The sequence below is a fragment of the Devosia riboflavina genome (assembly GCF_000743575.1).
Taxonomy (GTDB): Bacteria; Pseudomonadota; Alphaproteobacteria; order Rhizobiales; family Devosiaceae; genus Devosia; species Devosia riboflavina.
Genome location: NZ_JQGC01000012.1, coordinates 56,363 through 111,375, shown reverse-complemented (window position 1 = coordinate 111,375; position 55,013 = coordinate 56,363). Strand labels below are relative to the sequence as shown.

61 protein-coding genes, 1 tRNA gene and 1 pseudogene (2 of these 63 running past the window's edge) are annotated in these 55,013 nt (G+C 61.9%); 43 read left to right on the top strand and 20 right to left on the bottom strand.

What is annotated here, in order from left to right; translation table 11 throughout:
- A protein-coding gene (locus JP75_RS13745) for a heavy metal translocating P-type ATPase (RefSeq protein ID WP_035083974.1) crosses the window boundary here: on the bottom strand, window positions 1-979 show its 5' portion. It extends 1,235 nt beyond the left edge of the window; the window shows 979 of its 2,214 coding nt (coding positions 1-979); its start codon is at window positions 977-979; its stop codon lies beyond the left edge, outside the window.
- A 67-nt stretch (window positions 980-1,046) separates the two neighbouring features.
- Here JP75_RS13745 and JP75_RS13740 point away from each other — a divergent pair, with 67 nt between their 5' ends.
- The 3 genes from JP75_RS13740 to nadE all read left to right on the top strand — a co-directional run bounded on the left by JP75_RS13740 (window position 1,047) and on the right by nadE (window position 3,358).
- On the top strand, window positions 1,047-1,478 hold the full coding sequence (locus JP75_RS13740; RefSeq protein WP_035083869.1) for a MerR family transcriptional regulator: 432 nt from the start codon (window positions 1,047-1,049) through the stop codon (window positions 1,476-1,478).
- A 33-nt stretch (window positions 1,479-1,511) separates the two neighbouring features.
- The gene (locus tag JP75_RS13735) at window positions 1,512-2,468 is read left to right on the top strand and encodes a toll/interleukin-1 receptor domain-containing protein (RefSeq protein WP_035083867.1); all 957 of its coding nucleotides are present in this window, start codon (window positions 1,512-1,514) and stop codon (window positions 2,466-2,468) included.
- Between the two features lie 65 nt (window positions 2,469-2,533).
- Window positions 2,534-3,358: an ammonia-dependent NAD(+) synthetase gene (nadE, locus tag JP75_RS13730; RefSeq protein ID WP_035083866.1), complete on the top strand. Its 825-nt coding sequence runs from the start codon at window positions 2,534-2,536 to the stop codon at window positions 3,356-3,358.
- A 9-nt stretch (window positions 3,359-3,367) separates the two neighbouring features.
- On the opposite strand, the gene JP75_RS13725 is transcribed toward nadE, so the two are convergent.
- Window positions 3,368-3,799, bottom strand: coding sequence for a c-type cytochrome (locus JP75_RS13725; protein WP_035083864.1), 432 nt, complete (start codon window positions 3,797-3,799; stop codon window positions 3,368-3,370).
- Window positions 3,760-4,155 carry a MerR family transcriptional regulator gene (locus JP75_RS13720; RefSeq protein WP_035083863.1) on the bottom strand — a complete coding sequence of 132 codons (396 nt, stop codon included), beginning with the start codon at window positions 4,153-4,155 and terminating at the stop codon, window positions 3,760-3,762. Before JP75_RS13720 ends, JP75_RS13725 begins: the two co-directional genes overlap by 40 nt.
- A 71-nt stretch (window positions 4,156-4,226) precedes the next feature.
- On the opposite strand from JP75_RS13720, the gene JP75_RS13715 reads away from it, so the two are divergent.
- Together JP75_RS13715 and lspA are read left to right on the top strand one after the other, a co-directional pair.
- Window positions 4,227-5,105: a cation efflux transmembrane domain-containing protein gene (locus JP75_RS13715; RefSeq protein WP_230989675.1), complete on the top strand. Its 879-nt coding sequence runs from the start codon at window positions 4,227-4,229 to the stop codon at window positions 5,103-5,105.
- Window positions 5,102-5,593, top strand: a complete 492-nt coding sequence (gene lspA, locus JP75_RS13710) for a signal peptidase II (protein ID WP_035083859.1) — start codon at window positions 5,102-5,104, stop codon at window positions 5,591-5,593. Before JP75_RS13715 ends, lspA begins: the two co-directional genes overlap by 4 nt.
- 4 nt (window positions 5,594-5,597) lie before the next feature.
- On the opposite strand, the gene JP75_RS27305 is transcribed toward lspA, so the two are convergent.
- A complete protein-coding gene (locus JP75_RS27305) occupies window positions 5,598-6,461 on the bottom strand; it encodes a L,D-transpeptidase family protein (protein WP_341872283.1) in 864 nt (287 codons plus the stop codon).
- 33 nt (window positions 6,462-6,494) lie between these two features.
- On the opposite strand from JP75_RS27305, the gene JP75_RS13700 reads away from it, so the two are divergent.
- The 7 genes and pseudogenes from JP75_RS13700 to JP75_RS25330 all read left to right on the top strand — a co-directional run bounded on the left by JP75_RS13700 (window position 6,495) and on the right by JP75_RS25330 (window position 13,233).
- Window positions 6,495-7,052 (top strand): hypothetical protein, encoded by a 558-nt coding sequence (locus tag JP75_RS13700; protein WP_035083857.1) that lies wholly within the window; start codon window positions 6,495-6,497, stop codon window positions 7,050-7,052.
- A 137-nt stretch (window positions 7,053-7,189) separates the two neighbouring features.
- Window positions 7,190-9,552, top strand: a pseudogene (locus JP75_RS13690) (heavy metal translocating P-type ATPase).
- Between the two features lie 463 nt (window positions 9,553-10,015).
- On the top strand, window positions 10,016-10,642 hold the full coding sequence (locus JP75_RS25335) for a cytochrome c (RefSeq protein ID WP_051960695.1): 627 nt from the start codon (window positions 10,016-10,018) through the stop codon (window positions 10,640-10,642).
- A 3-nt stretch (window positions 10,643-10,645) separates the two neighbouring features.
- Window positions 10,646-11,533, top strand: coding sequence for a c-type cytochrome (locus tag JP75_RS13675; RefSeq protein ID WP_035083852.1), 888 nt, complete (start codon window positions 10,646-10,648; stop codon window positions 11,531-11,533).
- Window positions 11,534-11,589: 56 nt separating this feature from the next.
- A complete protein-coding gene (locus JP75_RS13670) occupies window positions 11,590-11,961 on the top strand; it encodes a hypothetical protein (protein WP_152565842.1) in 372 nt (123 codons plus the stop codon).
- A 30-nt stretch (window positions 11,962-11,991) separates the two neighbouring features.
- Window positions 11,992-12,456: a DUF305 domain-containing protein gene (locus tag JP75_RS13665; RefSeq protein WP_051960694.1), complete on the top strand. Its 465-nt coding sequence runs from the start codon at window positions 11,992-11,994 to the stop codon at window positions 12,454-12,456.
- A 456-nt stretch (window positions 12,457-12,912) separates the two neighbouring features.
- Window positions 12,913-13,233 (top strand): hypothetical protein, encoded by a 321-nt coding sequence (locus JP75_RS25330; RefSeq protein ID WP_051960693.1) that lies wholly within the window; start codon window positions 12,913-12,915, stop codon window positions 13,231-13,233.
- Here JP75_RS25330 and JP75_RS13655 read toward each other — a convergent pair whose 3' ends face one another.
- From JP75_RS13655 to JP75_RS13630, 6 genes are all read right to left on the bottom strand, one after another.
- Entirely contained in the window at window positions 13,234-13,632 is a 399-nt protein-coding gene (locus JP75_RS13655) for a c-type cytochrome (RefSeq protein ID WP_084587675.1), read from the bottom strand.
- Window positions 13,611-14,444, bottom strand: a complete 834-nt coding sequence (locus tag JP75_RS13650) for a WD40/YVTN/BNR-like repeat-containing protein (RefSeq protein ID WP_035083849.1) — start codon at window positions 14,442-14,444, stop codon at window positions 13,611-13,613. The genes JP75_RS13655 and JP75_RS13650 overlap by 22 nt, the downstream gene beginning before the upstream one ends.
- Window positions 14,445-14,502: 58 nt before the next feature.
- Window positions 14,503-14,703 (bottom strand): heavy-metal-associated domain-containing protein, encoded by a 201-nt coding sequence (locus JP75_RS13645; RefSeq protein ID WP_035083847.1) that lies wholly within the window; start codon window positions 14,701-14,703, stop codon window positions 14,503-14,505.
- Between the two features lie 67 nt (window positions 14,704-14,770).
- Window positions 14,771-15,073, bottom strand: coding sequence for a GNAT family N-acetyltransferase (locus JP75_RS13640; protein ID WP_328769773.1), 303 nt, complete (start codon window positions 15,071-15,073; stop codon window positions 14,771-14,773).
- Window positions 15,074-15,236: 163 nt separating this feature from the next.
- Window positions 15,237-15,698 carry a Cu(I)-responsive transcriptional regulator gene (cueR, locus tag JP75_RS13635; protein ID WP_035083845.1) on the bottom strand — a complete coding sequence of 154 codons (462 nt, stop codon included), beginning with the start codon at window positions 15,696-15,698 and terminating at the stop codon, window positions 15,237-15,239.
- The gene (locus JP75_RS13630; protein WP_051960692.1) at window positions 15,695-18,250 is read right to left on the bottom strand and encodes a heavy metal translocating P-type ATPase; all 2,556 of its coding nucleotides are present in this window, start codon (window positions 18,248-18,250) and stop codon (window positions 15,695-15,697) included. The genes cueR and JP75_RS13630 overlap by 4 nt, the downstream gene beginning before the upstream one ends.
- 559 nt (window positions 18,251-18,809) lie before the next feature.
- On the opposite strand from JP75_RS13630, the gene JP75_RS13625 reads away from it, so the two are divergent.
- The 5 genes from JP75_RS13625 to JP75_RS13605 all read left to right on the top strand — a co-directional run bounded on the left by JP75_RS13625 (window position 18,810) and on the right by JP75_RS13605 (window position 21,976).
- Complete coding sequence (locus JP75_RS13625; protein WP_051960711.1) at window positions 18,810-19,292, top strand: DUF305 domain-containing protein; 483 nt, start codon at window positions 18,810-18,812, stop codon at window positions 19,290-19,292.
- Between the two features lie 113 nt (window positions 19,293-19,405).
- Window positions 19,406-19,735 carry a hypothetical protein gene (locus JP75_RS26575; RefSeq protein ID WP_035083843.1) on the top strand — a complete coding sequence of 110 codons (330 nt, stop codon included), beginning with the start codon at window positions 19,406-19,408 and terminating at the stop codon, window positions 19,733-19,735.
- 58 nt (window positions 19,736-19,793) lie between these two features.
- A complete protein-coding gene (locus JP75_RS13615; RefSeq protein ID WP_035083842.1) occupies window positions 19,794-21,041 on the top strand; it encodes a L,D-transpeptidase family protein in 1,248 nt (415 codons plus the stop codon).
- Entirely contained in the window at window positions 21,038-21,304 is a 267-nt protein-coding gene (locus tag JP75_RS13610; protein ID WP_051960691.1) for a heavy-metal-associated domain-containing protein, read from the top strand. The genes JP75_RS13615 and JP75_RS13610 overlap by 4 nt, the downstream gene beginning before the upstream one ends.
- Before the next feature lie 93 nt (window positions 21,305-21,397).
- The gene (locus JP75_RS13605; RefSeq protein WP_051960690.1) at window positions 21,398-21,976 is read left to right on the top strand and encodes a hypothetical protein; all 579 of its coding nucleotides are present in this window, start codon (window positions 21,398-21,400) and stop codon (window positions 21,974-21,976) included.
- A 48-nt stretch (window positions 21,977-22,024) separates the two neighbouring features.
- Here JP75_RS13605 and JP75_RS13600 read toward each other — a convergent pair whose 3' ends face one another.
- A complete protein-coding gene (locus JP75_RS13600) occupies window positions 22,025-22,504 on the bottom strand; it encodes a DUF305 domain-containing protein (RefSeq protein WP_051960689.1) in 480 nt (159 codons plus the stop codon).
- A 41-nt stretch (window positions 22,505-22,545) separates the two neighbouring features.
- Window positions 22,546-23,331 carry a glutaredoxin family protein gene (locus JP75_RS13595; RefSeq protein ID WP_035083841.1) on the bottom strand — a complete coding sequence of 262 codons (786 nt, stop codon included), beginning with the start codon at window positions 23,329-23,331 and terminating at the stop codon, window positions 22,546-22,548.
- A gap of 400 nt (window positions 23,332-23,731) precedes the next feature.
- On the opposite strand from JP75_RS13595, the gene JP75_RS13585 reads away from it, so the two are divergent.
- The 10 genes from JP75_RS13585 (at window position 23,732) to JP75_RS13535 (ending at window position 33,889) form a co-directional block, all read left to right on the top strand.
- Window positions 23,732-24,139 carry a hypothetical protein gene (locus JP75_RS13585; RefSeq protein WP_035083837.1) on the top strand — a complete coding sequence of 136 codons (408 nt, stop codon included), beginning with the start codon at window positions 23,732-23,734 and terminating at the stop codon, window positions 24,137-24,139.
- Window positions 24,140-24,309: 170 nt separating this feature from the next.
- Window positions 24,310-25,269: an SMEK domain-containing protein gene (locus tag JP75_RS13580; protein ID WP_035083835.1), complete on the top strand. Its 960-nt coding sequence runs from the start codon at window positions 24,310-24,312 to the stop codon at window positions 25,267-25,269.
- Window positions 25,262-25,504, top strand: a complete 243-nt coding sequence (locus JP75_RS13575) for a hypothetical protein (protein WP_035083833.1) — start codon at window positions 25,262-25,264, stop codon at window positions 25,502-25,504. Before JP75_RS13580 ends, JP75_RS13575 begins: the two co-directional genes overlap by 8 nt.
- Window positions 25,494-27,206, top strand: coding sequence for a DUF2326 domain-containing protein (locus tag JP75_RS13570; RefSeq protein WP_035083831.1), 1,713 nt, complete (start codon window positions 25,494-25,496; stop codon window positions 27,204-27,206). The genes JP75_RS13575 and JP75_RS13570 overlap by 11 nt, the downstream gene beginning before the upstream one ends.
- Before the next feature lie 68 nt (window positions 27,207-27,274).
- Window positions 27,275-27,559 carry a hypothetical protein gene (locus JP75_RS25325; RefSeq protein WP_051960688.1) on the top strand — a complete coding sequence of 95 codons (285 nt, stop codon included), beginning with the start codon at window positions 27,275-27,277 and terminating at the stop codon, window positions 27,557-27,559.
- 391 nt (window positions 27,560-27,950) lie between these two features.
- Entirely contained in the window at window positions 27,951-30,431 is a 2,481-nt protein-coding gene (locus tag JP75_RS13555) for a heavy metal translocating P-type ATPase (protein WP_051960710.1), read from the top strand.
- A gap of 197 nt (window positions 30,432-30,628) precedes the next feature.
- Window positions 30,629-31,117: a DUF411 domain-containing protein gene (locus JP75_RS13550; protein WP_035083828.1), complete on the top strand. Its 489-nt coding sequence runs from the start codon at window positions 30,629-30,631 to the stop codon at window positions 31,115-31,117.
- A 130-nt stretch (window positions 31,118-31,247) separates the two neighbouring features.
- Window positions 31,248-31,676: a hypothetical protein gene (locus JP75_RS13545; RefSeq protein WP_152565841.1), complete on the top strand. Its 429-nt coding sequence runs from the start codon at window positions 31,248-31,250 to the stop codon at window positions 31,674-31,676.
- Between the two features lie 120 nt (window positions 31,677-31,796).
- Window positions 31,797-33,197, top strand: a complete 1,401-nt coding sequence (gene copM / locus JP75_RS13540; protein ID WP_244446315.1) for a CopM family metallochaperone — start codon at window positions 31,797-31,799, stop codon at window positions 33,195-33,197.
- Window positions 33,198-33,625: 428 nt separating this feature from the next.
- Entirely contained in the window at window positions 33,626-33,889 is a 264-nt protein-coding gene (locus JP75_RS13535; protein WP_035083822.1) for a hypothetical protein, read from the top strand.
- Window positions 33,890-34,068: 179 nt separating this feature from the next.
- Here the strand turns inward: JP75_RS13535 and JP75_RS13530 are convergent, their stop codons facing one another.
- Window positions 34,069-34,509, bottom strand: a complete 441-nt coding sequence (locus JP75_RS13530; protein WP_023517540.1) for a MerR family transcriptional regulator — start codon at window positions 34,507-34,509, stop codon at window positions 34,069-34,071.
- Between the two features lie 98 nt (window positions 34,510-34,607).
- On the opposite strand from JP75_RS13530, the gene JP75_RS13525 reads away from it, so the two are divergent.
- From JP75_RS13525 to JP75_RS13500, 5 genes are all read left to right on the top strand, one after another.
- Window positions 34,608-35,021, top strand: coding sequence for a mercuric transporter MerT family protein (locus tag JP75_RS13525; protein WP_003501072.1), 414 nt, complete (start codon window positions 34,608-34,610; stop codon window positions 35,019-35,021).
- A gap of 16 nt (window positions 35,022-35,037) precedes the next feature.
- Window positions 35,038-35,325, top strand: coding sequence for a cation transporter (locus JP75_RS13520; protein WP_010661778.1), 288 nt, complete (start codon window positions 35,038-35,040; stop codon window positions 35,323-35,325).
- Between the two features lie 11 nt (window positions 35,326-35,336).
- Window positions 35,337-35,594, top strand: a complete 258-nt coding sequence (locus tag JP75_RS13515; protein WP_003501076.1) for a hypothetical protein — start codon at window positions 35,337-35,339, stop codon at window positions 35,592-35,594.
- The gene (gene merA, locus JP75_RS13510) at window positions 35,595-37,037 is read left to right on the top strand and encodes a mercury(II) reductase (protein WP_003501078.1); all 1,443 of its coding nucleotides are present in this window, start codon (window positions 35,595-35,597) and stop codon (window positions 37,035-37,037) included.
- Between the two features lie 183 nt (window positions 37,038-37,220).
- A protein-coding gene (locus JP75_RS13500; RefSeq protein ID WP_152565840.1) for an IS3 family transposase occupies window positions 37,221-38,572 on the top strand; the annotation gives its coding sequence in 2 pieces (ribosomal slippage) (window positions 37,221-37,557 and window positions 37,557-38,572; 1,353 coding nt in all).
- Window positions 38,573-38,839: 267 nt separating this feature from the next.
- On the opposite strand, the gene JP75_RS13495 is transcribed toward JP75_RS13500, so the two are convergent.
- A tRNA-Gln gene (locus tag JP75_RS13495) sits at window positions 38,840-38,913 on the bottom strand.
- A gap of 240 nt (window positions 38,914-39,153) precedes the next feature.
- Between JP75_RS13495 and JP75_RS13490 the strand changes: the two genes are divergently transcribed.
- Window positions 39,154-40,326 (top strand): Ppx/GppA phosphatase family protein, encoded by a 1,173-nt coding sequence (locus JP75_RS13490; protein ID WP_051960687.1) that lies wholly within the window; start codon window positions 39,154-39,156, stop codon window positions 40,324-40,326.
- On the top strand, window positions 40,316-41,050 hold the full coding sequence (locus JP75_RS13485) for an RlmE family RNA methyltransferase (RefSeq protein ID WP_035083812.1): 735 nt from the start codon (window positions 40,316-40,318) through the stop codon (window positions 41,048-41,050). The genes JP75_RS13490 and JP75_RS13485 overlap by 11 nt, the downstream gene beginning before the upstream one ends.
- A gap of 16 nt (window positions 41,051-41,066) precedes the next feature.
- On the opposite strand, the gene JP75_RS13480 is transcribed toward JP75_RS13485, so the two are convergent.
- Window positions 41,067-41,780, bottom strand: a complete 714-nt coding sequence (locus JP75_RS13480; protein WP_035083810.1) for a glutathione S-transferase family protein — start codon at window positions 41,778-41,780, stop codon at window positions 41,067-41,069.
- Window positions 41,781-41,884: 104 nt separating this feature from the next.
- Here JP75_RS13480 and JP75_RS13475 point away from each other — a divergent pair, with 104 nt between their 5' ends.
- Window positions 41,885-42,229, top strand: coding sequence for a winged helix-turn-helix transcriptional regulator (locus JP75_RS13475; RefSeq protein WP_035083808.1), 345 nt, complete (start codon window positions 41,885-41,887; stop codon window positions 42,227-42,229).
- Between the two features lie 4 nt (window positions 42,230-42,233).
- On the opposite strand, the gene JP75_RS13470 is transcribed toward JP75_RS13475, so the two are convergent.
- Window positions 42,234-43,619 carry an MDR family MFS transporter gene (locus tag JP75_RS13470; protein WP_035083805.1) on the bottom strand — a complete coding sequence of 462 codons (1,386 nt, stop codon included), beginning with the start codon at window positions 43,617-43,619 and terminating at the stop codon, window positions 42,234-42,236.
- A gap of 30 nt (window positions 43,620-43,649) precedes the next feature.
- A complete protein-coding gene (locus tag JP75_RS13465; protein ID WP_084587671.1) occupies window positions 43,650-45,035 on the bottom strand; it encodes an MFS transporter in 1,386 nt (461 codons plus the stop codon).
- A 353-nt stretch (window positions 45,036-45,388) separates the two neighbouring features.
- Here JP75_RS13465 and guaB point away from each other — a divergent pair, with 353 nt between their 5' ends.
- From guaB to JP75_RS13435, 6 genes are all read left to right on the top strand, one after another.
- Window positions 45,389-46,891: an IMP dehydrogenase gene (gene guaB / locus JP75_RS13460; protein ID WP_035083803.1), complete on the top strand. Its 1,503-nt coding sequence runs from the start codon at window positions 45,389-45,391 to the stop codon at window positions 46,889-46,891.
- A 70-nt stretch (window positions 46,892-46,961) separates the two neighbouring features.
- Window positions 46,962-47,180, top strand: coding sequence for a DUF2188 domain-containing protein (locus JP75_RS13455; protein ID WP_035083801.1), 219 nt, complete (start codon window positions 46,962-46,964; stop codon window positions 47,178-47,180).
- Between the two features lie 91 nt (window positions 47,181-47,271).
- Window positions 47,272-47,706, top strand: a complete 435-nt coding sequence (locus JP75_RS13450) for an MAPEG family protein (protein ID WP_035083800.1) — start codon at window positions 47,272-47,274, stop codon at window positions 47,704-47,706.
- Between the two features lie 3 nt (window positions 47,707-47,709).
- Window positions 47,710-48,075, top strand: a complete 366-nt coding sequence (locus JP75_RS13445; protein WP_035083798.1) for a VOC family protein — start codon at window positions 47,710-47,712, stop codon at window positions 48,073-48,075.
- Window positions 48,076-48,080: 5 nt separating this feature from the next.
- Window positions 48,081-49,370 carry an RsmB/NOP family class I SAM-dependent RNA methyltransferase gene (locus JP75_RS13440; protein ID WP_035083796.1) on the top strand — a complete coding sequence of 430 codons (1,290 nt, stop codon included), beginning with the start codon at window positions 48,081-48,083 and terminating at the stop codon, window positions 49,368-49,370.
- A gap of 151 nt (window positions 49,371-49,521) precedes the next feature.
- Window positions 49,522-50,004 carry a TspO/MBR family protein gene (locus JP75_RS13435; RefSeq protein ID WP_051960686.1) on the top strand — a complete coding sequence of 161 codons (483 nt, stop codon included), beginning with the start codon at window positions 49,522-49,524 and terminating at the stop codon, window positions 50,002-50,004.
- Here JP75_RS13435 and JP75_RS13430 read toward each other — a convergent pair.
- Entirely contained in the window at window positions 49,997-51,220 is a 1,224-nt protein-coding gene (locus JP75_RS13430) for an acyltransferase family protein (protein WP_051960685.1), read from the bottom strand. The two genes, JP75_RS13435 and JP75_RS13430, sit on opposite strands and share 8 nt — an antisense overlap.
- Before the next feature lie 150 nt (window positions 51,221-51,370).
- On the opposite strand from JP75_RS13430, the gene guaA reads away from it, so the two are divergent.
- Complete coding sequence (gene guaA, locus JP75_RS13425) at window positions 51,371-52,942, top strand: glutamine-hydrolyzing GMP synthase (protein ID WP_035083795.1); 1,572 nt, start codon at window positions 51,371-51,373, stop codon at window positions 52,940-52,942.
- A gap of 21 nt (window positions 52,943-52,963) precedes the next feature.
- Here the strand turns inward: guaA and JP75_RS13420 are convergent, their stop codons facing one another.
- Window positions 52,964-53,905 carry a TY-Chap domain-containing protein gene (locus JP75_RS13420; RefSeq protein ID WP_244446314.1) on the bottom strand — a complete coding sequence of 314 codons (942 nt, stop codon included), beginning with the start codon at window positions 53,903-53,905 and terminating at the stop codon, window positions 52,964-52,966.
- 147 nt (window positions 53,906-54,052) lie between these two features.
- On the opposite strand from JP75_RS13420, the gene JP75_RS13415 reads away from it, so the two are divergent.
- Entirely contained in the window at window positions 54,053-54,664 is a 612-nt protein-coding gene (locus JP75_RS13415; protein ID WP_035083793.1) for a 2'-5' RNA ligase family protein, read from the top strand.
- Between the two features lie 3 nt (window positions 54,665-54,667).
- Here the strand turns inward: JP75_RS13415 and JP75_RS13410 are convergent, their stop codons facing one another.
- Window positions 54,668-55,013, bottom strand: partial view of an acyltransferase family protein gene (locus JP75_RS13410; RefSeq protein ID WP_035083791.1) — the 3' portion only. The gene runs 806 nt beyond the window's last position; the window shows 346 of its 1,152 coding nt (coding positions 807-1,152); its start codon lies beyond the right edge, outside the window; the stop codon is at window positions 54,668-54,670.

The window sequence follows — 55,013 nt, the reverse complement described above, 5'->3', positions numbered from 1 at the left end:
CCAGGGCGATGACCCTCGAAATGGTGTTGTCGGCAGCGGCAGCGGTGACGCGCACTCTGATGGCCGTGTCGGTGTTGATGGTGCCGGCGAACACCATATCGCCAACACCCTTGCTCTGGGGGATGCTTTCGCCCGTGACCGGTGCCTCGTCGATGGCACCGCGGCCCTCGACGATCTCTCCATCCGCCGGGATGCGGTCGCCGGGACGCACCAGCACCACCTGCTTCAGGGCAAGACTGGATGCCCGGACTTCACGCACCTCGTCGACATCGACCAGCAGCGCCGTCTTTGGCACGAGATCTGCCAATCCCTTGATGCTGGCACGTGCCCGGCCAGCCGCGAAGCCCTCCAGCATCTCGCCGACCAGGAACAACAGGACGACCGTTGCGGCTTCCTCGCCAGCTCCGATGATCACGGCACCGATGGCGGCGATGGACATCAAGGTTTCGATCGAGAACGGCGACCCAGCCATGGCGCCAGCGATAGCCCGCTGGCCGATCGGCACAAGGCCGACCAGCAGGGCGATGAGGAATGCCCAATGCTGGACGTCAGGCAGTATCTGGCCAACAAGGTAGGCGGCGACCAATGCACCGCCGCAAACCATGGTAAGAATCGCTTTGCGGGTGCGCCACCACGGCGTCTCGCCAGCGGCATCGTCATCGCCATGCGTGTGAATGCTATCGTGGTTGGCCTGATGCCGATGATCACCATCATTGGCATGAGACACTTCAGACGATCGTGCGGCAGAGCCACCGGTCTGCAGCTGGCGGGTGGGGTAGCCCAGGTTGGAGACACGTCGGGCAAGATCGGCGAGATCGGCGCCATCCGAGTGCTTCACCGACATGGTGCCCGACACGACGGAAACGGATACGTCCTCGACTCCTTGAATGCGACGTGCCGCGGTGTCCACTTTCGAAGCACAGCTGGCGCAATCCATACCGTTCACCTTGAAGCGGGTAGTTTCGATCCTTGCGTCCATCGGCAGCGACTCCTTGAATTCTCCATCATTGCCGTACATCCTCCAGTCACTATAGGAGCAAGCGGAAATGAGTCACGGCATCGCGATCGGGAAGGTTTCGGTGGCAACGGGGGTCAAGATCCCCACTATCCGGTACTACGAGCAGATCGGGTTGTTGCCGGCTCCGCCGCGCACCGAAGGAAACCGCCGGACCTATGACCGCAAGGACGCCGAGCGCCTGACCTTCATCCGGCACTCTCGGGAGCTCGGCTTCGAGATCGACCAGATCAGGACACTCCTCGACCTGCAGGATCGTCCAGATCAGTCATGTGCCGACGCCGACACCATCGCCAGGGCTCGTCTGGTTGAAGTGAAGGACAAGATCGCCAGCCTCAAGGCTCTCGAGGCCGAACTGGAGCGCATGGTCGAGGGCTGTTCGCATGGTCGGGTGGAAAGCTGCCAGGTAATCGAGATCCTAGCCGACCATGGCAAGTGCAAGCACCACCAGCACGACGCATGATCCGCTTCCTTCAACGCGTGTCCAGAAGCAGCCATGACCACAGTGTTCTTTTCCTACTCCCATCGTGACGAAATGCTCCGCGATCAACTGGAGACCCAGTTGGCCATGCTGAAGCGCCAGGGCGTGATCGAGACATGGCACGACAGACGCATCGTTGCGGGGGAGGAACTCGACGGTTCGATCAGTACGGAACTCGAAAGTGCCGAGATAGTGCTCCTGCTGGTAAGCCCAGACTTCCTGGCATCGGACTACTGCTACGACAAGGAGATGACTGTCGCCTTGGATCGGCAGGCCAGAGGTGAAGCCGTTGTTATTCCCGTCATCCTTCGCCCCTGCGAATGGCACCATGCTCCCTTCGGCAAACTGCGGGCCACACCTTCGGACGGCAAGCCGGTGACGCAATGGCCAGATCGGGATGTGGCCATGCTCGACGTGGTCAAGGACATCAGGAAAGCGGCGGAGCGATTCGCCGACCCGGTCCGATCCCGCTCGGAGCCCACAAGATCGGTTTCGTCCACGACCGCGGTTGCGGCGGGTCCGAGGTCAAGCAATCTACGCCTGGCCAAGAGCTTCACGGATCGGGACAAGGATCGTTTCAGGGTGGAAGCCTTCGAGTTCCTGGCCAAATATTTCGAGAACTCCTTAAAGGAGCTGAGCCAGCGCAACGACGGCATCGACGGCGATTTCCGGCGGATCGATTCCAACCGTTTCACCGCGGCGGTTTACCGAGGCGGCAAGGCCATCACCCGTTGCACGATCTTCATGGGCGGCGGGTTCTCCACGAACGGCATCAGCTATGTCGATGGGGAAACCATGGAGTCGAACGGCTATAACGAGAACCTCAGGGTGGATGCCGACGAGCAGTCGATGTTCCTGCGCAGCATGGGCATGCGCTCGTTCGGCGGCCAACGCGAGGAGCACCTCACGCTCGAGGGAGCTGCCGAAATCTACTGGTCCATGTTCATCGGGCGACTGCAGGGTGACATGTAGATGAACCGCTCCTTGGATCGGGGCGTCCAGACCATGAACAGGACGGATGAAAGGAAGCCAGGACGATGAGCACGCAAGCCCAGATCATGGCCGAATTGGGCGTCGCTCCGACGTTCGATGCGCTTGCCGAAGCGGAGAGACGGGTGGCGTTCCTCAAGGATTACCTCGTGCGCTCCCGGCTTGCCACCTATGTCCTGGGCATCAGCGGCGGCATCGATTCCACCACGGCGGCCTTGCTCGCGCAGCGGGCCGCCCGTGAACTGAGGGCGGAAGGGCATGAAGCCCGGTTTGTCGCGGTAAGACTTCCCTACGGTACGCAGGCAGACGAGAAGGACGCCCGGGCGGCGTTGGCGGCGATCAATCCTGACCAGACCTTCACCGTCAACATCAAGCCGGCTGCGGACGCCATGTGGCAACAGGTAAAATCCGCCGGGTTCGTGCCGAACGACGCAGCCCAGGAGGATTTCGTCCTCGGCAACGTCAAGGCGAGGCAGCGCATGATCGCTCAGTACGCCCTGGCAGGGGGTCTCAAGGGCCTCGTCATCGGCACCGACCATGCCGCCGAGGCGGTCATGGGCTTCTTCACCAAGTTCGGCGACGGCGCCGCCGACATCCTGCCGCTCGCCGGCCTGAACAAGCGAAGGGTCCGCGCCATAGCAGCCCACCTCGGTGTACCGTCGGAGCTGGTGTTCAAGGTGCCTACGGCGGATCTCGAGGACAATGCCCCTTTGCGGCCAGACGAGGACGCCTATGGGGTGACCTACGACCAGATCGACGATTTCCTCGAAGGCAGGGCGGTTCCCGATTTCGCCCGCGATCGGATCGTGAACGCCTATCGCGCGACCGCCCACAAGCGAGCCCTTCCGGTCGCCGCCAACGCCGCGGCCTGACGGCTTCGTCTATGGTTGGAGCGGGTCCGAAGCGGACTTGGCGGCCTGCACGTCGCGCTGGCGTTCGGGCCAGGTGCTCTTGATGTAGTCGAGCACGGCTGCGATCTCGGCGTCGTCGAGCACCGCACCGAAGCCCGGCATGTCGGTCTCGTAGCCGGACATCATGGCCGCCGGCCCTTCCTTGACGATCCGGAATAATTGCCGGTCGGAATGATGCCAGGTGTGGCCGGTCGCGTCGTGGGGCGGTGCCGGCAGGCGCCCGGTCGGCAGCCGCTGCTTCCAGTTCGGCTGACCTTCGAGGTTCGCGCCATGGCAGCTTGCGCAATGTTCGACATAGACCTGCCTGCCGGAAGCGTCCTCGGCAAGGGCCGCCCCCGCCGCTCCCGCCAAGGCGACCGCGATCAGAACGGCGAGGTGTTGAGCGCTTCGATGACACGACATTCGGCGACGACCCCTTTCCGGCATTCGGCGACCATCCGCGACAATTCTGCTCGCAGGCTCTGCAACTGCGCCAGGCGACGTTCGACCTCGTCCAGTTGAGCCTGTGCGATTCGACTGGCATCGGTGCAGGAGGCCTCGGGCTGTTCCTGCAAAGCCAACAAGGTGCGGACGGACTGCAGGTCGAAGCCGAGATCGCGGGCGTGGCGGATGAATCCGAGACGGCGGACGTCCGCCTCGCCATAGATGCGGCGCCCGTTGCCCTGTCTGGCCGGTACGGGCAGCACGCCCGCTCGTTCGTAGTAGCGGATGGTCTCGATATTGACCCCCGCGTGGCGGGAGAGATCCCCTATCTGCATTTCCTGCTTGCTCCTGTAGTGACTACAGGTTGTAGCCTCTGCACCAAATCGTCTCAAGAAGGAGCAAGGGCATGAGCGCTGCTGCCGAAACCGTACGCTACCAAGTCACTGGCATGGACTGCTCGTCCTGCGCCGCCAAGATCGAAGGGGCCGCCCGCAAGGTGGACGGTATCCAGGACGTCAAGGTCTCCATCGCCTCCCAGATCATGACGCTCGAGGTGGACGATCCCGGTCGGCGCTTGCCGCTGCTCGAGACCGCAGTAACGGACCTCGGTTACCAGCTCGACCGGATCGGCGGGCAGAAGGGGGCGAACTCCGAGCACGACCACGACGAGGAGGGCGACGACGATCACATTCCGGACCTCTCGCACGTCACGCCGGCCTACAAGCGGGCTCTCTGGATCGTCGTGCTGCTCAATGTCGGCTACGGCATCGTCGAGATCGCCGGCAGCTTCATCGCCGGCTCCCAGGCGCTGCAGGCCGACTCGCTCGACTTCCTTGGCGACGGGCTCATTTCGTTCCTGGGCCTGATCGCCGTTGGCTGGGGACTTGCCGCCCGGGCGAAGGCGGCCCTGCTGCAGGGCATCTTTCTCGGCCTGCTCGGTTTGGGCGTCGTCGCGTCGACGCTCTATAGGGTCTTCATCGAGCACCAGCCCGAGAGCCTCTTGATGGGCGGCTTCGCGCTGGTGGCGTTCATGGTCAACGTGCTGGCCGCAGTGGTACTTATCCCGCACCGCAAGGGCGACGCCAACATGCGAGCGGTTTGGCTGTTCTCCCGCAACGACGCCATCGGCAACCTCGCCGTGGTTGCCGCCGCGGGTGCGGTCTGGTGGACCGGGTCGCAGTGGCCGGACCTGATCGTCGCCTTCGCGGTGGCCGGCCTGTTCCTGCAGTCCGCTTGGTCGATCATCCGTGATGCGAGGTCTGACCTACGGCAGGCTGGCCGATGAGCAATCGCGACTCCTCGCTCTTCCTCGTTCTGGGCGTCATCGGCGTGGACGCCTCCACCAAGGAGGCCGCCCTGATGTACCTCGACGGGGCTGGCGTGCCGGTGCTGCCGGTGTTGAACCTTACCCTGGGATTCAATACCGGCGTGAGCTTTGGCATGTTCGCCGCGGACGGGCCCGGGGGCTGGTGGGCCATCGTCCTCGTGACCCTCGTGGTGTCCGCGGTGGTCGCCTGGCTGTGGCACAGGAGCCGTGGACGACTCGAGCGCTTTGGCTACGCCGCCATCCTGGGCGGGGCACTGGGCAATCTCGTCGACCGCATTCCCGATGGCGCGGTCACCGACTTCATCGACCTGCACGCGGGCGGCTGGCACTTTCCCACCTTCAACCTGGCCGACGTCGGCATCACCGCCGGCGTCGTCATGCTGCTGATGGCGACCATCACCGGCGCCTTCGCGGGCCGTACCGCCCCCGGTGCCGGGCGCCCCTAACCCATCAAAGGGCGGCCATGGTCGAGAGCGGCGCGACGGGGCAGGTTCCGTTGGGATCGAGCAGAGCGGCGCCCGTGCGGTTGAACACGTAACGCTTCTCGCACACGTCAACCGCCGGCAACTGCAGCGTGCGGTCGAAGATGTCCGTGCCCTCCTTGAGGTTGCGCCAGAAGGGGACATGGGGGCTGGCGGCGTGCCGCGCGAGGTTTGCCTCCGTCATGCGGAATGGCAGCAACTGCAGCTGCACGGACCGATTGCCGCCCCTGAAGCTCTCGCGAACCAGGGCGTAGAGTTCCTTGATGCCGTCGTCGGTCATGGCGTAGCAACCCACCGACTTGCAGTCGCCGTGGATCATCAGGTAGCTGCCGGTGCGTCCCCAAGCCTGGTCGAACTTGTTCGGGAAACCCACGTTGAACGACAGGAAGTAGTTCGACTTCGGGTTCATCAGGGCTGGGGTCACGTCGTAGAAGCCTTCCGGCGATTGGTAGTCGCCTTCCTGGATCTTGGGTCCGAGCGCACCCGACCATTTGCAGATCGGATAGGTCTTGAGCAGGGCGTACCGGCCGGTGTGGGTGCGCTTCCACACCTCGAGCTCGGAACTCTCCTTGAACACCCGGATCATCATCGGTTCGGTAGGCGAGGAACCGATCGCCGCCATCTGGTCCACCAGTCCCTTCGGCAATGGAACGTTGTGACGATTGTCGCCGACGAACTGGCTGCAGCCGACAAGGAATACGGCTACGATCATGGCCGTGACGAGTTGAAGAAGGCGAGCGGGCATGGAAGTCCTGTTCAGTTCCGCGTCACCATATCGGACCAGGGTTACCCGATCATGAGCCTCGTTCTCGCTGGATGTGTCTTGCGCCATTGCGCCGTATCCTCAAGAGACAAGGAGATCACCATGAACGCGGACGACATCGTTGCACTGGAACCGTACGACTACGAAAACAAGATTTTGGCGCAGTGGGAAGACGAAGGCGTCTTGATCGTTCTTCGGGCCGATAGCCACAAACGCAGACTGAAAAAGGACGACTTCGTCACCGCCATCGCGAGCTGGAAGGACCCAGCAGGCAATTCGAAATCATTCGAAGGTCCATATCGCATCGAGTTCAAGGACGGCAATTTCGCTTTGGTCCAGGATTGGTGGGCGGCTCGGTACTTCGATGCCAAACCGAAGGACGCGGATGCGATTCATGCGATTGCAGTAGTGAAACGGATCATCGGCGAAGAGGCCCCAGCCGCTGCTGCCGCCCACAAACTTAAACTCGTGGTGGCACGGCATCGCCAAGAACTTTTGGCTTATGTTTGTCAGCCTTCTGAGACATCTACGCGAACGTCTGGTGCACATACCGATCTTGAACACGTGCAGGCCATGGCTAATGCCTTCATGGCACTGTATCCCGAGAGCGATCTTGATCTGCCTTTCGATCGATCGGACCGGTCAGGGTTGACGCTCTGAAGTGTGATGCGGCCGTATAGGGGCTATGGTTTCGTCCCCGATGTCTCAGGGGTGATCGCTCGCCTGATCGAGATGAGGGTAGGGGTTGACCTTCCCACCGTGGCAAGGAGCATCCTGAACGAAACAGGAGGCAGATCGTGTCAGCCCATCACCATGAGAATGACGACCATCATGGCCATGAAAACCTAGCACCAGGCAGTGCTTCCGCCTTGATCAAGGACCCGGTGTGCGGAATGACGATGGACCCGTCGACCGCCAAGCATAACTTCTCCTACCAGGGCGAGACCTACTACTTCTGCTCGGAGGTGTGCCGCTCCAAATTTGTCGCCGATCCGGACAGCTATCTCAATGCCTCCCCAAACTTAAAGGAACGAAAAGCACCCGCGGGTACCGTGTGGACGTGTCCGATGCACCCCGAGATCCGGCGGGACGCACCGGTTCTTGCCCGATCTGCGGCATGGCCCTCGAGCCGGAGCTGCCAACAGCGTACGAAGAACCAAGTCCCGAATTGCGGGACATGAACCGGCGGTTCTCGTTCGGCGCAGCGCTGGCGGTGCCTGTCTTCGTGCTCGAGATGACCGCCCATGCAGTCGACCTCCACATGTGGATCTCCGGCCAAGCCTTGAACTGGATACAGCTGTTCCTCGCGACCCCGGTGGTGCTTTGGGCCGGATGGCCATTCTTTGAGCGCGGCATAGCCTCAATCCGGAATCGCAGCCTCAACATGTTCACCCTAATCGCCTTGGGCATCGGCGTGGCTTGGATTTACTCTGTTGTCGCCACGCTGCTGCCCGGCATCTTCCCGCACACCATGCGCGACATGGATGGCGCAGTGCCGGTCTATTTCGAGGCAGCTGCCGTCATCACGGCACTAGCCCTGTTGGGGCAGGTGCTCGAGCTGAGGGCCAGGGAAAAGACCTCGGGTGCCATTAGGGCGTTGCTCGGGCTCGTACCCAAAACCGCACGACGCATCACCGCCGCAGGGTTTGACGAGGAGATTGAGATCGATGCGGTGGTCGTCGGTGACCGGCTACGTGTCCGCCCCGGGGAGAAGGTGCCGGTGGACGGCGTCGTCCTCGACGGGCGAAGCGCCATTGACGAGTCCATGCTAACGGGCGAGTCGATGCCCGTGACCAAGGAGAAGGGATCCAAGCTCATCGCCGGCACTGTCAATCGCTCGGGCGGCTTCGTCATGGAGGCCACGGGTGTCGGCAGGGACACCATGCTATCGAGGATAGTCGGCATGGTCGCCGCCGCACAGCGGTCCCGTGCACCGATCCAGCGTCTCGCCGATCAAGTCTCCGGCTGGTTTGTCCCCATCGTCATCGCCATCGCGGCCTTAGCTTTCATCGCTTGGATGATATGGGGTCCGGAGCCGACCTTCGCCCATGCACTGGTCGCTGCCGTATCGGTGTTGATCATCGCCTGTCCATGCGCATTGGGGCTGGCGACGCCGATGTCGATCATGGTCGGTGTGGGGAAGGGGGCCCAACTGGGTCTCCTGGTCAAGAATGCCGAAGCACTCGAGCGGCTGGAAAGGGTCAACACCCTGGTGGTGGACAAGACCGGCACGCTTACCGAGGGGCGTCCCAAGGTCACGCACATCCTACCCGCCGCCGGTTTTGACGAAACCTCGCTGTTGGCCGCGGCCGCCAGCCTCGAGCGGGCGAGCGAGCATCCCCTTGCCGACGCCATCGTCGCAGCAGCGGACGAACGGCAGCTCGTGCTTGCGGAGCCGCAGGACGTGAACTCGCCGGTCGGCAAGGGCATCACCGGAACGGTCGATGGACGCCGCATCATGGTCGGCAGCGCCAAGTATCTAGCTTCCGAGGGCATGGCGTCCGACATCCTCCAGGGCCGTGCCGATGAGATCCGCAACGCAGGCGCAACGGTGGTGCTGGTGAGCATTAGCGGTCGGGTAGCTGGCGCCATCGGGATTTCCGATCCTGTCCGGGAGACAACGCCAGCTGCCTTGGCAGAGCTCAAGCGGGAGGGCATCCGCGTGGTCATGCTCACCGGGGACAATTCGGTCACGGCAGCAGCTGTGGCGCACGAGTTGGGGATCACGGAGGTCGAGGCCGACGTGCTGCCGGAGCGGAAAGGCGACGTGGTCAGCGGCCTGCGAAACGGACGCAGGGTGGTGGCCATGGCCGGCGACGGCGTCAACGATGCACCGGCCTTGGCCGCGGCGGACGTCGGCATCGCAATGGGCACCGGCACCGATGTGGCGATGGAAAGTGCCGGGGTCACGCTGCTGAACGGAGACCTGGTCGGCATCGCCAAGGCCATCCGGCTGTCGCGGGCGACGATGGGCAACATTCGGCAGAACCTGTTCCTGGCCTTCGTCTACAATGCCGCCGGCATCCCGGTGGCGGCAGGCTTGCTCTACCCTTTTTTCGGTCTGACCCTGTCGCCTGCGATCGCCGCGGCAGCCATGGCTCTGTCGTCAGTAAGCGTCATCGCAAATTCGCTGCGGCTGCGCTCCGCGAGGATCACTTGATCATGGCTCTTCCAAGTTGTCCTTGCGCCATGGGAAGGTCACAATGCCATCGTCCAAGGGACGCTGCGTTAGGAAAGATTCGCCGTTGAAGCCGCTAAGCTGCCTCGTCAACATGCTGGCCCTGCTGATGGTCCTGCTGCTCGGAGCAGTCTCCGTGCATGCGGACGACGCCCGGCCTTTCGACGTCGCAACTGTTGAGGCCGCTCACAATCATTCTCCCTCCTCGCACACTTCGGATCATTCGCATCTTCCTGGTGATGCCGCCGTCCATTGCGGTGCCCCCATACTTGGGATCGAACCGGTGAGTCTGTCGTGCCAGGTAAAAGTGGCTTCGGTGGTCTATTTTGACCAGGAGACGGACATTCCTCTGTCCTTGGCCATCGAAGACCTTCGACCTCCTCGTAGCTGAGCCACTCAAAACGGCGGCCGCACCTGCGGCATTCAGCAACCTGGACCACGACAAATGAAGATGAATCGAGTTGACCCGAGGCTCCTAGCCTCAGGGTTGTTGCTCGCGGGCGCCGCTTCGGTGTTCGCGCATGGCGGCGCCACGGGCATAGTAGGCGAGCGGATGGCGGGCATGATGATGCTGAGCGAGCAGATCAAACTGCTGGCTCCCATCGCATCGCAGCCCACTCAAGCGGACGTGCAGGCCATCGCCACAGCCGCCGAAATGATCAAGATGCATGCCGGCCGGTCCATGACCGATCTGTTCCCCCAAGGAAGCATCGAGGGGCCGTCTGAGGCCAAGCCCGAGATATGGGCGAATTGGCAGACGTTCTCAGACTATGCCGATCGGTTGGCCGAGCTTGGTACCGAACTGGGTACGTCCGCCGATGAGCTCGTAAAGTCGCCGAGCATGCCGACCCCTGAGCCGGTGGCGGTAAGAGCACAGCTGTCTCAGTGGGAGCAGATGGACTTCGAGTGGCTGATGGGACTTTCGACCGAACAGGTAGCATCGATCGACATGGCGACCACAGGTTCGATCGATGCCAACAGTGAACCGTTATCAGAGGCGAGACCCGTCGCCGCAGTCTATGCGGACATCGCAGCCACCTGTGCGGCATGCCATACCGCTTTTCGTCGGTGAGCCATGAACCGCTTGGCGATGATCCTTGTCGCACTTCTTGTGCTGTCGGCGCTGGGTGTTCTCGTGCTCGAGACCTGGCCCGTCGCCGGTGCTCGCCCGGTGGCCGAGCTTCAGGGCGATCCGAAGAGGGGCGCCTATCTTGCACGCCTTTCCGGGTGCATCACCTGCCACACGGCGCCCGGGGCACCGCCCCTTTCAGGAGGGGCCGCGTTGGTGTCGAAGTTCGGGTCTTTCTACGCACCCAATATCACGCCGGATCCGACCCAGGGCATTGGCACCTGGTCGTTCCAGCAGTTCGTGAGGGCCGTCAGGGAAGGGGTGTCGCCTGATGGTGACCCCTATTACCCGGCATTCCCTTACGAGTTCTATGCCACGTTGACCGACAGCGACATGGCCGACCTGTGGGCCGCACTGCGTGCGACGCCGGCAGTGGGCACGCCCGACGTTCCCCACCAGGTAAGCTTCCCATTCAACGTCAGGGCGGGCCTGAGGCCATGGCGCACGTTCTTCGAGAGCCCTGTCGAGTACGTTCCGGACGAAACGAGATCGCCCGAATGGAACCGCGGGAAGTACCTGGTCTGGGGACCGGCCCATTGCGCCGCCTGCCATGCGCCGCGCAACGTCCTCGGCGGTTTGCCGAGCTCGCTCGAGCTGACGGGCGATCCGGCGATGCAGGATGGGGGCAAGTCGCCTCCGCTTACCGCCCGCTACCTGACCGCCAACGGATATACCAAGCCGGCATTGGTCGAGACGATGCGCACGGGCATCACCCCGAGCGGGGACGTGCTCGGCGGATCGATGGCTGAGGTGATCCATGGAAGCATGAAATTCCTTCTGGACGAGCACATCGACGACATGGCCACCTATCTTCTGGATATCGGAAGGAAATGATGCTGCCTCTGACCGCTTCCGCAGGAACCCCGGGGAGGGCTAGGAGTTGGAGCTTCATGCCCAAACCGTTTTTCCTGGCAGCCATAAGGCAGCGCATCCGCGTGACAGCGATGGTCATCGTCGCAGTGGTGGTGAGCATGACGATGCATCACGGTGCAATGGCATCCTCCCCTGCCCTTGGGACGACAATGGCTCACCATCACTCCGATCATGGTGACTGTGAGGGCGCTTGCCTTTCCGATGCCCATGGTGTCGTGGCCTGTTGCGGCATGGGACTTTGTCTTTCCGCGCTTCCGGTCGCAGCCATCGCCAGCATGCCCGCCTATGCGGCGACCGATCATGGCATCGGACTGCTCGGTGTTATTCCGCGGCAGGCATGGGGCCGCATAGATCGACCTCCGAAGTTCCTTGAGCAGAACCTCATCTGAAACGAATTCTCAAATCAAGGAACAACTAGAATGAACATCATCAAGAACGCCCTTCTCGCCACCACCGTCCTCGCTGCGATGTCGGCTCCTGTCTTGGCTCAGGATGCCATGGCGGGACACGATATGTCCGCGATGGGCGGCAGCCAGGCAGGCGCCGCCGAACTGCCGGAGATCTGCAAGTCCGCCAAAGGCATGTCGAGCGACATGTCGATGAACATGGACCACGAGATGGATCAGGCCCACATGGACCTGATGGCCGGCATGGACGAGACCAACAAGCAGATGATGGATTCCATGATGGTGGAAGACATCGACGTGGCTTTCGTCTGTTCGATGATCCCGCACCACCAGGGTGCCATCAACATGGCCAAGGCCGAGCTTGAACATGGCGACAACCAGTGGGCCAAGGACATGGCCCAGAAGGTGATCGATGCCCAGGAGCAGGAGATCGCCGACATGGTCGCCTGGCTGGAAGGCGAAGGCGCCAACGAGTAACGGCCAAACAAGGAGGAGCGCCCACGGCGCTCCTCCGACCATCGAGAAGCGCATCGGCCCGTGTGGTTTTAGGTGAGCATTCAACGAAAGCAGTTGCATACGACGCCTGCCGAACCGAGACGCCGAAGACCCAAGCCGTTTGCTTTTGAGCCCGTTTTATGCTACAAAATCAGGTGCTTAGTAAACTCGTAGAGGTCAGAAATTATGTTGTCCAAGATCACCAGGACTATAAAGGTCCAAGTCGGCAAGGTCCAATTGAGCGCCCTTCGGATCGTTGTTGCGCTCAAGGAGCGCAACATGCGCGCTCGGCTATGGTTGAGGTGCCTTCCTTCGGAAGCGCTCGCCTTCTCGCGCCTCAACCATAGCCGAGGCTAATACAACATTTTTCTTGATTCTTCCAGTGACGACAAAGGGTTGTCCACGGGACATGTTGTAGAGGCCTGAAGGGCGCCATTCATGCTGAACGACCTCAAGACATTGGCAACCGACTTCTTGAACCTGAGCAGGGATGCGCTGCACATCCATCTCGGCCTCGCCATCTACGTCATCGCCATCCTTGTCTTCCGGCGTGGGCCGACGAGCGTCCTGCCCTGGTTGTCGGTGTTAGCTTTTGAACTGATCAACGAGGCCCTCGACTTGTTTCACGAAGTCGACTTCAGCGGGGCGATCGTCGATGTGGTCAACACCATGTTCTGGCCGACCGTCGCTTTGGTCGTGGCGCGGGTGCATCTTCGCTATCGGCGGACACACCCGGACCGTGAACGGGGGATGCGCTGACTATTGCGACCGCTGCGCCTGGGACTCGCGCACCCGATCCGGCCATGTACTCTTGATATAGTCGAGGACAGCGGTGATTTCCGTATCCGTCATGGTGGCGCCGAACGCTGGCATATCCGTTTCATAGCCCGGAGCTATGCTTGCAAGTCCTTCCTTGACGATACGGAAGAGCTGGGCGTCGGAATGATGCCATGTATGCCCCGTCTCGTCGTGCGGAGGTGCAGGCAGGCGACCGTTCGACAGCCGAGCCATCCAGTCCGGCTGACCCTCGAGCTCGACGCCGTGGCAAGCGGCGCAATTGTCCAAGTAAAGGGTCCTACCATCCAGCTCCTGGCCATCGGCCACGCCCATGAGCAAGGAAAGGGCGATCGGCAGCGCTATGGAACGAGCGGTGACCATGTCTTGCCGCCATTGCCGCTGGAAAGGACCTCGCTATCCGAGGTGACTGCCACCATCCGAGCGGGGTCATCAGGATCGAATGCCATGTGCAAGATGACAGCATCGGTGATCGGGGATGCCATCTCGAGATCGCTGCCGTTCAGCCGGTGAAGACCGAGGTTCGGGATGAACCCCCATACCGTTCCGTCAGGAGCCGTTTCTAGCGCCGTCACCGGCATCGCAATGTCAGTCGCCGCAGCCCAGGAGCGTCCGAAGTCGAAGCTCTCGTAGAGCCCTGTTATGGTTCCGGCATAGAGGTGGCCGGGATCATCGGCGGCAGCGGCCAGATCGATGAGGTCGTCGGGACCCGGACCGGCGACGGACCATGTCAGGCCGCCGTTCCGGCTCGCCTGTATGCCGCCGTACGAGCCGTAGAGCGTTTGCGGATCGGAAGGACTGACGGTCATGGCGTGGAAGTCGACCGGACCGTTCGCACCGGGAGAGAGTAAAATCCAGCCCGACCCAGCATGGTCGGCACCGATCACGCCTGTGTTGCCGCCCGACGCGGGATGGCCGCTGGCGAAAAGCTTACCATCGGTCGAGGTGGTGAAGCCCATGAAGTCGTCAGCCGTCGCAGAGATCATTGTCGCCATGCCCTCGGCGTCCACCGAATAGAGACCATGGTGCGTGGCGAGCAGGACGTCGTCCGAACCGGCAGGTAGCACCACGCCATGGATGTGAGACAGCTCGGCGATCGGTCGGGCCGGAGCATGCTCGCCCGCGAATGCCGCGGTCATGAAGAGGAGCGGAAGGACGGCAGCGCTTGGATGCATCGATTGACCATGCTTTCGGAGAAGGGCCGGCAGGCAGGTTCGCTGCCTGCCTAAAGGACTAGACCTGCAGTTCGCCAGTATAGCCAGCTTCGCCGATGGCGGCGACGAACGCATCCGCCGGTTTTTCGCTCTGAATCTCGACCTTGCGGGTGTTGACGTCGATTTTAACCTGGGCAGCGGCATCGACGCTCTTCACCGCCTTTTCGACCGTCGAAGCGCAATGGCCGCAGGTCATGTCGTTGACTTGGAAATTATGCATCGGTTCATCCTCGGTTGATGGTTACCTGAATATGGGGTTTCCAACGCTGGGAAGGTCAAGACCTTTCTCAGCCGGTTTTTTCCCAGTGATCGTCGCGCTGGCCCTCGATGGGTCTGAAAACCATGGCCATGCCGACCGAGGCAGGTGCTGTCTCCGCAAAGCCGAAGCGTGCATAGAGATGACGTGCGTCGCCGTCAGCGATCAGGCTGACATAGGCACCTTCGGGAGCCAGGGCATCGAGGCGTGTCATCAGGCTGGTCATGATGGACTTGCCCAACCCGAGGCCTTGATGGGCCGGATCGACCGCGATGTCTGTGATCTGGAAGAAGAGTCCTCCATCGCCTATCACCCGACCCCATGCCGACGACATGATCGGCGGAGCGGACAACGCACCCCAAAACGGAGTTCGGCAGTCCGATCGAAGCGCCCCTGCTGCTCTTGAGACCGAGGCCCGTGAGATCCCGAAGCCTCAGGTAGTCATCGATGGACGGCAGCTCCTCGGCGACACGATAGAGATCTTCCCCAAACACGGCTTAACCATGCGCACGGTCAGGGGAGATATCCAGCACGCCGAAACGTGGCTTCCGCTTCCGGGCAGCGACAGGTGCTTCGCCGGCAAAGCCATCAATGATTGGGCAGTCGGGCCGACCATCGCCGTGGCAGTTTTCGGCGAGGTGGCGCAGCGTCTCGCTCATGGCCGCCAAGGCCTTGGCTTTCTCGTCGAGAACACGGATGTGATCGAGGGCGATGGCCTTCACGTCCGCGCTGGCGCGGGAGCGGTCCCGCCACAGCGCGAGGAGGTCGGCCATCTGCTCGATGGAGAAGCCGAGGTCCCTGGCCCGGCTGATGAAGCGGAGGGCATGGACATCGTTGTCCAAATACACCCGGTAGCCGGATTCGGTCCTCAGCGGCGCCGTGATGAGGCCAATCGATTCGTAGTAGCGGATCATCTTGGTCGACACGCCACTGGCCTTGGAGGCTTGGCCGATATTCATGATGCGGTCTCCATCTGGTTGAATTCGAGCGTATTGGGTTCGGCTCCGTTGCCAGCGCCCTGTTTCACAGGGGGATGGAAGCCTCGAAGCCGCAAGGCGTTGCCCAGGACGAAAACGCCGCTCAGCGCCATTGCACCCGCTGCCAGGACCGGCGACAGCAGAGTGCCGTTCACGGGATAGAGCAGCCCGGCGGCCACAGGGATCAAGATCACGTTGTAGCCGAAGGCCCAGAACAGGTTCTGCTTGATGTTGCCGATGGTCGCCTTGGAAAGGGCAATCGCATTAGGAACACCACGCAGGTCGCCGGACATCAGCACAACATCGGCACTCTCGATAGCGATGTCCGTGCCTGTGCCGACTGCCAGGCCAACATCGGCTTCCGCCAGGGCAGGAGCGTCGTTGATGCCATCACCCACGAAGGCCACCGTGCGGCCGCCCTCCTTAAGCCGCTTGATGGCCGCGACCTTGCCGTCCGGCAGCACCTCGGCGACGACTTCGTCGATGCCAAGACGGAAGGCCACGGCGTGGGCGGTCCGGGCATTGTCGCCGGTGATCATCGCGACCTTGAGGCCGAGGTCATGCAGCGCCCGGATCGCTTCGCGCGAAGTTTCCTTAACAGGATCCGAAACCGCGATGACGGCAGCCAGTTGCCCGTTGATCGCCGCGTAAAGCGGGGTCTTGCCCTCATCGCCCAACCGGGACGCCGTCGTGTTGAAGGCGGCAACATCGATGCCAGCCTTGGTCATGGCACGGTCGGCGCCGACGAGGACCGATCGACCATCCACATTGCCGATGACGCCGAAACCGGGTTCCGCAGAGAAGCCGTCGACGGGACCACGCACAAGCCCCTCCGCTTCGGCAGCGGCAACGATGGCTTCGGCGATCGGGTGCTCTGACTTCGCCTCGACGCTGGCGACGAGCCGCAGCACTTCACGGCGATCGAAGCCGGTTACAACCTCGATATCGGTGAGTTCAGGCTTGCCCTTGGTCAGCGTGCCCGTCTTGTCGAGTGCCACCACCTGAGCCGAACGAAGGGTCTGGAGCGCTTCTCCCTTGCGGAAGAGGATGCCCATTTCGGCGGCCCGACCGGTACCGACCATGATGGAGGTGGGCGTCGCGAGACCCATGGCGCAAGGGCAGGCGATGATCAGGACGGCGACTGCATTGACCAGGCCGAAGGTAAGGGCGGGGGAGGGGCCGAAGATGAACCATGCGGCGAAGGTGAGGAGCGCCGCGCCGATCACGGCCGGCACAAACCACGCCGTAACCTTGTCCACCATGGCCTGGATCGGGAGCTTCGAGCCCTGTGCGGCTTCCACCATCCGGATGATCTGGGCAAGGATCGTTTCGGCCCCGATTTTGGTGGCCGTGAAGCTGAAGGCCCCTGTCTTGTTGATGGTGCCGCCGACAACCTCCGAGCCCGCCGACTTACGGGCAGGGACGGGTTCGCCGGTAATCATGGACTCGTCAACATAGGAGTTGCCGTCGACTACTGTGCCGTCGACCGGCACGCGATCGCCAGGGCGGATTTCCAGCACATCGCCTGCCACAACCGTTTCGAGCGGCACCTCCAAGGCAACGCCGTTCCTGACGACACGAGCGGTCTTCGGCTGAAGACCGACGAGCCGCTTGATCGCCTGGCTGGTGCGCCCCTTCGCCCTTGCCTCCAGGAAGCGACCGAGCAGGATCAAGGTCACGATCACCGCCGCAGCCTCGAAGTAGACGTTGCGGGTACCTTCCGGCAGCAAGCCGGGGAGGAAGGTGGCCACCACCGAATAAAGCCAGGCTGCACTGGTGCCCAGGACGACAAGCGAGTTCATGTCCGGCGCAAGACGGAACAGGTTGGGGATGCCTTTGCGGAAGAACCGGAGGCCGGGTCCAAACAGCACTGCTGTGGCCACCGCGAACTGGATGTAGAGGCTGTTGGCGTGGCCGAGACCCATCATGATCCAATCATGGACGGCCGGGATGAAGTGCGACCCCATCTCCATGCCGAAGAGAGGTATGGTCAGCACCGCGGAAAGCGCGAGCGAGTTCCGGAGGCCGATGATCTCGATGGCCCGACGATCCTCGGGCTCCGCGTCCGGGGTAACCGTTGCCTGTTGCACCACATCGTAGCCGCGGGCCCGCACCGCTTCCTCGAGCTGGGATCGAGTGACCGTGTCGGCGGGGTGGATCACGACCGCCTTTTCGGTGGCGAGATTGACCGAAGCCGATGCGACGCCGGGGACGGCGGTCAGCGCCTTTTCCACCCTAGACAGGCACGAGGCGCAGGTCATGCCCTCAATCAGCAGCTCGGTCGTTTCCGAGCGAACAGCGTAGCCCGCCTTCTCGATAGCGGAAACCACGCCGCGTGGATCCAGTGCACCCGAGAAGTCGACAGTCGCCCTTTCAGTGGCGAGGTTGATGCTGGCCGATGCCACGCCCGGCACCGCACGGATGGCCTTCTCCACACGGGACACGCACGACGCGCAGGTCATGCCTTCCACCTGGAAGTCGAGCTTCGCGGCGGCGGTGCCGACTGGCGTCTGGAGATCGGATGCAAGCGACATTTCGACAGTCCTTTGGATCGACTGTCGACATAGGTAATTCTTCCAACGATTGGAAGGTCAAGAGGCAATGTCGATCGATGAACAAGGTTCGGGACGGTCACGGGGCGCTTGACCTTTCCAGGGTTGGAACAGCCAGGACTCCGCGACAGTCGTGCAGCGGTTGCACGATAACCGCTTCCGCACCGGCGGAATCGTCAAGGACCTCATTATGCAAAACGCCAATACCGACACGAGGCGGTGGGCGGCGCTGGCGCTCTCTGCGCAGCGCAGTTCATCGTCATCCTCAACACGTCCCCCATGGGCGTGGCGCTTTCCGCCATCCAGGTTGACCTGGGGTTGCGCGCCTGAAGGCCTGAGCTGCGAGGAGGCGAAGATCGAGGGCAAGGCGTACTGAGACTTGACCCATTGACCTTGCCACCGTGGAAACCTTTATGGTGGCAAGGTGAGCCATCGCCGGCGTTCGCAAGCGGTGATGGTCGGAAATCAACCGGCAGGACCGACAGGGCCCTGATCAACGCACCCGGAGACGATCATGACTGACCATGCGCAACATTCAGGAATGGGTCATGCGACTCATGAAGGAGGCGATCACAAGGGGCACGGGCGTCCGTATCTCATGTTCTGGATCAACATGATCCTTGGCTTAGTCGTCATGTACTTCGTCATGTTCTCGATGATCGACGGCTGGCCCGATTTTCGGAACAACCTGAACATGTTCTACATGGCCGTGACCATGTGGGCGCCGATGGGCATTTTCATGCTAGCGACAATGCCGGGTATGTTCCCGAACCGTAGGATGAACATCGTCCTCTATCTTGCATTCGTACTGCTCACGGTGCTGTCCTTCTGGGGAACGAGAAGCCAGGCCCTAATTGACGACCGTCAGTTCGTCGACAGCATGATCCCGCATCATTCCGGGGCCATTCTCATGTGCCGCGAGGCCGACCTCGAGGATCAGGAATTGGTCGACCTGTGCGGCGAAATCATCGAGGCGCAGCGCAGCGAGATTGAACAGATGGAAGCCATCGGCGCGAGGCTGTGATCGCCCCGCCATCCAACGCGACCGGAGTCTCCATATGCGTCATTCGTAATGTCGCCCGATTTTCTCGTGATAAGCAGGTCAACTGAACAGGCCAGGCTGCGTCCGTGAAACCGATGTCGATTATCCGCCTCGCCCGCGGGCTGCTGCCCGCTTTGTGCGCTGCCATGATCCTGATGATTTCAGTGCAGGCCAACGCGACGGCTTTTGCAGCCATCGATCCACCTCCTGTGGTCGAGGGCTACGATCACCAGCATCACGACGGCTGCGGCGGAGAACCGCTCCATGCCATAGGGTGCTGCTCCGTCGCCTTCTGTGCTCCCGATGTGGCGGCAGCGGCAGCCGAACCTTATGCTGCAAGGCATGACCACGGTCTGGATCTCGATCTTGCCGCGACCGGCGCAACTGTGCCGAAAGGTCTCTTCCGTCCTCCGCGTGTCGGCTGAAGCCGCGGTCCGGGCTCCGGACCGGCAATGCCAACGATCCAAGCCACGGAAGACAGAAATGAAGAGAAGAGATTTCCTGCGGCTGCTGCCATTGGGTGCGGCTGCCAAGTTGCCCATGATGCAGCCTGCCCGGGCGCAGTCGCTGTGGGACATGATGAACCAGACCCGCACTCTGACAGATGCAGAGCGGGAAGCGAACAGTGCCGCCGCGATCCAAGCCATCGATACTGTCGAGCCGATCCTCAGCTACGACACGGCCAACAACCTTCAGATGGCGATTGCCCAATACGAGCCCTTCGTCGCCCGCGGCGGCTGGGAGCAGGTGCCGCAGGAAACTTACGGCGTTACCATGGGCGTCAACCGTGATGGCGTGGTGCAGCTCAAGCGGCGGCTGCTCGCCTCTGCGGACATGCCCATGGTGGACAGGGTCGACGATGCAATGGACGCTCCGACCGACGCCGCCTTGCGACGCTTCCAGGCTCGCCATGGCCTGCAGGTAAGCGGACAGGTCGACGAAGCCACCTGGTATGCCCTCAATGTTCCGGCCGAGACCCGACTGCACCAGCTTCGTCTCAACCTGCTACGGGTGCAGAACATGGCGTCGGCGTTGGCAGACCGCTACGTCGTGGTGAACATTCCCGCGGCCTTCATCGAGGTTGTCGAGGGCGGGATGGTGCAGCGCCGGCACACCGCTGTGGTTGGACGCATCGACCGGCAGACGCCCATCCTCAAAAGCCGTATCCACCAGATCAACTTCAACCCGTACTGGAACGTGCCGGTCTCGATCATCCGCAGGGACTTGATCAAGTACATGAACGAGAACCCGAACTACCTTACCGAGCAGAAGATCCGCATTCTTGACGGCAACGGCCAGGAGCTCCAACCCAGCCAGATCAACTGGCAGACCGAGGAAGCGGTGAACTACCGGTTCCGCCAGGATCCGGGTCCGCAGAACTCGATGGGGAACGTCAAGATCAACTTCCACAACCCCCATGCGGTCTATCTGCACGACACGCCGACCAAAGGCCTGTTCGGGGAGAACGCCCGGTTCTATTCGTCAGGATGCGTCCGCGTCGACCAAGTGCAGGACTTCGTCGGCTGGGTGCTGCGCGACAACGGAGACTGGGGGCCGGGTGAGGTCGCCAACGTATTCGCCACCGGCGAGCGGAAGGACGTCGAGGTGACCAACCCTCCGGAGATCCACACGACCTACATCTCGGCGTGGGCGAACCGGAACGGGGTCGTCAGTTTCCGGGACGATGTCTACGAGTTCGACATGGCCGGCAAGGTCACTTTCGAGGCATGAACCGCCCGGAGAAGCTCACCTTCCAGCTGGCGGGCATGGGGTGCGATGGCTGCGTGACAGCCGTCGAGAACGCGGTGATGGTGTTGCCGGGCGTCGCCTATGTCGGTGTATCCCTCAGTGCAGGAACCATGACCGTGAGGCCGGGGCCCGGATTCGATCCTGCAGCCCTGGCAATCGTGGTCGCCGGGCTTGGCTACGGGATCGACGGCGAGCAAGCCAGTGGCGCAGACTGCCCGTGCATCGGATACAATCGAACAGCGTGACCCTAAGCCGAACCTGCTGGGCGATCGAAAGGTCAGTGATAAGCCGGCGACCAGTCGTTGACACGGGCCTCAGAAAGATGAGGAGCAGCAGCCGTGTTTCGTCCCGATCTGTCGAAGGAACAGCTCCTCGAGATCATCGGCGCCATGTCGGAGGACGATGTGGCTCGATTTCTTTATTGCCAGGAGATGGCCGGTACCTATTTGGCAGTTGGCAAGTTCGAGGACATGCTGATCAGCGCCATGCAGATGTGCGACCGGCTCAAGGTGCAGCACAGGCTCGGTGAAGACGCCGACCGGTGGGACAGGTTCGTGGCAAAACGGGCCACGCTTCAAGGTTCTACCTTGGGGTCCCTCATCAAGCTGCTCGAAAAACACGGGATCGCGGCGGAGGACGTCAGCTACCTGAAGTGGATCAAGGACAAGCGCGACTACTTCGTACACCGCCTGTTCCATGAAGGGGTGTGGCCCGGCGACTTGGACGGGGAAGACTGCCGATTCATGAGCAGGCGTTTGCTGTCCATACAGCTTTGGCTCTCCCGGGCGGAACGCCGGATCTGGATCATCTTCGAACGCGCCGGGCTCCTGACGCTTGATCGCTTGCGAGATGGCGCGTTCCTGGCAGTGAACTCGGACCTTGAGAACCTGCTCCGCGGTAACGACGACGAGTCATAATGGCCGCCATCGAACCCAACTACCTCGCGAGGCGGCGTTCGATGGCGATCAACCCGTTACGATCGTTTTACAAGCCGATTCGGAAGCGCCTTCGCCCGAGAGCCAGCCCAGCATTTCGGCAATTTCTGATTCCTGCGCGTCGATGATCTTCTGCGCCATCTCCTTGGCCCAGGCATTGTCGCCATGTTCAAGCTCGGCCTTGGCCATGTTGATGGCGCTCTGGTGGTGCGGGATCATGGCGCAGACGAATGCCACGTCGAGGTCCTCGACCATGCCTGCCTGCATCATCAGCCGGTTGTTCTCGTCCATTCCCGCCATCAGGTCAGAATGTGGCTGGTCCATCTCGTGATCCATATCCATCGGTGCCGATGCAGGAGCTTCCGCGGATAGGCAGATCTCGGGCCATTGGGCCACCGATGGCATGTCGACAGGTGCGGCAGCAGTGCCGTGACCGGCATGTGCATCCTGCGCCAATGACGGCAATGTCGACATGCCAAGGACGGCAAGGGCGATAATGGTGTGCTTCATCGTTTGTCTCCGTTGTCCAAGGGGGGTCGCGTGCGGTGAGGTTACATCGCGTGTCCGGCGGGAATGATCCCGAGAGCGGAAAGTCCCATCCAGACGGCCATTGCGATCATCATCAGGTTCTCGGTGAGCGAAACGAACCCGAGAGGCACGTTGCTCGACCCACCAACGCAGGCGCACTTGAGCTCCCGCCTGTCGATGTAGACGGCCTTGAACACTGAAACGGCCCCGACCGTCCCGATGAAGAGGGCAACGGGCACCGAAAGCCAGGTCAGCGCTCCGGCCACCATCAGGATGCCCGCAAGACCTTCGGCATAGGGATAGATGTAGCTGTAGGGCACCCAGCGCTTGGCCAGCAGGTCGTAGTTCAGGAACATGGTCGCGAAGGTCTCGACGTTCTGGAGCTTGAGCAGCGCCAGGACCACCATCGAGAAGCTGATGAACCATTCCAGCGCCCGGAGGGTGAGAGGGTTGCCGCTCACCGCAAAGCTCGCTGCCATGGCGGTGAGGGCGGTCATGGCGAACAGCACCGCAACCGGGCGGTAGGTGGTCGCCTTGGGGTCCACGACCGTCTTGCCCAGAAAACGTCGCGTGTCGTCGTAGCCGCCGATCCGCCTGCCATCGACGAACACCTGAGGTGTCGTCTTGACGTCGTGCTCGGTCTTGAATGCGTCGGTCTCTTCGCGGGTGGTGAGGTGGTGATCCTCGACCTCGTAACCGGACCGCTTCAGCAGATCCACGGCTTTGAGACCATAGGGGCAGGTGTGGCTCGGCATCACCATACGATGGATAACCGCCTTCTTGCCGGCGTTGGCCACCACGGTGGACATAGGTTTGCTCCTTGTCGAATTGCTGTCGTGCTTCCTTTCTGCACCTTCCCATCATTGGAAGGTCAATAGCCCTGCGGACGAGGATGGTAAGAGGAGAGTGGACGCTGATCCGACAGCCGTCGCTGCAGCCTTGCCCATGATCGCCACCATTATGATGGGGGATCAAGGCTTTCCCGCCTGGAATGATGGGTGATAACCACCAACCAGTGGCTTTCATGGTGGAACGAGGTCACAAATAGAGTTGCGATGGCAATTAGCCGCCAATTCAGGTCCGATGATATCGAGTCGACGTCATTAGAGGTGTTGTAACCATCACTATGTCCCGATTGATGGCAACTTGGGGTAAACCCTTTCGCAAGATGCCGAATGCACAATGACGAGGCACCTTCGGAGAGATGGGATGCCTCGTCGAGTGGCTTTCGAGCCGGATGTAACTTTGGGAGACCTTTTGGTCTTGGCTCGTCTGGGGGCACTGGTCCACGGAGACGAGGCCGTCTTTCCCACCACTGCGCTCAAGCAGCAGACCGGCGCCAGCAGCACGCGTATCAGGAACGCCATGATCCGCATCGCCGACGTCCTCGGCCCGGTGGAGGTCGACGGCAACAAGCGTCGGACCCAGAGACCGAATGGCAGGGGTCGGAACTTCGGCGGCGCCGGCGTCCTCGCGAGCATGCTTATCGAGATCGCGCAGGATGAAGAGACGGATCAGGACCGGCTTCGGCACGAGATCACCCGGCTGGTCGACCACCTCGATCACCAGCGCCAGCAGGGGGCATTCAAGAGGTCGCGGACACCCCCGCGGTTCTAGAAAGTCCCGAACGTTCGTCCCGGGGCGGGGCTGGCCGCAGGGGTGGGACTGGAGGATGTCAACGACCGGTTGCATTGGTTCACCGGCCCGTAGAGCATATGGCGAAGTGCGTTTTGGCTGATGGCAAGATTCGCCGCCGATCCCGGTAACGATCAAGGAGACGTTCCTGCATGAACCGCAAGTCGCTCCTCGACGGCATAATCCACTACCTATCCATCCTCAGGGTGTCCGTGGAGCTTCACAACAGCCTCAACCACCAAGACATCAACGTCGTTTCCGAGAACTTCTTCCGTGACTTCCTGAACCTGGCTTTCGGATACGAGCTGAAGAACATCAATATCGTGGAGAAAAATGCCCGGGCGATCGACCTCGGCGATGAGGACGCCCGCATCGCCATCCAGGTGACTTCGACCGCCGGCATGCCCAAGATCAAGCACACTCACTCCGGTTTCGTGGCGGGTGGACTGGACGCCAAGTACGACCGACTGGTGGTGCTGGTCATAGGCGAGAAGAAGACATACAGGCAGGACAGCTTGGGCGGTGGTGACGTGTTCGCCATGTCGATCAAGGATGATGTCTGGGGTCTCGATGAGCTCCTCGCACGGATCGACGACCTGCCGCCCGAGAAACTCGTCCAGTGCTTCGACTACCTGAAGGCGGGTATATCGACCCGGCAACCGCGTGAAGCGAACGAGGTACTCACGCTGCTGCGCCTCATCGAGGTGTTGAGCGAATCCGAGATCGAGGCGGTCGCTGGGGACATTCGGGTCGATCCGGACCCGGAAGGAAAGATCAACGCCCGCTTCGCCGACCACGCCGATTTCCTGAAGCGGCAGTTCACCGACCTTCATGCCCTCTATGGAGCCACCCTGGCCGAGGTCTCCGGCCAGTCCGACATCGGTCATGGTCGCATGCTGAAGCTCCAGATATACCTGACGAACTGGAGCGACCGGGTCCTGCAGGAATGCGTCGGCAATCCCGAACAGGCCTTGGAGACGATGGTGATGCGGATCATGGAGAAGATGGGGGACGGGACTGCGGGGTTCGACGAGAGCGCGGTCCGCTTCTACCTCATCGACCAGTTGATCCGTTGCAACGTGTTCCCCAACAAGACCGCTGCCCATGCCTAACCTGTTCCTCAAGGATGAACCGTTGGACAGGGCCCCGGCGATCGTCGGGTTCGAGGTCATCCGTTACGTCCGTACCGCCGGCAAGGGGCGGGTCAGCATCTTCGACGTCGTCGACCACTTCAAGCGGGAGCGCTGGTTCACCTCCACGGCCTTCTTCTATGGCCTGATCTTCCTTTACGCGGTCGGACTGCTCGAGTTCGAGGAACCCTACCTGGTAGCACTCGATGCGGATTGAGCTCCTCTACACAGAGCCGGCAACGATCGAGCCCATCGAGTTCGGTGACGGTGTGAACGTCTTACTCGGTGAAAGCGACGATACGAGCTCCAAGAACAACGGGGTCGGTAAGTCCCTGTGCATCGAGTTCATCAACTTCGCGCTGCTGAAGAAAAAGTCCGACAGCCGGGTCTCGAAGATCCCGAAGGAAGCGTTCGATCCTTCCACCTTCGTCTGCGTCCGCTTCCGGCTGCACGGCGAGGTATACACCATCAAACGATCCTTGGCGGAATCCGAGCAGCCCAGGATCATCGTGGACGGCAGGGAAATCATATTCGCAAAGCGCGACGATGCCACCGACTTCCTGACACAACGCATGTTCCCGTTCGAAGGGGCCGGAGCAGTGAATTTCCGCGAGATGCTCGGCCCTCTCATCCGGGACGAGCGTTCCGAGTTCAAGTCCATCGTTTCCTACTTCGACACCCGGCTGAAGGTGCCGGAGAACTATGCTCCCCACCTGATGCTGCTGGGCATCGACCTAGGCATCTACCGTCTCATCAAGGAAATCCTGAAGGAGATAGACCTGATCGGTGCGGAGGAAGCCCGTATCCGGGAGAACGTCCTGCTTGTCCGCCAGAAGACCATCGACGACGCGCGTTCGGACCTGAATGCGCTGGACGAGGAGGTGCAGAGCATCAACGACGCCATCGAGGCCCTCGAGACGGCGCCTGCCTTCGACATCGTTCAGGCCGAGATGCTGGCGATCGAGGAGGAAATGGCGGCGCTTCGGCGCCGGAAGGAAGTGTTGTCCCAACGGTCCGCGCGTCTGGCCCCTGTGGCGGCGAAGCCCTCGATCGACAGCGAGGAGATCCGGCACTTCTACGACGAATTGCGTGCCGGCTTGGGGACGGTGGTCGCGCGCGACCTGACTGAAGTCATCTCCTTCAAGGACAAGATCGAACGCTTCCAGCAGCACCTGCTCGAGGAGAAGTCCAAGGTGGTGGACGTCGAGCTCAAGGGTCTGAACAGGCAATTGTCCGACCTCGACCGGCGGTACTCGAAGCTACTCGCGGTTCTGGACCAGGAAGGGCAGCTCCGCAGCCTGCGGCAGACCTACGCCTCCTATCAGGTCAAGAGCGACGAGCTCGGCCAGTTGAAAGGATTCCTCGAGCGCTACGATCAGCTGGCCGTCGAGAAGCAGCAGAAGCGGTCCGACAAGGAAACCGAGCGGCTGCGACTGCAGGGAAGCATCGCAGCCGCTCGCGACCGGCTGAAGTCGGTCGAGAAGACCATCCTCGACATCCACCAGTTCATCCAGGGCAACCGGAAGGCTTCTTTCGATGTCCGCACCACTGCCAACAAGCAGGTCGTCGACATTGTCCTTCGTATCGACGACGACGGCAGTCACAGCGTCGAGCGGGAAAAGGTCTTCATCTACGACATCGCATTGCTGTTGAACGACTTCGCCAAGGTGCGGCATCCAGGCCTGCTGGTGCACGACAACATCTTCGATGTCGACGAGGACACCTTGAACAAGAGCCTGGAATTCCTGCTCACGCGAGCGGAGTTCGAGGAGGAGCAGCAGTATATCCTGACGCTGAACGTTGACCGGATCGCCCATGCCGAGGACGAGGTTTGGTTTGAGGATCTGCAGCGTTGCGTAGTGGCGTCCTTCACCAAGGCTGAACGATTCCTGCGGACGACGTATCAGGAAGTGCGTTGACGCCGGGAAATGGCGAAGGGCCGCATGTGAGAATAGAGAGAGCGGCAGTCGAGCATTACGGGACCTATTTGAAGGACAAGTCGCGTCCTCCCAGCCGAGGCGGCAATAAGCGCGCCTGGCATCAACATGTCATCACCATCGCCGGCGAGAAATATTCGTTTCTGGCGCCATGGTCCGGCAAGTTCGTTTATAGCGGCGAGACCGTGAGCTTCGATTGGGATTGGGACCAAACCGGCAAGTATCGCAATATCGACGGCAGGACACTGGTGGCTTGGAACTCCAGTGGGGAGCCGCAGATGAACATCTCAATCCATCGTTGGCTATTGCCGTTGTGTTCACGCTGCTCGCACTGATGCTGTCCATGCATCAGGCAGGTGCTGCCGTTCATTTGGCCGAGCACGGGATCGATGCGGTCGCAGTTGGTTCCGACAGGGCACGATACGCCCGATGCGATTGTGTATCCTTGGCGGGATGCGACGTCAGGACGATCCGCGGATAGCTCATGTCCAAGACTACCATCTCGAGGTGCGGAGAGGTGGCATACTCAGGAATGAAGGCCGTCTCGACCAAGAGCATCTTCCTCTCCTTGTCACAGTAGCTCGTAGCCTTCGCTCGGTGGTATTTGTGTCGATCCCAGCCCATAGTCGCGGACACGCGTCTGGCGATTGTCTCTTGACCTTCCAACAGTGGGAAGGCGCACGCTGGACAACGACGATTCTCGAGCACTTCCCGGACGAGGTAAATATGGCCAGCACGAGCAAAGACCAACACCGTCTCTCCCTGGGTGCCTCAAAGGAGAATGACTCAGGTAGCGGTGGCCGCGAGCATCACCGGGCGGGGCATCATCACGAACACGGCCCCGACCACTTGGGTCACCATCACGGGCCGGAGCACCCACATGTCACGGAGGCGGCCCCGGCCGACACAGCGCATCGGGTGAAGGACCCGGTCTGCGGCATGATGGTCGATCCCCACACAACGCAGCACAAGGCCGAGCACGCGGGCCGACCATATTACTTCTGCTCGGCGGGATGCCGCTCGAAGTTCATGGCCGACCCGGAACGTTACCTCGACCCGGCCGTCGCTGCGGCCAAGGCGGAGCCCGTTCCCGAGGGGACGGTCTACACTTGCCCCATGCATCCGGAGATCCGGCAGATCGGCCCGGGTTCGTGCCCCATCTGCGGGATGGGGTTGGAGCCGGTGCTGGTCAGCCTCGAAGCTGAGCCCAATCTGGAACTGATCGACATGCGGCGGCGCTTCTGGATTGGGCTGGCGCTGACGATTCCAGTGTTCATGCTCGAGATGGGCGGCCACCTGATCGGCCTCGACCACCTCATCAGCCAACGCGACTCGAACTGGGTCCAGCTGCTCTTCGCCACGCCGGTGGTGCTCTGGGCGGGATGGCCCTTCTTCCAGCGCGGCTGGCAATCGCTGGTCACGCGCAACCTCAACATGTTCACCCTGATTGCGATGGGGACGGGCGCGGCGTGGGTCTATAGCATCGTGGCGACGCTGGCGCCGGGCATCTTCCCGGATGCCTTCCGCCAGCCGGATGGCTCAGTCGCGGTCTACTTTGAAGCGGCTGCGGTTATTACGGTGCTGGTGCTGCTCGGGCAAGTACTGGAGCTGCGTGCCCGCGAGAGCACCAGTGGCGCGATCCGGGCGCTGCTTGATCTTGCGCCCAAGACCGCCCGGCTAATTCGTGATGATGGCACCGAGGAAGAGGTTCAGCTCGACAGCGTCCATGCCGGTGACCGCCTGCGGGTCCGGCCCGGCGAGAAGGTGCCGGTGGATGGCGAAGTCCTCGAGGGCCGCAGCGCCGTCGACGAGTCGATGGTGACCGGTGAGTCCATGCCGGTCACCAAGGAGATCGGTTCGAGGGCGATCGGCGGCACAATGAACCAGTCCGGCGCGTTGGTGATCGAGGCACGCAAGGTGGGCCGGGACACCATGCTGTCGCAGATCGTCCAGCTCGTCGCAGAGGCGCAGCGCAGCCGTGCACCCATCCAGCGCCTCGCCGACCAGGTATCGGGCTGGTTCGTGCCTGCAGTGATCTTCGTCGCCGTACTCGCCTTCATCGCGTGGTCGATCTGGGGCCCCGAGCCGAGCTTCTCCTTCGGCCTTATCGCAGCCGTTTCCGTCCTCATCATCGCCTGTCCTTGTGCGCTCGGCCTTGCAACGCCGATGTCCATCATGGTCGGCGTCGGGCGCGGCGCTCAGAATGGCGTCCTGATCAAGAACGCCGAGGCGCTTGAACATATGGAGAAGGTGAACACGATTATCGTCGACAAGACCGGCACACTCACCGAAGGCCGGCCGGCGGTGACTGCCATCATTCCGGCGTCCGGCTTCACCGAGGAGGAGGTGCTGCGCCTTGCCGCCAGCGTGGAGCGGGCGAGCGAGCATCCGCTGGCGCTCGCCATCGTGCGTGCAGCCGAAGAGAGAGGACTGGTGATCGCACCAGTTGCAGATTTCGACTCGCCCACTGGCAAGGGCGCGCTTGGTGTGGTCGAAGGCAAGACAATCCCGCTTGGCAATGAAAAGTTCCTTGCCGAACAAGGGGTCGATGTCGCCCCGCTGGCCGAGCAGGCAGACAGGTTGCGCGAGGATGGAGCAACCGCGATTTTCATGGGCATCAATGGACAGGTGGCGGCGATCTTTGCCATCGCCGATCCGGTCAAGGCATCGACGCCGGAGGCGCTCGCGGCGCTGAAAGCACAAGGCATTCGCGTGGTCATGCTCACCGGAGACAACTGGACGACAGCGAAGGCCGTCGCGCGTCAGCTCGGCATCGACGAAGTGGAGGCCGAGGTCCTGCCCGATCAGAAGAGCGTGGTCGTGCAGCGGCACAAGGCGGCCGGCGAGGTCGTGGCGATGGCCGGCGACGGGGTCAATGATGCGCCGGCACTCGCAGCGGCGGATGTCGGCATTGCCATGGGCACCGGAACCGATGTTGCGATGGAGAGCGCGGGCGTCACCCTGCTGAAGGGCGATCTTGTTGGCATCGTGCGGGCGCGGCGGTTGTCGCAGGCGGTGATGGGCAACATCCGGCAGAACCTGTTCTTCGCCTTCATCTACAATGCGTTGGGCGTACCGGTGGCGGCTGGGGTCCTCTACCCGTTCTTCGGCATTCTCCTCTCGCCGATCATCGCCGCGGCAGCGATGGCGTTGTCATCGGTGAGCGTCATTGCCAACGCCTCGCGGCTACGCGCCACCAAATTGTAGGAGATCGAGCTGACCGATACGCTTCAGGAGGCTGGAACCTCGAGCAACGTATCTCTTCCTTGCGCTGCATCAAATTCTGCGGCGGCAGCTGTGGTAGTATCTGCCAGTCGGTGCCAACAGGAAGCCCGCCATGCACGGCCCTGATCAGCTGCGCATTCTTCCGCTGAGATCGTCGGCCGTGGCTGTGAGGACAAAAGATGCGAAATGACCATGCCATCAGCCGGAGAGCCTTCGTGGCAGGTCTTGGCTCGATATCTGTTCTGCTTTCAGTGCCGGTGACAGGATATGCCGCAAGTCTGCCGCTCGTCACCGTGAGCAAGGATCCGAGCTGCGGCTGCTGCACGGGGTGGGCCGAGCATATCGAGGCCGCGGGCTTTCCGGTGCGGATCGTTGAATCCCAGAACATGGACGCCATCAAACAGCAGCTCCGCGTGCCCCCGGCCCTCTACTCGTGCCACACGGCGGAAGTGGACGGCTATGTCGTCGAAGGCCACGTTCCAGCCGCGGCAATCCGGCGTCTCCTGACCGAGCGTCCGGCGGCCACGGGCCTCGCGGTTCCTGGAATGCCAGCCGGGTCGCCCGGCATGGACTTCCCGGGCGTGACTGCCGAGCCCTACGAGGTATTTCTGTTCGCTCCCGCCGACCAGAAGGTCTTCGGGCGTTTCCGCAGCGCGCAGGAGATCTGAAGCTGTTCATGATTCACCCGTTTGACACCAGTTTGATCCGGAGCGGGGACTGCGGGGCAGAACCTGCCCCTGTCAGTAGCTCAGGCTGCCTGAGGCCGCCGGATGCTGGCGGGCACATGGATGTCATCGGGTGCGTGAAGAAAGCCACGCCATGAGCAGGAGCTCGACTGCAACGTTCTGGTCGAGAAATGACTGGCTGCGCCAGTTCATGACCGGACTGCTGCTGCTCGTCTTCAGCGCTTTCGCTGTCCTGGGAACGGCACATGCCAGCTCAAGCACGCATGCCACGCACCAGGATCAGGCCGTTGCCAGTGCGCAGCAGGACGCCTATTCGCATTCCGACGACCGCAGCGAGGTTGCGGACGAACCATGCTGTCACCCTGAAGCGGCGCCGGATCGCGATTGCGGACAGGTCTGCACCTTTCTTGCCCTGCTTCCCGATCCGCTGCCGGCATTGCCAACACTGGACGGGGAGCCGCCCCTTCGCATTCAGCCCAGCGACCTGGGCCGAAATCCTTCAGGCATCCTGAGGCCACCGCGTCTGACGTCGATTGCATAGTGAAGCACGGCCGGGAGCCGTTCGTTCCCGGCTGCTCCAGCAACCGACAATCAGACGAAGCCGGAAACCGCACGTCCGAGGATGTGACGCGGTTTCTCCGGCGCCAAAGGATGCACAATGATGTACCGAACAGTAATTGCCCTCTCCGCCACTCTCCTGATGGGCGTCTCCGGCGCGGCTCTGGCCCAGCAGGCAGAGCATGACGCCCACCGACCCGGACCGCTGCAGGCGCAGGAGGATCGGGCTCCTGCTCCCATGTCTCCTTCCGACCCCGACGCGACAAATTTCACCAAAGCCTATGTGGATGCGATGGACGAAATGCACGGGCCGATGATGGAGGGCGTCATGGCCGAAGACCCGGACGTCGCTTTCGTGCGGGGCATGATTCCGCACCATCAGGGTGCGATCGACATGGCGAAGATCGTGCAGCAATACGGCGATGACCCGCAAACGGGAGAGTGGGCGGCGCAGATCATCGAAGCACAGAAGCGTGAGATCGCCGAAATGCAGGCATGGCTGCAGGCGAATGCCAGCCCGGATCTTGCCGGTTTCCTCCAGACAGGCGGAACCGTCTACTCTGCCAACGAGGGCGGCAATTCGATCACCGCCATCGACCTCGGCACCGGTTCGGTGGAAACCGTTCAGATCGGGGTGTCGCCGCATAATGTCGATCTGACGCCGGGCGGGAACCTGCTGCTCGCGGTCGGGAGCCCTGCCTCCGATCACGCTCACGGATCGGCTGACGACGCACACGCCGAGGCCGAAGCTGGCCGAGGAGTTCTGGTGGTGCTCGATCCACAGCGACTATCGCAACCTGTCGCCACCGTAGAAGTCGGAGCGCATCCGGCGCATGTCGTCGCCGACCGCCAGGGGCGTGCCTATGTTTCCGTGTCCGGCGGGAACGAGATTGCGGTCGTTGATCTCGCAGCGGCTTCGGTGATCGAGCGCATAGCGACCGGAGCCTACCCGCACGGGATGCGCCTCAGCCCGGATGAGAGCGAGCTCTATGTGGCCAATGTCGAGGACGGCTCGGTGTCCGTCATCGACACCCAGGACCTGACGGAGCTTGCCCGCATCGAGGTGGGCACAGCGCCCGTTCAGGTCGGGTTCACGCCCTCGGGCGATCAAGTCTACGTCTCTCTTCGAGACGAGAACCGGGTAGCCGTCATCGACACTGCATCGCACGAGGTGACGAACAGGATCGACGTCGGGCCGAACCCGATCCAGATGTTCGCCACCGCCGATGGAGCCTACGTCTATGTGGCCAACCAGGGCTCCGAGGCGGAGCCGAACGACACGGTTTCCGTAATCGAGACCGCAACTGGACAGGTGCTCAAGACGATCACCACGGGAGACGGGGCACACGGCGTCTCGGCATCGGCTGACGGGGCATTCGTGTTCGTGACCAACATTGCCGACGACACTGTGTCGATCATCGACGTGGCGAGCCAGGACGTCGTCAAGACTGTCCCGGTCGGTGATCGCCCGAACGGCATCGTCTACGGCGGATCAAACCAGTAAGCAATTTGGGCCGGAGCGGGCAGCTCCGGCCCAAAAACAATCTGGGGGGACACGCGAATGCCGGCTCCCCCTCGGCATTGAACAGGGCAGGACGCCGGCCCCATTCCTGGCCGAGTTGCCACCGAGTTTTCCAAACCTTGAGGCGGGGGACGGGTCCAACACTGGCCCCCTATTCCAGTCCCCACGTCTGGCAGGTCAACGAGGGTCGAACGGCGGTGAAGGGGCATCTAGCCACCGATCCTCAATGAGGGCACCGACTTGTTCGACCAGACACTACAGCTGCCGGCGGCCGACGTTTGCGAGAAGCGCTACGTCTTCAACCGCTATGGCACCGGGGGACCGCCGCTCGACCCCGAAGGCGCGTGCCCGGGGTGATCGACTCAACGAGGTTGCCCTGTAGCGTGACAGGGGAAGACCCGGCCTGTCCCATGCCCCATCCGGTCTTCGTGGTGTTGGGCTCCCTGGTCACCTACCGAAAACCGCTTCACTACAAGCGGCATGGCGAACTCGAAGCCGATGAGAAGGTCATCGCCGGCACCGCGCTCGACGAGGCGTTCTACAAGCACCTCGCCGGCCTCGGCGAGCTCGGCCAAATCTACGTCATCGAGAACAACGATCCACCATCGGTGATGCCATTGGGCGTCAAGATCGAGGGGTTCTCTGGTGAGACCGGCGACGGTCGGCAGGGTTAGTTTCCAGTCAGGCCTGCCTCACCTTCCTGGTCGCTCCGCTCGGCTGTGGATAGCGTTTTTCATGAGAATGTGGCGTAGGGTATTCAAATTCAGAAATGGATATCATTTTTCATGATTTCACGGAGCGGCGACGCAGTTCACGAGCTGGGGTCAGAACAAGAGCTGCTCGAAATCGTACGCTAAGCCTGAACGGAGCGGGAACGCTTGATTGACCGCATTTCAAAAAGGGCATCTATGACCGGACATTCTGGAACCTGATCGCCGGTGCATTGCGCCGCCATATTCGACATGGCCCGCTCCAGACGCCGCAGATCGGCGATTTTCTGACGGATATCTTTCAAATGTTCGATGGTGAGCGCATGGACCTCCCGGCAGGTGTAGGTATGCCCATCGACCAGGCGAAGCAGGCCGCGCAACTCGTCCAGGCTGAAGCCGAGTTCACGGCCGCGCCGCACGAAATGCAGCCGCCTTGCGTGTTCAGTTGTGTAGATACGATAACCCGCTGCGCTGCGGGCGGGCTTCGGCATGACGCCGATTTTCTCGTAATAGCGGATCGTCTCTATGTTGACGCCGCTGCGCTCGGACAGCACGCCGATCGAAAATTCATCATTCTGTGTCATCACATAGCTCGCACAAATCCGTGAAAATTTCTCGCTTGACCCTGTAGTCGCTACAGGCACTAGGGTCACGATAGATCAATTGCGGGAGCATGTGAACGATGATGCAGGATGAAACACGGACGCTGGCAAATACAGTCACAGAGCCAGCCGAAAAGGGTTTTGATCGGGCAGCATTGCTGTCGGTCGGCGGCATCGTTGCGGCACTGGGCGCAGCAACCTGTTGCGTGCTGCCCTTTGCCTTGTTCTTCGCTGGCATCAGCGGCGCGTGGATCGGCAATTTGACCGCGTTCGAACCCTACCAGCCTGTGTTTATCACGATCGCGCTCGCCTGCCTCGGCTACGGTTTCTATCTCGTCTATCGCAGGCCGAAGGCGGCTGAATGCGCCGAGGGTTCCTACTGCGCGCGTCCATCATCCCATCGGAACGCCAAGATCGGCCTTTGGGTCGCAACTGTCTTGATCATTATCGCCGTGGGCTTTCCCTACGCCGCCCGCCTTGTCCTCGATGCTTAATCCCAAGGAGAATCTCATGAAAATCCTGCCCCTCATTGCCCTTACTGCGTCCCTGCTGACGGGTGGTCACGCTTTTGCCGCCGAGCAGACCGTAACCTTGAATGTTGCCAATGCCACCTGCGAACTCTGCGGCCCGATTGTGAAGCGGGCGCTCAGCAACGTTCCAGGCGTGCTCGATGTTGATGTATCGGAGGCGACCGGCGCGGCGATCGCGAAGGTGCGCTTTGACGACAGCCAGACGAATGTCGCCGCGCTGATCACCGCAACCACCAATGCTGGCTATCCGTCCGGCGTTTCGCAGTAAGGAGGTTCAGCATGACAGATGGAAAGTTCATCGGCCTTGGCGGAGTCGGGTTTCTCGCCGTCATCTGTTGCGCCGCGCCATTTCTTTTGGTCGCCGCTGGCTCTTTTGGCTTTTCCGCATGGTTCGCAGCGGCCGGCTATGTGCTGATCCCGATCGCTCTCGCCGCGATTGGGGCGTCCGCACTTTATCTTTACCGGCGTCGGCGTTCCGCCTCATCGGCGGATGCCAATTGCTGCTCGATGAATAACAAGACAACAAAGGTGAATTGAATGTGTGAAGCTTGCGACGTTCCAACTTCCAACAAAGGCAACGGCCGTTATGATCTTGTGGTCGTCGGAGCTGGCTCGGCCGGTTTCTCCGCCGCGATCACGGCCGCCGAACTAGGCGCCCAAGTGGCTCTTGTCGGGCATGGCACGATCGGCGGTACATGCGTCAACATCGGCTGCGTGCCCTCGAAAGCCCTGATCCGGGCCACGGAGGCTGTACGTCACGCCAACGATGCGGCTGCCCGGTTTGATGGGATCGAAAGCGGCGCGCGCGTGGTTGATTGGGCCGCTCAGATCGCCCAGAAAGACGCTTTGGTTGCCGGTCTGCGACAGGCGAAATACGCTGATCTGCTGCCGGAGTACAACAATGTGGTCTACCACGAAGGTCCGGCCCGCCTCGTTGACGGCGGTGTCCAGGTCGCGGGCCAGCACATCGGCTCCGAGCGAATTATCATCACCACCGGTGCGCGTCCGGCGTTGCCGGGGATTCCGGGGATCGCTGACGTATCGCCGCTCGACAGCACGACAGCGCTCGCCCTGACCGAGCTGCCACGCTCGATGATAGTGCTTGGCGGCGGCTACATCGGCGTGGAGCTTGCCCAGACTTTCGCACGGGCCGGTGTCGAAGTGACACTCGTGTTCCGCAGCCGGCTTCTGCCGGAGGCTGAACCCGAAATCGGCGCTGCGCTTGCCACCTATCTGGCCGATGAGGGGATTAAAATCGTCAGCGGCATTACCTACGAGTCCGCCCGCAAGACCGATGATGGTGGTGTTGCCCTCGCCATCGCGCGGGACGGACGTCCGGAAATCTTGACTGCCGAGCGGATTCTTGTGGCGACGGGACGCCGCTCGAACACTGAAGCCCTTGGGCTTGCTGAAACCGGTATAGACCTGACACCGGCCGGGGCCATCATCGTTGATGATCGCATGCGCACCTCGAAGGCGGGCGTCTATGCCGCCGGCGATGTAACCGGAAAAGATCAGTTCGTCTACATGGCCGCCTATGGCGCAAAGCTCGCCGCCAAGAACGCATTGAACGGCAACAGCCTGAGTTACGACAACACCGCAATGCCCGCCGTGGTCTTTACCGATCCGCAGGTGGCGAGCGTCGGCATGACCGAAGCGCAGGCGCGGGCTGCCGGACATTCGGTTCGCACCTCCGTCCTTTCCCTCGACAATGTGCCGCGGGCGCTGGCGGCGCGCGACACGCGCGGCCTGATCAAGCTGGTCGCCGACGGGTCAACCCGGAAACTCCTTGGCGCTCACATCCTTGCACCAGAGGGTGCTGACAGCATTCAGACGGCAGCCTTGGCCATCCGCTGCGGCCTGACGATCGATGATCTCTCGGAGACGATCTTTCCATATCTGACGACTGTCGAAGGTTTGAAGCTTGCGGCTCAGACCTTCGACAGGGATGTGAAAAAACTGTCCTGCTGCGCGGGGTGAGGCGAAAGGGAAACGGGTGCCTACTCAAGTCACGGCTTAAACGGAGCGGTCGCCCTCGATCCTGACACGCATGATGGTCTGGCGGCTGGTGTCAAATTTGTCCGGCATCAGCGCCCGTGGCACAGAATTGGGTTTGAGGTTTAAGGAGAGTTCTGGTCTCGTCTGAAAGACGAAAGACCCAGAATGACGACGAAAACCACGAAGACGAAGAAGCCCGCCGAGCAGGTGGTCAAGGATATCCGACGGGCGAGCCGACGGCACTTTTCTGCCGAGGACAAGATTCGGATTGTGCTCGATGGACTGCGCGGCGAGGACAGCATTGCAGAGCTGTGCCGGCGCGAGGGTATTGCCCAGAGCCTTTATTACACTTGGTCCAAGGAGTTCATGGAGGCCGGCAAGCGCCGCCTCGCCGGTGATACGGCGCGTGCTGCCACCAGCGACGAGGTCAAGGACCTGCGCCGGGAGGCAAGCGCTCTGAAGGAATGCGTTGCCGACCTTACCCTGGAGAACCGCCTGCTCAAAAAAAGCATGCTGGGGGATGGGGAAGACCAGGAATGAGGTATCCCGCTTCCGAAAAACTCGAGATCATCCGGCTGGTCGAACACTCGAACTTGACCACCAAGCAGACTTTGGATCGGCTGGGCATTCCGCGCCGGACCTTCTATCGCTGGTATGATCGCTACCTCAATGGCGGTCCCGAGGCGCTGGAAGACCGATCCTCGGCGCCCAGCCGGGTGTGGAATCGTATCCCGGCCGGTATCCATGATCAGATTATCGAGATGGCCCTGGAACACTCCGAGATGAGCCCCCGCGAACTTGCGGTGCGCTTCACCGACGAGAAGGGCTACTTCATCTCGGAAGCCAGCGTTTACCGGCTTCTCAAAGCCCATGACCTGATCACCAGCCCCGCCTATGTGGTGATCAAGGCAGCCAACGCGTTCCACACCAAGACCAGCCGTCCCAACCAGATGTGGCAGACCGATTTTACATACTTCAAGATCATCGGCTGGGGCTGGATGTATCTGTCCACGGTGCTGGACGATTATTCCCGCTACATCATCGCCTGGAAACTCTGCTCGACCATGCGGGCCCAGGACGTCACCGATACACTGGACATTGCATTGGCCGCCTCAGGCTGTGATCAGGCCCATGTGCAGCATCGGCCGCGCCTGCTCAGTGACAATGGACCCAGTTATATCGCCCAGGATCTTGCCGATTACATCCGCGCCAATGGCATGGATCATGTTCGCGGTGCTCCGCTCCATCCCCAGACACAGGGAAAGATCGAACGCTGGCATCAGACGCTCAAGAACCGCGTCCTGCTCGAAAATTACTTCCTGCCTGGCGATCTCGAAAACCAGATCCGCGCCTTCGTCGAGCAATACAATCATCGGCGCTACCACGAGAGCCTCGACAATGTGACACCCGTCGACGCCTATTTCGGAAGGGCGAAAGCCATCATCAAACACCGCGAAAGGATCAAACGCAAAACCATCCAACATCGGCGCTTGCTGCATGCCCGCATCGCCACATAACATCAACACGATGGCGAGCAGAACTCTCCGCTAAACCAGACGCCCTTCTGCGCCAAAGCTTCTGACGACGGACAGTATTTCTGGTCACGTCACCAATCCGGCATGGTCGCGCTCACCAGCATCCAAACCTCGCTGCATACCATTGTTGGCGCTGAAGTATGACCATACCTTCGGTGAGATGAATCGCTGCATTCCTACAGCCGGATCGCTGCATTCTTACAGCCAAATCGTGGCACTCTTTCAGCCCCGTCATAACTTAGGAAGGATTGGCTGGGGAACCTGGATTCGAACCAAGATCGACGGAGTCAGAGTCCGCTGTTCTACCATTGAACTATTCCCCAGCAGAGCCTGCTGGCTGGGCCGTGATCCTTAGAAGCCGTGCTTCCGTGGCGGCGCGGGGTCTCATTAGACAAAGCGGACGAGGATTGCAAGCGGGGATGGCGCAAGTTTGCCCAACCAATGTGTGCATTGCGCTTGGCGCCCCGTTGAAGTACCGTCTTTTCAACAATGCAACACCAAAGCTGCGCCTTGGGCGCGGCCGGAAATACCGGCCAGCGACCGCGCCGCGTCAGGAGAATCAAGTGACCGACTCGAATCGGTCCGCTGCCTTGTCGGTCGCCCGGACCGGCACGGCGCTCCGCACGCCTCCCGGTCAGGACCGGAAGGCCAGGGGTACGGCTGCGCCACCTGTGGCGGAGTCGCGGACAGGTCATGCGCCTCGGCGCGCGCGGGGGCCGCTCTATGCGGCGCTCGACCTTGGGACCAATAATTGCCGCCTTCTTATTGCGCGTCCGCATGAGCACGGTTTTCGCGTGCTCGACGGCTTTACCCGCATCGTGCGCCTCGGCGAGGGTGTCTCGGTAACGGGGCGCCTCGGCGACGCGGCCATGGAGCGCACCATGGAGGCACTAAAGCAGTGCCGCAACAAGCTGCGCGATCACCAGCCGACGCGCATGCGCCTCATCGCCACCGAAGCCTGCCGGGCCGCCGAAAACGGTCCGGAATTTCTCGGTCGGGTGAAGGAAGAGCTCGGGCTCGAACTCGAAATCGTCGATCGCCGCACCGAGGCCGAACTGGCCGTGACCGGCTGCGCCGATCTCATCGACGATACCGCCCAGGGCGCGCTGATGTTCGACATTGGCGGCGGTTCCTCGGAACTCGCCTGGCTCGATTTCCGTGGCGGTCGCCCGCGCTCGCAGGGGCGCATGTCGGCCTCGATTCGCTCCTGGCAGTCACTGCCGGTCGGCGTCGTTTCGATTGCCGAGCGCTTTGGCGGGGTCAATGTCACGCCCGAAGTGTTCGAGGCCATGGTCGGCTTCGTCTCCGAGCACCTGAAACAGTTCCGCGGTCGCGAAAAGCTGCGGCAGATGATTGCGGCCCATCCCGTGCACCTGATCGGCACTTCGGGCACCGTCACGACGCTGGCTGGGCTGCATCTCGGCCTCGAGCGTTATGAGCGGCAGAAGGTGGATGGGCTCTGGCTCAAGAGCCAGGAAGTCGACGACATCATGCGCGTCCTTCTCAATATGCCCTTCGATCGTCGCGTCACGCATCCCTGCATCGGGCGGGATCGCGCTGATCTCGTGCTGCCCGGCTGCGCCATTTTTGAAGCCATCCGGCGCGAATGGCCGACCGAACGCGTGCGCGTGGCCGATCGCGGGCTGCGCGAAGGCATCCTGATTTCTCTCATGGATGCAGATAAGGTTCACAAGCGGCCGAGCCGCCCCAAGCGGAGAAACGCAAATGGTGGATAAGGCTCTCGGAACAGGCGGGCGCAAGTCCGACAAGGACCTGAAGATCCGGCTCAAGACGGCCAAGGGGCGGACGACCTCGTCCACCAAATGGCTGCAGCGCCAGCTCAACGATCCCTATGTGGCCCGTGCCCGTTCGGAAGGCTATCGCTCGCGCGCGGCCTTCAAGATCAAGGAAATCGACGAGAAGCAGAAGCTCTTCAAGAAGGGTATGCGCGTGGTCGATCTCGGCGCCGCACCCGGCGGCTGGTCGCAGGTCGCGGCCAAGGCTGTGGGCTCGACGGCCGAGCACCCGCTTGTGGTCGGCATCGACTATCTGGAAATGGATCCGATTCCGGGCGTTATCCTTCTGCAGAAGGATTTTACCCATGACGACGCGCCCGAGCAGCTCTTTGCCGCCATGGGTGGCCATAAGGCCGACGTGGTCATGAGCGACATGGCCTGGCCGACGACCGGTCACCGCCCGACCGACCACCTGCGCATCGTGCATCTCATCGAGATCGCAGCCGATTTCGCCATTCAGGTGCTAAATCCCGGCGGGTCCTTCGTCGCCAAGGTTTTCCAGGGCGGCACCGAGCATGAGCTGTTGCACATGCTGAAGCGCCACTTCAAGACCACCATGCACGTAAAGCCCCCGTCGAGCCGCAGCGAGTCGGCAGAGGCCTATCTGGTGGCCAAGGGCTTCAAAGGCCGGACCGAGGTGGATCAGGAAGAGGCCGCGGACTGACCGCGGCCCCCAGAAGTCAGGCGGCCGTCTGGCCGTAGCGCTCGATCACATCGGCTAGCGCCACATGGCCCTTGAACGATCCTGATCCCGCCGGGGTCTCGCCGTTCTCGATGGCGAGCGCAAACATGACAGCAGGATCTGCTTCGAGGCGACGCCGCAAGGCGGCGAGCTTCGGCCAACGCCCGGCATCGGCCACTTCATGAAAATCGAGCCAGCGGGCAACGCCAATCAGCACGGCATCGGCGAGCGAGAGGTTTTCTCCTATGAGATAGGGGCCGTCGCCGATCGTAGCTTCGAGCTTGTCGTGGCGTTCGATAACGCTCCGACGGCCCCAGATGCGCAGGTTTTCCTGCAAGATCGGGTTGGGTGGCTCCATTTCGAGCGCAGCCCAGAGCGGGCTGAAGGCGCCCGTGAAGCCGGTATTGATGAAACCCAGCAATTGCCACATGCGGTCGGCTTCAGCGCTTTCCGCCGCATAGCTGATGCGATGGTCACCATCGCGGGCAGCCAACCAGGCGGCAATGGCCATGGTCTCGGTAACAGGCCGGCCGGCGGGCGTGATCAGGGCTGGCGTTTCGTGGCGGGCGTTGATCCGCGCATAGCCCGGTTGTCGCATCTCGCCCAGCATATCGACGCGGCAAAGCCGATAGGGTTGGCCCAGCCATTCGAAGGCGGCAATGAGCCCCATGGAGCTCCCGGCCGGGTGGCCGTAAACAAGGATCGGTTCCATTGGTCATCTTTCCAGAAGTGTCAAATGTGCTGGCCAGCGGGCTGGAACCTAACTCTCTGCGTCCCTAAGTAAATTACGGACATTTTTGTAACCACGAGAGCCCCATGCAGACGCTGGTTTCCAATTGCCCCATCGAGGACGTGATGCGCGCTCTGTCCGGACGCTGGCCCGCGCTGCTGCTTTACTATTTGAAGGACGGGACCAAGCGGTTCAGCGATCTCAGGCGCGACAATCCCACGGTTTCCCATCGCATCCTCGCGATGGAACTACGCAAGCTCGAGGCCGTGGGGCTCATCATGCGCACGGCTTTTCCCGGCTATCCCTTGCGCGTCGAATACGATCTCACGCCCGCCGGGGCGCAAGTGCTGCCACTCATCGAGGGGCTTGCCGATTGGTGGGAGGCAAGTGGTCCGGAACGGGCGAGACAAGCCAGCGCCGCCGTTTCATGATCGTTCAATGCACGTGCGGCTTGCCCAGCAATTGATGCCCGGCATTCTTCGGCAGGGTCAGGAACAGCACCGTTGCCACCAGCCCCACAGCCGCCACCACATAGAATGCGATGTGGAAATCCACCAGCGCCAGTTCGCCGCCGCCGCGCAGGCGATGCACCAGTTCCAGCGTGCCGCCGCCCAATGCTACGCCCATGGCGAACATCAACTGGCCCAAGACCTGGCTGATCACATTGGCCTGTCCGGCGTCCTTGTCTTCGATATCGGCAAAGGTGAAGGCGTTGGAACCCGTCCAGAAGGTCGATTGCCAGAAGCCGGTAAAGGTCAGCACGGCAAGGATCAGCGGCATCGGCGTCTCCGGCGTATAGAGCCCCATGGCGACGATGCCGGCTGCAGAAATGGCCGTCGACCAGACCAGCGGATATTTGAACCCCCAATGGGCAAACATCCAATTGGCGACGAACTTTGCCGCCAGCGCACCGATCGCGCCGACAAAGGTCACCATGCCGCTCTCGAAAGGTGAGAGCCCGAAGGTGAGCTGCAGCATCAGCGGAAAGAGAAAGGGTGTCGCGCCCTGGCCGAGGCGGAAGAAGGTGCCCGCGACGATGGCAATACGGAAATTCCGCACGGCGAGGAGGCGCAGGTCGAGCAGCGGAAATTCCGTCCGCAGCGCATGGCGGGTGTAGAAGACGCCGAGCACCATGCCAGCCACGGCGGCGATCACGCCATAGACCGGGGGCAGGGCGGGGAGGCTCACCACCGAGCAGCCAAAGGCGAAGAGCGCAAAGGCAAGGCCGGCCATGACGAAACCCGGCCCATCGATATTACGTGGCTTGTTCCGGTGCTCATTGGGCAGGGCAAAGCCGACTAGGATGATGCCCAGAACGCCAATCGGCACATTGATGATGAAAATCCAGTGCCAGGAGAAATAGGTGGTGAGGAAGCCGCCGAATGGCGGCCCAACGATTGGCCCGATCAGCGCTGGAATGGTCAGCCAGGCCATGGCATCCACCAGTTGATGGCGAGGCGTCGCCCGCACCAGCACGAGGCGCGCCACCGGCCCCATCATGGCCCCGCCCATGCCCTGGATGAAGCGCGCGCCGACGAACTGGGCCAGCGAGCTCGAAAACGCGCAGCAGATTGAGCCGATCATGAAGACCAGCATGGCGACGCGGAACACGCGCCGTGCCCCGAACCGGTCGGCCATCCAGCTCGAAATCGGGATGAAGATGGCGAGCGCCACGAGATAGGCGGTCAGCGCCAGTTTCAGCGAAATCGGGTCCGTGCCGATATCTGCCGCAATGGCGGCTAGCGAGGTGGCAATGACCGTCGAGTCCATGTTTTCCATGAACAGGGCGGTGGCCAGGATAAGGGGCGTGGTTCTCGACACTTGGCAAATCGGGGCGGTTTGGCCGTCCCGCTACTCCTTGTAGGCGCGATGGCCCGACACGTCGGCGCCGGCATTCTTGGGGAGGGTGAGATAGACAAGGCTCGCCAGAGCGCTGAGCCCGCCCACGGCGAAGAAAGCGATCTGGAAATTGAGTAGCGTCAGCAGGCCGTCGGTATAGTGGCGGGTGACTTCGAGAATGGCACCGGCGACCGCCACGCCAAACGCCACCGAAAGCTGCTGGCAGACCGCGACAATGGCAGTGGCCTGGCTGGTCTCTTCGTCCGATATGTCGGCATAGCCCAGCGCATTTGAGCCGGTGAAGAAAACCGAGCGCAACACGCCACCCGCCAGCAGCACCGCCATGATCACCGGGGTTGACGTTTCGGCCGTGAAAAAGCCCTGCGCCGCTATGAGAAGACCACCGAAAATCGAGGCAAAGGCGAGAACGCGCGGAAAGCCGAAGCGCGCAAACACCCGCTCGGCCACGAACTTGCTCATGATGGCGCCAATGGCCGAAACGAAGGTGATGGCGCCCGACTGGAACGGATTGAGCCCAAAACCAAGCTGCAGCATCAGCGGCAGCAGGAAAGGAATGGCGCCGACCCCGATGCGGAACAGCGAGCCGCCGGTGATCGACGAACGGAACAGCCGATGCCGGAACAGTTTTGGGTCGAGCAACGGATAGCGCGTACGTCGCGCATGGAGGAAATAGAGAATGCCGGCGGTCACGCCCACGGCGATGGTCAGGTAGCCATAGATGATCGGCAGGGCCGGAAGGCTGATGACCGAAAGGCCAAAGACCGTGCCCGAAAAGGCCACCGAGGCGATGAAGAAGCCGACGAGATCGACCGGCCGCGGCGTCCGCTCATCCGGCACTTTCAGGTAAATCCCCGAGAGGATGATGCCGATGATGCCAATCGGGATATTGATCCAGAAAATCCAGTGCCAGCTCAGATAGGTGGTGAGAAACCCGCCGATCAGCGGCCCCGTCACCGGCGCCACCAGCGCCGGCACCGTCAGCCAGGCCATGGCCGAAACCAGTTCGTTACGCGGCGTCGATCGCACCAGCAGCAGGCGCCCAACCGGCGTCATCATCGATGAGCCAATGCCCTGGAAGAAGCGCGAGATCACGAAGGTTTCGAGAGAAAAGGAGAAGGAGCAGGCAAGCGACCCCAGCATGAAGACGAAGATCGCGAGCCGAAAAATGTTCTTGGCGCCGAACCTGTCCGCCATCCAGCCTGAGAGCGGAATGAAAATGGCGAGGGCCACGAAATAGGCCGTCAGCGCCAGTTTCAGCGCGATCGGATCGCTGCCGATATCGGCGGCGATGGCAGGCAGGGACGTGGCGATAACGGTCGAGTCCATCTGTTCCATGAACAGGGCGACCGCAAGAATGAGCGGGGTAACGCGGATCACGAGTCTAAACCGGGAATCGTGCAAGGAGGGATGCAGCCCGGTTACTATGAGCCCAAGATTTAGGCTTGGCCAATGAATATTGGGCAACGATGGGCGGAATTTCCCGGCGCGGGGCGGGGTTGAGCTGCTCCGCAAGTGGCGCGGACGGGAGTCTCGGCGCCAAACCTTTTCCTGATATCACCGGCAAGCCCATTGAGCTAGGGGGCTAGGCGCATTGCTGCCCCCGGTATCGCCCCTATGCAAGCTGGGGCGCCGATGCTATTGACCCTCGCCAACCTGAACCCGCGAGTACACCCCGCCGGTTCATATTCCAATAGATCTGACAGTGTTCAGAAGGCAGGAAGGGTCTGGCCTTGGCGAAGATTATTACCACGATTACCGGCGACGCTGCTCTGACGTTCGACGACGTGCTGCTCCAGCCCGCGCGCTCCGATGTCCTGCCTACCGAAACCGACATTTCGACCTATGTCACCAAGGACATAGCGCTCAATCTGCCGATCATTTCCTCGGCCATGGACACGGTCACCGAAGCCAATATGGCCATCGCCATGGCGCAGGCCGGCGGCCTCGGCGTCATTCACAAGAACCTGACCGCATCAGAGCAGGCCGAACAGGTCCGCATGGTGAAGAGCTTTGAGAGCGGCATGGTGGTCAACCCGATCACCATCGGCCCCGATGCGACCCTCGCCGATGCCCTCGCCCTGATGCAGAAGAGCCGCATCTCCGGCATTCCGGTGGTGCAGAATGGTGGCGCCGGTGGCCGCGCCATCGGCAAGCTCGTCGGCATTCTCACCAATCGCGACGTCCGCTTCGCGTCCAATCCGGCCCAGCCGATTTCCGAACTGATGACGCACCAGAACCTGATCACGGTGCGCGAAGGCGTTTCCAAGGAAGAGGCCAAAATCCTCCTCCATCGTCACCGCATCGAAAAGCTGCTGGTGGTCGACGAAGACTATCGCTGCATCGGCCTCATCACCGTCAAGGACATCGAAAAGGCCCAGCTCCATCCGAACGCCGTCAAGGACGCACAGGGCCGCCTTCGCGTCGCCGCAGCCTCGACCGTTGGCGATGGCGGCTTTGAACGTTCGCTGGCCCTTATCGATGCCGGCGTCGACCTCCTCGTCATCGACACCGCCCATGGCCACTCGGTCCGCGTTGCCGAGGCCGTCGAGCGCGTCAAGCGCGAGAGCAATTCCACCCGTATCGTCGCCGGCAACGTCGCAACGGCGGAAGCCACCAAGGCGCTCATCGATGCCGGCGCTGACGCCGTCAAGGTCGGCATCGGCCCGGGCTCGATCTGCACCACCCGCATCGTCGCTGGTGTCGGCGTGCCCCAGCTCGCCGCCGTCATGTCCTGCGCCGAACAAGGCCATAAGGCCGGCATTCCAGTCATCGCCGATGGCGGCATAAAGTTCTCGGGCGACATGGCCAAGGCTCTCGCCGGTGGCGCGTCCTGCGTCATGGTTGGCTCGCTCTTGGCCGGTACCGATGAAAGCCCCGGCGAAGTCTACCTCTACCAGGGCCGTTCCTATAAGTCCTATCGCGGCATGGGTTCGGTTGGCGCCATGGGCGCCGGCTCGGCCGATCGCTATTTCCAGCAGGATGTGCGCGACCAGATGAAGCTGGTGCCCGAAGGCATCGAAGGCCAGGTGCCCTATAAGGGTGCTGCTGGCGCTGTGCTGCATCAACTCGCCGGCGGCCTCCGTGCCTCCATGGGCTATACCGGCGCGCATACACTGAAGGAGTTCCGCGAGAACGCGACTTTCGTCAAAATCTCCGGCGCTGCGCTCAACGAAAGCCACGTCCACGACGTGACCATCACACGCGAAGCCCCCAACTATCGCAGCGGCAGATAATCTGTTTTGACGGCGCGGGCACATGCAACGCGCCGTCATTCTCCTTCGTTGTCAGAAAACGGAGGAGCCCATGAGCGAAAGTCATTTCATCGTCTATCTGCGCGACGGCTGCTGGCAGCACACCAATCGCGGCAGCGTTTCAGCCCCGTTCAAGACCCGCGAGGCCGCCATCGAGTCCGCCATCGAAGACGCCCGCAATTCCAACGACCAGGGCGCCGAGGTCATCGTTCAGGACCCTGAAACCACAGCCGAAACGGTCTGGCGTTCCGCGGACGAGAACGGCGCCTAGCGCGGCGGAACTTGATGTGACGGTTTTATCTTCGCGGAAAATCCGTTCCGCCATAAATGCTTAGTCCCAGAAATCGACTCTCCGGCGGAGAATGAACGCAGTGCCCTTGGTCGAGAAATTGCTGATGCTCGCCATGGCCGCGCAGGTCGTGCTGACCTTGGGCCTGCTCTTCTGGCTGGGCAGCGAACGCGTGCCGCGCGTCATGCGCGGCGAAATCCCCATGGCCGATATTGCCGTCGATCGCACCGCCTATCCGCTCAAGGCCCGGCTGCTCTCCAACAGTTTTGACAATCAGTTCCAGTTGCCGGTGCTCTTCTTCATCGGTGCTCTTCTTGCCCTGCACCTGGGCGCGGTGAGCTGGGTGGAAACCGTCCTCGCGTTGGCGTTCGTAGCGCTGCGTTTTGTCCACGCCGCCATCCACGTCACCACCAATCGGGTCGAGCAGCGCTTTTTCGCCTATACGCTTGGCCTTGCTGTCCTGTGCCTCTTCTGGCTATGGCTCATCGCACGCATTCTTCTGAGCTGAGCCATGCCGCTGATCTCCCGCATCGACACCATTTTCGTTCCGGCCGTAGACACCGTTGCCGCTGCGGCCTGGTATGAGCGCATGTTCGGCATGGCGGAGATTTTTCGCTCTGCCGGCCATATCGGCTTGCGCATCGCGGGTGAGGGCGCCCGGTCGACCGCACTCACGCTCATTCCCGTCGAGCAGATGCGCGAGCAGCACTATGTTGCCTTCAACTTCTTCGCGCCCGATATCGAGGCTCTGCACGACGCGCTGGCCGAAGATGGCCGCGAGGTCACTCCCATCAACAAGAATGGCGCCATGAGCTGGTTCGACTTCGTCGATATCGCCGGCAATCGCGTCAATGTCTGCTCCTTTCCCGAGGCCTGAATCCCATGCGCCTGCCCGGCCGTATCGCCGCCGCCATTGAAGTTCTGACCGATGTCGAAACCCGCAAGCGGCCGGTTTCCGAAGCGCTGAAGGCCTGGGGTCTCAACAATCGCTTTGCCGGGGCGGGTGACCGCGCCGCCATCGGCAATCTCGTTTACGATGCCCTGCGCCGCCGCTCGTCCTATGCCTTTGCCATGGGCGCCGACACGCCGCGCGCCCTCGTGCTCGCCGCCGTGCTGCGCGATTGGGCCGAAGCGCCCGAGGCCCTCAACGCCGCCTTCGCCGAAGACAGCCACGCGCCGGAACCCCTGACCGCCGAAGAAATCGCCGGCGCCACAGCCAGCCTCGACGGCGCTGACGAAGCCACTCAGGCCGACATGCCCGAATGGCTGCTCCCCTCGCTCAAGCGCGCCTTTGGCGGCGACCTCGCCGCCGAAGGCCAGGCCATGGCCGGCCGGCCCTCACTCGACCTGCGCGTCAATGCCCTCAAGGCGACCCCTGAAAAGGTGGCAAAATCGCTTTCCCGCTTCTCGCCCGAGCCGACCGCCTATGCCCTGATGGGTTTCACCATGCCGGCCGGCCCGCGCGATGCGCGCACGCCCAATGTCACGACCGACGAAGGCTATCAAAAAGGCTGGTTCGAAGTGCAGGACCAGGGCAGCCAGATGGTATCGGCCCTTGCCGGTGCCCAGCCGGGCGAACAAGTGCTCGACCTCTGCGCTGGGGCAGGGGGCAAAACCCTCGCTCTAGCCTCGACCATGGGCAACAAGGGCCAGATTTTCGCCTATGACAGCGACCGCAACCGCCTCGCGCCGATCTACGATCGCCTGAAACGTAACGGCGTGCGCAATGCCCAGGTCCGCGCGCCCCATCCCGGCGCCCTCGACGACCTCATTGGCAAGATGGACCGCGTCGTCGTCGACGCGCCCTGCACCGGCACAGGCACCTGGCGCCGTCGCCCCGATACCAAGTGGAAGCTGACTCCCGATCTGCTCGCCCAGCGTCAGGCCGACCAAGCCGCCATCCTCGAAGAAGCGCTGCACTATGTGAAGCCCGGTGGTACGCTGGTCTATATCACCTGCTCGATCCTGCCCGAAGAGAACGACGATCAAGTCGCCGCACTCCTCGCCGCGCACCCGGAAGCGTCGAGCGTGGACATTGCAAAAGCCTGGCGCAGCACGCTGGTTACGGAAATGCCCGCGGGCCTTGCCACCTCCGGCGGCGGCATCCTTCTGACGCCACATCGTACGGGCACGGATGGCTTTTACTGCCACCTCATTCGCAAGGCTGCGTAATAGACGCGATCTACCCCAGTCACCACCGGGCTTGTCCCGGTGGTCCATACGGTGTCGCAGCAAGAATGACGACTGCGCGAGAACACTATTCAGGTGAACCGGCCGGCCTTTTGTCTCGTTTCAGTGGCATACGAAGCAAAAGGGCCCAAAAATGTCCGCAGCCACCACCGATTTTCAGACACCGCGCTCCTGGCTGGTCCTCGCGACCTTCCTTATCGTCGTCATCGGCGTCGGTGCCCTCATAGGCACCCAGTCCGTCCCCGGCGCGTGGTACGAGGCCCTCAACAAGCCACCCTTCAATCCACCCAACTGGATTTTTGGCCCAGTCTGGTTCGCCCTTTACGTGCTGATTGCCATCGTCGGCTGGCGCAGCTTCATCGACAACCCCACCAGCACCTCGTCAAAGCTCTGGTACGGCCAGATGGCGCTCAACTGGGCCTGGTCGCCGGTTTGGTTCATCGGCCACATGGTCTGGCCGGCCTTCGCCATCATCGTCCTGATGTGGCTTGCCATTGTCGGCTTCATCCTCGTCAACTGGAACCGCGATCGCCTCGCCGCAGCGCTCTTCCTGCCCTATCTCGCCTGGGTCAGCTTCGCGACGCTGCTCAACCTTTCGATCGCCATCCTCAACTGACCGCCTTGGCACCGGCAGGTTCGTCCTCACGCCTGCCGGCCCTCTCGAACTTTCGCGCCCAGCGAACCACCGGCTGCTCCAGCAGATAAAAACTCAGCGTTGCGACCACAGCCGTGATCGCCAGCACCAGCCCGCTCGTCTGCAGCCATGTCGCCCAGCCCTCGGGCCCCGAAGTCCGGAACGAACCACGCACCAGCTTTTCGAGCAGCCACATGATCACAAAGTGCCAGACATAGATGCCGAAAGAGATGCGCGCGATGAAACGCACGATTCCATTGTCGAGCAGCCGTCCGAGATAGATCGAAGAGGGCAGGGTGGCGAGCGCGATCCCGACCGCCAGCGGCATCACCGGAAAGGCATAGGGAATGCCGAGCCAGCCAAAGCCCTCCGTCAGCCCGCCAATATTGAGCGCCATGATCAGCGCCGTTGCCAACACGGCCAGCCCGCCAATCACATCCATGCCGATCCCGCGCCGGTTCTGAATAAGCACCTGCACTCCGGCCGCCAGCGACCCCACGGCAAAAATGGCAAAGAACCCGATGGGATTGAACCGCGGCATCCAAGCCTTGGCGCCACCCACCAGCCCATGGTTCCAGCCGCGCTCGACCTCGTCGATCGGCGCATACTGCACCACCAGAACATGCACGACGAGCGCAACGCCGATCACCCCGAGCCAGGCAAGCCGCGCCGCCCAGCGCCGCGCCTTGAGCGCAAACACCGCCGCCATACCCAGCGGCAAGAGCAGATAGGCCGTCACCTCAAAGCCGATCGACCAGAGCGGCCCGTTATTGTCGACCGGAAACAGCGTCAGCCAATGCCAGTCGCTGACCAGCAAAAGCCCCGCGACAAAACGGACGATCCGCTCGCCATCGAGCACTTTTCCCCCCAGCCACAGGTCGAGCAACAGGCTGACCACCAGCGCCAGCCAAAACCCCGGCACGATCCGCGCCAGCCGCCGCAACGTAAAAGTCCGGAGCGACGGCATCGGCTTGCTCGCATCGAGCGCCAGCCAGAAGGGCCGCGCCAGCAAGAAGCCGCTGAGCACGAAAAACACCGTCACGCCAAAGCTGCCATAGACGAGAAACCGCAGCACCGGCTCTGCGGCATCGGGCACGGCATTCATATCCATGCGAAAGGCAAGGTGATGCAGCAGCACACCAAGGCACGCCGTGGCCCGCAAAAAGTCTGCACCGAGCAATCGGTTGTCATTGGTCATCAAGCACGTTCCAGATCGGGTCTCCTCGCCCTAACGCCTCATCGCGCCGGTCGATCCCGCGGAGCGTGCTTGTGCCGCTTGCTGCAGCGTCAGTCCAGCCTTGCAGCGCGGGTGCTTGCGGAATCTTTTGCTCTGCTCTAAAGCCTCGCCATGACGCACGCAGACACCGCCCCCGCCCAAGACACCATCCTCATTGTCGACTTCGGCTCGCAGGTCACGCAGCTCATTGCGCGACGCATTCGCGAAACCGGCGTATATTGCGAAATTCATCCTTTCCAGTCGGCGGCCGCAGCCGTCGCGGCGCTGAACCCTAGGGGAATCGTGCTCTCGGGCGGCCCCGCCTCGACGCTCGACGAAAACGCCCCGACAATCGACCCGGCGGTCTTTGCGGCCAATGTCCCGATCCTCGGCATCTGTTATGGCCAACAGGCCCTCTGCATGTCCCTGGGCGGCAAGGTCGAAGCGGGCCATCACCGCGAATTCGGTCGCGCCGACGTCCATGTCGAAAAGCCGAGCGCCCTCTATGACGGCATCTGGACCACCGGCAGTGACCACCAGGTCTGGATGAGCCACGGCGACCGCGTCGTTTCGATCCCGGAAGGCTTTGAAGTCGTGGGCACCTCGCCCAACGCGCCCTTCGCCATGATCGCAAACGAAGCCCGCCGTATCTGGGCCGTACAGTTCCACCCCGAAGTCGTGCACACGCCCGATGGCGCAAAACTCTACGCCAATTTCGTGCACCAGATCTGCGGCATCCAGTCGAACTGGACCATGTCGGCCTATCGCCAGAAGATGATCGAAAAGATCCGCGCCCAGGTCGGCAGGGGCAAGGTCATCTGCGGTCTCTCCGGCGGCGTCGACTCTTCCGTTGCGGCCGTCTTGATCCACGAAGCCATCGGCGACCAGCTCACCTGCATCTATGTCGATCATGGCCTGATGCGTTTGAACGAAAGCGAACAGGTCGTCACCATGTTCCGCGACCAGTTCAATATTCCGCTGGTTCATGTCGATGCCTCAAAACAGTTCCTCGGCGAACTCGAAGGTCAGTCGGACCCGGAAACCAAGCGCAAGATCATCGGCCGCCTCTTCATCGAAGTGTTCGAAGAAGAAGCCAAGAAACTCGGCGGCGCGCAGTTTCTCGCCCAGGGCACGCTTTATCCCGACGTCATCGAATCCGTCTCCTTCACTGGCGGCCCCTCGGTCACCATCAAGAGCCACCACAATGTGGGTGGCCTGCCCGAGCGCATGAACATGCAGCTCGTCGAACCCCTGCGCGAACTGTTCAAGGACGAGGTCCGCGTTCTCGGTCGCGAACTCGGCATCCCGGATAGTTTTATTGGTCGCCATCCCTTCCCGGGCCCGGGCCTCGCCATCCGCTGCCCCGGCGGCATCACGCCCGAAAAGCTCGACATCCTGCGTCAGGCCGATGCCATCTACCTCGACGAAATCCGCAAGTCCGGCCAATACGACAAGATCTGGCAGGCCTTTGCCGTGCTTCTCCCCGTCCAGACCGTCGGCGTCATGGGCGATGGCCGCACCTACGAATTCGTCTGCGCCCTCCGCGCGGTGACCTCGGTCGATGGCATGACGGCCGACTTCTACCAGTTCGACATGAACTTCCTCGGTAAAACCGCCACCCGCATCATCAACGAAGTCCGCGGCATCAACCGCGTGGTTTATGATGTGACCTCCAAGCCCCCCGGCACGATCGAGTGGGAGTGAGCACCGACCGGCCTATGCCGGTCAGTCCGTATGAACCTCCAGATCCCATTCGCCGGTGAATCCATAGACATCGCGCAAGAGGGTTAGGATTTCCCCGGCAATAGCCAAATCCGTTTGGCGATCCATGGCATAGTTCTTCCAGTAATTGGGAGAACGGCCGGGATCGCTATATCCTGCGGTATGCAAAAGGTCGACGCGCTCGGGCGTAAGGATTGTCGCCAGGGCCGGCCAGCTTTCGGCCGATTGCGCCTCGCAGTAGATTGCCGATGACGCCTGATCCGGCGCGCATTGCACATAGCCGATGCCGGCGTCAAAAACTGCGAATACGGATTCACTCGCATTGACGCGCAATCGTTGAATCTCAGCGGCGATGGCGGGCTCGTAAAGGTCTGGTGATGCCGCCAGCGCCGCCGGCAACATCATTGCCTCCGCATAAGAGCACGCTATCACGGACGCCGGCATGGCATTGATCATGCCGGCAAGGTTTTGCGTCGGGCCATTGCGCGGTGGGCACTTGGTGTCCGGCAGCCACTGCGTTTGCACCTCGAACCATTCCGGCTCGGCATCATAGGCCTCGGTCAAGGCCGCAACCGCGGCAGCCGCAATGTCTGCCGGACCGGCCTCAGCCGGGAAGGTCTTCACGAAATTTCCGAAACTGTCGTCCCTCGTCCAACCAAGCGCGAGGAGATCGTCCGGGCGCATCGCGCGCTTAAGCGAGGGCTGCATCAGCGAGCCCGCCGCTTCGCAGCGCGTGGTTCCGGCGTCCACTGTGTAGCACTGCACATACTTGTTGCCGTCCCAGATGGTTGCATCTCCCACCTGGCCCGGCCGACTAATCGCGGCGATATTTTCCAGCGCCTCCACGAAAGCCGACCCAGCCTCCTCGGTCGCCTTCGCTTGGAGCGGTCCCAGCATCGCCAGCAGCAAAATCAATGAAAGTCCACGTCGCACCCCGTTCAACATGTCGTCCCTCCCATGTGTGAACAAAGAGTGAACATAACCTTAAGAAGGAGTCAACGGACTCTTTGTGCGACTCACCGCGGCCACATCGATTGACCTCGGCGACAGGCAATTGTAGCCTAGAACAAACAATGAACAAAGAGCTGTGCCATGGAGATTCAACTCGATTTTTTCGGAGGCAAGGCCGCCGTGGAAGAGGCCAGGGCGCTGGACCACCGCTATTATTTCACCCTGGTGCCGCCCCCGGCGCTGGCGCAGAAAATGGAGCGTGGCGCACGAATGCTGGCGTTGCGTCACGGCGTTCGCAAGGTGGTGCGAGCCGAGCGACAGCACGTGTCGCTGCACATCGTCGAGAAGGGCAGGGAGATTGCAGGCGACCTGCTGGATGATGCGCTCGAAATCGGCAATACGATAAGGCGGCCCGGCTTCGAAATGGCCTTTGACATGGTCCGCACCTTTGGCGCCAAGCGTTCGCGGGGCGGTGTGAGAGCGCAATATCCCATCGTCCTGACCTGTTCCAATGGCGCCCGCGATGCCAAGGCGATTTATGCTGATATCCGACAGCAAATGCAGCGGTTCGGCCTGTCGGTGGGTCCGCGATCCATGGAGCCGCATCTGACGATCTGGTACGGTCCTGGAAAGGTGCCCGATCTGATCTTGCGGAGGCCTTTCCGTTGGCCTGTGCGCTCCTTCTGGCTGGTGCATACGTTGCCGGGCATGCGCAGGCCCGAATACCTGGCCGAATGGCCGCTGAGCCGCTAGGAATTATTCGGCAGGGGTTGCTGCGGCCGTGCGCAGCGGAGCCAGCCAGTTCGCGCGGTGCCCGAGCCAGTCAAGCGCCGCCATGGCCAAGCGCTCAACCGGCTTCCTGAACCGCCATTCGAACAAGGCGGCAAAGCCAATGGCCAGCAGGAAGGTCGAAGCCACCGTGACGAGCAAGGCCAGATGCGCCGGCATGTAGAGATCGAGCGTCGTCAGCATGCTGATCCCGACATTCTCGTGGATCAGATACCAGGAGAAGCTGAGGAGCCCGATCTGGGCAATGCCGAAGGACAGGCCCGGCAGGGTCGGTAGCGCCTTGCCTCGCACGAAACGCAGGAATAGTGCCACG

Bases quoted from the DNA above. Each gene is read 5' to 3' on its own strand.
- JP75_RS13415 (WP_035083793.1), top strand. From the start codon at position 54,053: ATGGAGATTCAACTCGATTTTTTCGGAGGCAAGGCCGCCGTGGAAGAG.
- JP75_RS13615 (WP_035083842.1), top strand. From the start codon at position 19,794: ATGAAGAGAAGAGATTTCCTGCGGCTGCTGCCATTGGGTGCGGCTGCC.
- JP75_RS13450 (WP_035083800.1), top strand. From the start codon at position 47,272: ATGAACGCAGTGCCCTTGGTCGAGAAATTGCTGATGCTCGCCATGGCC.
- JP75_RS13675 (WP_035083852.1), top strand. From the start codon at position 10,646: ATGAACCGCTTGGCGATGATCCTTGTCGCACTTCTTGTGCTGTCGGCG.
- JP75_RS13580 (WP_035083835.1), top strand. From the start codon at position 24,310: ATGAACCGCAAGTCGCTCCTCGACGGCATAATCCACTACCTATCCATC.
- cueR (WP_035083845.1), bottom strand. From the start codon at position 15,698: ATGAATATCGGCCAAGCCTCCAAGGCCAGTGGCGTGTCGACCAAGATG.
- JP75_RS13600 (WP_051960689.1), bottom strand. From the start codon at position 22,504: ATGAAGCACACCATTATCGCCCTTGCCGTCCTTGGCATGTCGACATTG.
- JP75_RS13740 (WP_035083869.1), top strand. From the start codon at position 1,047: ATGAGTCACGGCATCGCGATCGGGAAGGTTTCGGTGGCAACGGGGGTC.
- JP75_RS25330 (WP_051960693.1), top strand. From the start codon at position 12,913: ATGCTGAACGACCTCAAGACATTGGCAACCGACTTCTTGAACCTGAGC.
- JP75_RS13650 (WP_035083849.1), bottom strand. From the start codon at position 14,444: ATGCATCCAAGCGCTGCCGTCCTTCCGCTCCTCTTCATGACCGCGGCA.
- JP75_RS25335 (WP_051960695.1), top strand. From the start codon at position 10,016: ATGAAGATGAATCGAGTTGACCCGAGGCTCCTAGCCTCAGGGTTGTTG.
- JP75_RS13700 (WP_035083857.1), top strand. From the start codon at position 6,495: ATGAACGCGGACGACATCGTTGCACTGGAACCGTACGACTACGAAAAC.
- JP75_RS13440 (WP_035083796.1), top strand. From the start codon at position 48,081: ATGCGCCTGCCCGGCCGTATCGCCGCCGCCATTGAAGTTCTGACCGAT.
- JP75_RS26575 (WP_035083843.1), top strand. From the start codon at position 19,406: ATGTCGATTATCCGCCTCGCCCGCGGGCTGCTGCCCGCTTTGTGCGCT.
- JP75_RS13550 (WP_035083828.1), top strand. From the start codon at position 30,629: ATGCGAAATGACCATGCCATCAGCCGGAGAGCCTTCGTGGCAGGTCTT.
- JP75_RS13520 (WP_010661778.1), top strand. From the start codon at position 35,038: ATGAAAATCCTGCCCCTCATTGCCCTTACTGCGTCCCTGCTGACGGGT.
- JP75_RS13630 (WP_051960692.1), bottom strand. From the start codon at position 18,250: ATGTCGCTTGCATCCGATCTCCAGACGCCAGTCGGCACCGCCGCCGCG.
- JP75_RS13530 (WP_023517540.1), bottom strand. From the start codon at position 34,509: ATGACACAGAATGATGAATTTTCGATCGGCGTGCTGTCCGAGCGCAGC.
- JP75_RS13665 (WP_051960694.1), top strand. From the start codon at position 11,992: ATGAACATCATCAAGAACGCCCTTCTCGCCACCACCGTCCTCGCTGCG.
- JP75_RS13610 (WP_051960691.1), top strand. From the start codon at position 21,038: ATGAACCGCCCGGAGAAGCTCACCTTCCAGCTGGCGGGCATGGGGTGC.
- lspA (WP_035083859.1), top strand. From the start codon at position 5,102: ATGAGCAATCGCGACTCCTCGCTCTTCCTCGTTCTGGGCGTCATCGGC.
- JP75_RS27305 (WP_341872283.1), bottom strand. From the start codon at position 6,461: ATGGCGCAAGACACATCCAGCGAGAACGAGGCTCATGATCGGGTAACC.
- JP75_RS13570 (WP_035083831.1), top strand. From the start codon at position 25,494: ATGCGGATTGAGCTCCTCTACACAGAGCCGGCAACGATCGAGCCCATC.
- JP75_RS13645 (WP_035083847.1), bottom strand. From the start codon at position 14,703: ATGCATAATTTCCAAGTCAACGACATGACCTGCGGCCATTGCGCTTCG.
- JP75_RS13525 (WP_003501072.1), top strand. From the start codon at position 34,608: ATGATGCAGGATGAAACACGGACGCTGGCAAATACAGTCACAGAGCCA.
- JP75_RS13625 (WP_051960711.1), top strand. From the start codon at position 18,810: ATGGGTCATGCGACTCATGAAGGAGGCGATCACAAGGGGCACGGGCGT.
- JP75_RS13430 (WP_051960685.1), bottom strand. From the start codon at position 51,220: ATGACCAATGACAACCGATTGCTCGGTGCAGACTTTTTGCGGGCCACG.
- JP75_RS13445 (WP_035083798.1), top strand. From the start codon at position 47,710: ATGCCGCTGATCTCCCGCATCGACACCATTTTCGTTCCGGCCGTAGAC.
- JP75_RS13515 (WP_003501076.1), top strand. From the start codon at position 35,337: ATGACAGATGGAAAGTTCATCGGCCTTGGCGGAGTCGGGTTTCTCGCC.
- JP75_RS13715 (WP_230989675.1), top strand. From the start codon at position 4,227: ATGAGCGCTGCTGCCGAAACCGTACGCTACCAAGTCACTGGCATGGAC.
- JP75_RS13455 (WP_035083801.1), top strand. From the start codon at position 46,962: ATGAGCGAAAGTCATTTCATCGTCTATCTGCGCGACGGCTGCTGGCAG.
- JP75_RS13735 (WP_035083867.1), top strand. From the start codon at position 1,512: ATGACCACAGTGTTCTTTTCCTACTCCCATCGTGACGAAATGCTCCGC.
- JP75_RS13640 (WP_328769773.1), bottom strand. From the start codon at position 15,073: ATGTCGTCGGCATGGGGTCGGGTGATAGGCGATGGAGGACTCTTCTTC.
- JP75_RS13595 (WP_035083841.1), bottom strand. From the start codon at position 23,331: ATGTCCACCGTGGTGGCCAACGCCGGCAAGAAGGCGGTTATCCATCGT.
- JP75_RS13485 (WP_035083812.1), top strand. From the start codon at position 40,316: ATGGTGGATAAGGCTCTCGGAACAGGCGGGCGCAAGTCCGACAAGGAC.
- JP75_RS13480 (WP_035083810.1), bottom strand. From the start codon at position 41,780: ATGGAACCGATCCTTGTTTACGGCCACCCGGCCGGGAGCTCCATGGGG.
- nadE (WP_035083866.1), top strand. From the start codon at position 2,534: ATGAGCACGCAAGCCCAGATCATGGCCGAATTGGGCGTCGCTCCGACG.
- JP75_RS13535 (WP_035083822.1), top strand. From the start codon at position 33,626: ATGCCCCATCCGGTCTTCGTGGTGTTGGGCTCCCTGGTCACCTACCGA.
- JP75_RS13655 (WP_084587675.1), bottom strand. From the start codon at position 13,632: ATGGTCACCGCTCGTTCCATAGCGCTGCCGATCGCCCTTTCCTTGCTC.
- copM (WP_244446315.1), top strand. From the start codon at position 31,797: ATGTACCGAACAGTAATTGCCCTCTCCGCCACTCTCCTGATGGGCGTC.
- JP75_RS13585 (WP_035083837.1), top strand. From the start codon at position 23,732: ATGCCTCGTCGAGTGGCTTTCGAGCCGGATGTAACTTTGGGAGACCTT.
- JP75_RS13670 (WP_152565842.1), top strand. From the start codon at position 11,590: ATGCCCAAACCGTTTTTCCTGGCAGCCATAAGGCAGCGCATCCGCGTG.
- JP75_RS13720 (WP_035083863.1), bottom strand. From the start codon at position 4,155: ATGCAGATAGGGGATCTCTCCCGCCACGCGGGGGTCAATATCGAGACC.
- merA (WP_003501078.1), top strand. From the start codon at position 35,595: ATGTGTGAAGCTTGCGACGTTCCAACTTCCAACAAAGGCAACGGCCGT.
- JP75_RS13420 (WP_244446314.1), bottom strand. From the start codon at position 53,905: ATGTTGAACGGGGTGCGACGTGGACTTTCATTGATTTTGCTGCTGGCG.
- JP75_RS13475 (WP_035083808.1), top strand. From the start codon at position 41,885: ATGCAGACGCTGGTTTCCAATTGCCCCATCGAGGACGTGATGCGCGCT.
- JP75_RS13575 (WP_035083833.1), top strand. From the start codon at position 25,262: ATGCCTAACCTGTTCCTCAAGGATGAACCGTTGGACAGGGCCCCGGCG.
- JP75_RS13555 (WP_051960710.1), top strand. From the start codon at position 27,951: ATGGCCAGCACGAGCAAAGACCAACACCGTCTCTCCCTGGGTGCCTCA.
- JP75_RS13435 (WP_051960686.1), top strand. From the start codon at position 49,522: ATGTCCGCAGCCACCACCGATTTTCAGACACCGCGCTCCTGGCTGGTC.
- JP75_RS13725 (WP_035083864.1), bottom strand. From the start codon at position 3,799: ATGTCGTGTCATCGAAGCGCTCAACACCTCGCCGTTCTGATCGCGGTC.
- guaA (WP_035083795.1), top strand. From the start codon at position 51,371: ATGACGCACGCAGACACCGCCCCCGCCCAAGACACCATCCTCATTGTC.